General features: G+C 71.2%; 37 protein-coding genes and 12 tRNA genes (1 of these 49 cut by a window edge). 29 read left to right on the top strand and 20 right to left on the bottom strand.

The features are described from left to right. Window positions 1-165: 165 nt before the first annotated feature. From ACH442_RS30780 to ACH442_RS30720, 13 genes are all read left to right on the top strand, one after another. Window positions 166-256, top strand: a tRNA-Ser gene (locus tag ACH442_RS30780). A gap of 5 nt (window positions 257-261) precedes the next feature. After that, window positions 262-335, top strand: a tRNA-Ile gene (locus ACH442_RS30775). Between the two features lie 10 nt (window positions 336-345). Beyond that, window positions 346-419: transfer RNA gene (locus tag ACH442_RS30770), tRNA-Pro, on the top strand. 12 nt (window positions 420-431) lie between these two features. After that, a tRNA-Ser gene (locus ACH442_RS30765) sits at window positions 432-520 on the top strand. Between the two features lie 3 nt (window positions 521-523). Further along, a tRNA-Lys gene (locus ACH442_RS30760) sits at window positions 524-596 on the top strand. A gap of 2 nt (window positions 597-598) precedes the next feature. Next, window positions 599-679: transfer RNA gene (locus tag ACH442_RS30755), tRNA-Met, on the top strand. Beyond that, window positions 680-751: transfer RNA gene (locus tag ACH442_RS30750), tRNA-Val, on the top strand. A gap of 5 nt (window positions 752-756) precedes the next feature. After that, a tRNA-Glu gene (locus ACH442_RS30745) sits at window positions 757-831 on the top strand. An 8-nt stretch (window positions 832-839) separates the two neighbouring features. Next, window positions 840-924, top strand: a tRNA-OTHER gene (locus tag ACH442_RS30740). Between the two features lie 14 nt (window positions 925-938). Next, window positions 939-1010 (top strand) — tRNA-Val (locus tag ACH442_RS30735). A gap of 1 nt (window position 1011) precedes the next feature. Continuing rightward, window positions 1012-1087 (top strand) — tRNA-His (locus ACH442_RS30730). A 371-nt stretch (window positions 1088-1458) separates the two neighbouring features. Beyond that, a tRNA-Arg gene (locus ACH442_RS30725) sits at window positions 1459-1531 on the top strand. A 901-nt stretch (window positions 1532-2432) separates the two neighbouring features. Then, a complete protein-coding gene (locus ACH442_RS30720; protein WP_396341612.1) occupies window positions 2433-2858 on the top strand; it encodes a hypothetical protein in 426 nt (141 codons plus the stop codon). A gap of 96 nt (window positions 2859-2954) precedes the next feature. Here ACH442_RS30720 and ACH442_RS30715 read toward each other — a convergent pair whose 3' ends face one another. Beyond that, a complete protein-coding gene (locus ACH442_RS30715; protein WP_396341611.1) occupies window positions 2955-3614 on the bottom strand; it encodes a response regulator in 660 nt (219 codons plus the stop codon). Next, window positions 3533-4711 (bottom strand): sensor histidine kinase, encoded by a 1179-nt coding sequence (locus tag ACH442_RS30710; protein WP_396341610.1) that lies wholly within the window; start codon window positions 4709-4711, stop codon window positions 3533-3535. Before ACH442_RS30710 ends, ACH442_RS30715 begins: the two co-directional genes overlap by 82 nt. Window positions 4712-4885: 174 nt before the next feature. On the opposite strand from ACH442_RS30710, the gene ACH442_RS30705 reads away from it, so the two are divergent. The 5 genes from ACH442_RS30705 to ACH442_RS30685 all read left to right on the top strand — a co-directional run bounded on the left by ACH442_RS30705 (window position 4886) and on the right by ACH442_RS30685 (window position 10929). Continuing rightward, window positions 4886-5869 (top strand): hypothetical protein, encoded by a 984-nt coding sequence (locus tag ACH442_RS30705; RefSeq protein ID WP_396341609.1) that lies wholly within the window; start codon window positions 4886-4888, stop codon window positions 5867-5869. Window positions 5870-5960: 91 nt separating this feature from the next. Next, a complete protein-coding gene (locus tag ACH442_RS30700; RefSeq protein WP_396341608.1) occupies window positions 5961-6560 on the top strand; it encodes a lysostaphin resistance A-like protein in 600 nt (199 codons plus the stop codon). A 115-nt stretch (window positions 6561-6675) separates the two neighbouring features. Then, window positions 6676-8247: a DHA2 family efflux MFS transporter permease subunit gene (locus ACH442_RS30695; RefSeq protein WP_396341607.1), complete on the top strand. Its 1572-nt coding sequence runs from the start codon at window positions 6676-6678 to the stop codon at window positions 8245-8247. Between the two features lie 1106 nt (window positions 8248-9353). Further along, on the top strand, window positions 9354-9959 hold the full coding sequence (locus tag ACH442_RS30690) for a LuxR C-terminal-related transcriptional regulator (protein ID WP_396341606.1): 606 nt from the start codon (window positions 9354-9356) through the stop codon (window positions 9957-9959). Between the two features lie 469 nt (window positions 9960-10428). Beyond that, the gene (locus ACH442_RS30685; protein WP_396341618.1) at window positions 10429-10929 is read left to right on the top strand and encodes a VanZ family protein; all 501 of its coding nucleotides are present in this window, start codon (window positions 10429-10431) and stop codon (window positions 10927-10929) included. On the opposite strand, the gene ACH442_RS30680 is transcribed toward ACH442_RS30685, so the two are convergent. Beyond that, entirely contained in the window at window positions 10904-11986 is a 1083-nt protein-coding gene (locus tag ACH442_RS30680; RefSeq protein WP_396341605.1) for a glycosyltransferase, read from the bottom strand. The genes ACH442_RS30685 and ACH442_RS30680 overlap by 26 nt on opposite strands. Window positions 11987-12387: 401 nt before the next feature. Here ACH442_RS30680 and ACH442_RS30675 point away from each other — a divergent pair, with 401 nt between their 5' ends. The 6 genes from ACH442_RS30675 to ACH442_RS30650 all read left to right on the top strand — a co-directional run bounded on the left by ACH442_RS30675 (window position 12388) and on the right by ACH442_RS30650 (window position 19750). Next, complete coding sequence (locus ACH442_RS30675; RefSeq protein ID WP_396341604.1) at window positions 12388-14319, top strand: polysaccharide biosynthesis protein; 1932 nt, start codon at window positions 12388-12390, stop codon at window positions 14317-14319. Between the two features lie 26 nt (window positions 14320-14345). After that, the gene (locus tag ACH442_RS30670; protein ID WP_396341603.1) at window positions 14346-15602 is read left to right on the top strand and encodes a nucleotide sugar dehydrogenase; all 1257 of its coding nucleotides are present in this window, start codon (window positions 14346-14348) and stop codon (window positions 15600-15602) included. A gap of 11 nt (window positions 15603-15613) precedes the next feature. Beyond that, on the top strand, window positions 15614-16273 hold the full coding sequence (locus tag ACH442_RS30665; RefSeq protein ID WP_396341602.1) for a sugar transferase: 660 nt from the start codon (window positions 15614-15616) through the stop codon (window positions 16271-16273). Further along, on the top strand, window positions 16263-17360 hold the full coding sequence (locus tag ACH442_RS30660) for a hypothetical protein (RefSeq protein WP_396341601.1): 1098 nt from the start codon (window positions 16263-16265) through the stop codon (window positions 17358-17360). Before ACH442_RS30665 ends, ACH442_RS30660 begins: the two co-directional genes overlap by 11 nt. Before the next feature lie 37 nt (window positions 17361-17397). Continuing rightward, window positions 17398-18645 carry a hypothetical protein gene (locus ACH442_RS30655; RefSeq protein ID WP_396341600.1) on the top strand — a complete coding sequence of 416 codons (1248 nt, stop codon included), beginning with the start codon at window positions 17398-17400 and terminating at the stop codon, window positions 18643-18645. Between the two features lie 265 nt (window positions 18646-18910). After that, on the top strand, window positions 18911-19750 hold the full coding sequence (locus ACH442_RS30650; protein ID WP_396341599.1) for an alpha/beta hydrolase family protein: 840 nt from the start codon (window positions 18911-18913) through the stop codon (window positions 19748-19750). 163 nt (window positions 19751-19913) lie between these two features. On the opposite strand, the gene ACH442_RS30645 is transcribed toward ACH442_RS30650, so the two are convergent. The 13 genes from ACH442_RS30645 to ACH442_RS30585 all read right to left on the bottom strand — a co-directional run bounded on the left by ACH442_RS30645 (window position 19914) and on the right by ACH442_RS30585 (window position 37319). Further along, entirely contained in the window at window positions 19914-20822 is a 909-nt protein-coding gene (locus ACH442_RS30645; RefSeq protein WP_396341598.1) for a WD40 repeat domain-containing protein, read from the bottom strand. Window positions 20823-21040: 218 nt separating this feature from the next. Further along, complete coding sequence (locus ACH442_RS30640; RefSeq protein ID WP_396341597.1) at window positions 21041-21850, bottom strand: intradiol ring-cleavage dioxygenase; 810 nt, start codon at window positions 21848-21850, stop codon at window positions 21041-21043. 157 nt (window positions 21851-22007) lie between these two features. Further along, entirely contained in the window at window positions 22008-25265 is a 3258-nt protein-coding gene (locus ACH442_RS30635; RefSeq protein ID WP_396341596.1) for a hypothetical protein, read from the bottom strand. Between the two features lie 4 nt (window positions 25266-25269). Next, the gene (locus ACH442_RS30630; protein WP_396341595.1) at window positions 25270-26721 is read right to left on the bottom strand and encodes a diguanylate cyclase domain-containing protein; all 1452 of its coding nucleotides are present in this window, start codon (window positions 26719-26721) and stop codon (window positions 25270-25272) included. A gap of 45 nt (window positions 26722-26766) precedes the next feature. After that, on the bottom strand, window positions 26767-27951 hold the full coding sequence (locus tag ACH442_RS30625; RefSeq protein WP_396341594.1) for an FAD-dependent monooxygenase: 1185 nt from the start codon (window positions 27949-27951) through the stop codon (window positions 26767-26769). A 27-nt stretch (window positions 27952-27978) separates the two neighbouring features. Beyond that, the gene (locus tag ACH442_RS30620) at window positions 27979-29001 is read right to left on the bottom strand and encodes a GNAT family N-acetyltransferase (RefSeq protein ID WP_396341593.1); all 1023 of its coding nucleotides are present in this window, start codon (window positions 28999-29001) and stop codon (window positions 27979-27981) included. A gap of 10 nt (window positions 29002-29011) precedes the next feature. Next, window positions 29012-30154, bottom strand: a complete 1143-nt coding sequence (locus tag ACH442_RS30615) for a hypothetical protein (RefSeq protein WP_396341592.1) — start codon at window positions 30152-30154, stop codon at window positions 29012-29014. Beyond that, window positions 30151-31365 carry an O-antigen ligase family protein gene (locus tag ACH442_RS30610; protein ID WP_396341591.1) on the bottom strand — a complete coding sequence of 405 codons (1215 nt, stop codon included), beginning with the start codon at window positions 31363-31365 and terminating at the stop codon, window positions 30151-30153. The genes ACH442_RS30615 and ACH442_RS30610 overlap by 4 nt, the downstream gene beginning before the upstream one ends. Then, on the bottom strand, window positions 31362-32633 hold the full coding sequence (locus ACH442_RS30605) for a lipopolysaccharide biosynthesis protein (RefSeq protein ID WP_396341590.1): 1272 nt from the start codon (window positions 32631-32633) through the stop codon (window positions 31362-31364). The genes ACH442_RS30610 and ACH442_RS30605 overlap by 4 nt, the downstream gene beginning before the upstream one ends. Further along, a complete protein-coding gene (locus tag ACH442_RS30600; RefSeq protein ID WP_396341589.1) occupies window positions 32626-34176 on the bottom strand; it encodes a Wzz/FepE/Etk N-terminal domain-containing protein in 1551 nt (516 codons plus the stop codon). The genes ACH442_RS30605 and ACH442_RS30600 overlap by 8 nt, the downstream gene beginning before the upstream one ends. A 12-nt stretch (window positions 34177-34188) precedes the next feature. Next, window positions 34189-35397: a glycosyltransferase family 4 protein gene (locus ACH442_RS30595; RefSeq protein ID WP_396341588.1), complete on the bottom strand. Its 1209-nt coding sequence runs from the start codon at window positions 35395-35397 to the stop codon at window positions 34189-34191. 7 nt (window positions 35398-35404) lie between these two features. Next, the gene (locus tag ACH442_RS30590) at window positions 35405-36556 is read right to left on the bottom strand and encodes an aminotransferase class I/II-fold pyridoxal phosphate-dependent enzyme (protein ID WP_396341586.1); all 1152 of its coding nucleotides are present in this window, start codon (window positions 36554-36556) and stop codon (window positions 35405-35407) included. Next, window positions 36549-37319 (bottom strand): polysaccharide deacetylase family protein, encoded by a 771-nt coding sequence (locus ACH442_RS30585; protein ID WP_396341585.1) that lies wholly within the window; start codon window positions 37317-37319, stop codon window positions 36549-36551. Before ACH442_RS30585 ends, ACH442_RS30590 begins: the two co-directional genes overlap by 8 nt. A gap of 166 nt (window positions 37320-37485) precedes the next feature. Here ACH442_RS30585 and ACH442_RS30580 point away from each other — a divergent pair, with 166 nt between their 5' ends. After that, window positions 37486-38487 carry a lipid II:glycine glycyltransferase FemX gene (locus tag ACH442_RS30580; protein WP_396341584.1) on the top strand — a complete coding sequence of 334 codons (1002 nt, stop codon included), beginning with the start codon at window positions 37486-37488 and terminating at the stop codon, window positions 38485-38487. Window positions 38488-38619: 132 nt separating this feature from the next. Here ACH442_RS30580 and ACH442_RS30575 read toward each other — a convergent pair whose 3' ends face one another. Together ACH442_RS30575 and ACH442_RS30570 are read right to left on the bottom strand one after the other, a co-directional pair. Next, a complete protein-coding gene (locus ACH442_RS30575) occupies window positions 38620-39030 on the bottom strand; it encodes a hypothetical protein (protein ID WP_396341583.1) in 411 nt (136 codons plus the stop codon). Between the two features lie 91 nt (window positions 39031-39121). Beyond that, window positions 39122-39847 carry an NADPH-dependent F420 reductase gene (locus ACH442_RS30570; protein ID WP_396341582.1) on the bottom strand — a complete coding sequence of 242 codons (726 nt, stop codon included), beginning with the start codon at window positions 39845-39847 and terminating at the stop codon, window positions 39122-39124. A gap of 174 nt (window positions 39848-40021) precedes the next feature. Between ACH442_RS30570 and ACH442_RS30565 the strand changes: the two genes are divergently transcribed. Continuing rightward, on the top strand, window positions 40022-40249 hold the full coding sequence (locus tag ACH442_RS30565; protein WP_396341581.1) for a zinc-ribbon domain-containing protein: 228 nt from the start codon (window positions 40022-40024) through the stop codon (window positions 40247-40249). Between the two features lie 40 nt (window positions 40250-40289). Here the strand turns inward: ACH442_RS30565 and glpK (ACH442_RS30560) are convergent, their stop codons facing one another. Together glpK (ACH442_RS30560) and ACH442_RS30555 are read right to left on the bottom strand one after the other, a co-directional pair. Then, window positions 40290-41783, bottom strand: a complete 1494-nt coding sequence (gene glpK, locus ACH442_RS30560; protein WP_396341580.1) for a glycerol kinase GlpK — start codon at window positions 41781-41783, stop codon at window positions 40290-40292. A gap of 12 nt (window positions 41784-41795) precedes the next feature. Beyond that, window positions 41796-42551, bottom strand: a complete 756-nt coding sequence (locus tag ACH442_RS30555; protein WP_396341579.1) for an IclR family transcriptional regulator — start codon at window positions 42549-42551, stop codon at window positions 41796-41798. A gap of 130 nt (window positions 42552-42681) precedes the next feature. Here ACH442_RS30555 and ACH442_RS30550 point away from each other — a divergent pair, with 130 nt between their 5' ends. The 3 genes in view from ACH442_RS30550 to ACH442_RS30540 are tightly spaced (each overlapping or abutting the next) and all read left to right on the top strand, a layout consistent with a single transcriptional unit that may run on beyond the window. Then, complete coding sequence (locus ACH442_RS30550) at window positions 42682-43518, top strand: MIP/aquaporin family protein (protein ID WP_396341578.1); 837 nt, start codon at window positions 42682-42684, stop codon at window positions 43516-43518. Further along, window positions 43511-45016, top strand: a complete 1506-nt coding sequence (gene glpK / locus ACH442_RS30545) for a glycerol kinase GlpK (RefSeq protein ID WP_396341577.1) — start codon at window positions 43511-43513, stop codon at window positions 45014-45016. The genes ACH442_RS30550 and glpK (ACH442_RS30545) overlap by 8 nt, the downstream gene beginning before the upstream one ends. Further along, window positions 45016-46649 carry the 5' portion of a glycerol-3-phosphate dehydrogenase/oxidase gene (locus ACH442_RS30540; RefSeq protein ID WP_396341576.1) on the top strand. 64 nt of this gene lie beyond the right edge of the window, so the window shows 1634 of its 1698 coding nt (coding positions 1-1634); the start codon lies at window positions 45016-45018; its stop codon lies off the right edge, out of view. Before glpK (ACH442_RS30545) ends, ACH442_RS30540 begins: the two co-directional genes overlap by 1 nt.

Here is a 46649-nt window from a genome sequence, read left to right as displayed (position 1 = left end):
CCGGGCATTCAGCATGCCCTCAAAACAGCGAGAGACACGCGAATCAGATTCATTGACCAGAAGCTATGAGCCGACGCTCAAGTGAAAGACCGAGGTTAGCTCAGTGGAAGAGCAAGCGCCTGTCGAGCGCGAGGTCGCCGGTTCGATCCCGGTACAGGGCGCGAAGGAGAGCTGGCCGAGCGGCCTAAGGCGGCGGATTGCTAATCCGTAGTGGGGGTCACGACCCTCACCGAGAGTTCGAATCTCTCGCTCTCCGCGCACGTCGTCGTAGCTCAGACGGTGAGAGCGCCGCCCTGATAAGGCGGAGGCCGGTGGTTCGAACCCGCCCGGCGACACGGCAGACAACGGGATGTGGCGCAGCTTGGTAGCGCACCGGTTTCGGGAACCGGGGGTCGTGGGTTCAAATCCCGCCATCCCGACGCACGTTGGTGGGAGACGCCAGCCGATGGGCGCCGGCCGCCGCTTCGAAAGCGGTCGGAGGCAGCGATGTCTCGTACGGGTTCGACTCCCGTCGTCTCCTCATGCGCCGCTGGCTCAACGGGTAGAGCAGCTGACTCTTAATCAGCGGGTTCGGGGTTCGAGTCCCCGGCGGCGTACTTGCAGGGTGGAGGAGTTCGGTCGTCCTCGCCGGCCTCATAAGCCGGAGATTTCGCGGGTTCGAATCCCGCCCCTGCTCCCAGCCCGGATAGCTCAGCGGGAGAGCGCCGCCATGACAAGGCGGAGGTCGCTGGTTCGACACCAGCTCGGGGCACGCGTGGCGCGGTGGACGAATAGGGAGAGTCACCTGGTTTTCACCCAGGGCATGTGCGGGTTCGAATCCCGTCCGCGCTGCTTGTCCCGGAGGAGCCGGCCTGGCTTCGGGAACGCCGCTGGAATCGGCGTGGGCCCGCAAGGGTCTCGTGGGTTCGAATCCCACCTCCTCCGCTCGTGGAAATCCCGCCCGGATGGCTCAGCGGGAGAGCGCCCCGGTCACAACGGGGAAGTCCCAGGTTCGATCCCTGGTCCGGGCACGGTGACAGTAGCTCAGCGGCTAGAGCGCCGGACTGTGGATCCGGTAGACGCTCGGTTCGAATCCGGCCTGGCACCCTTTCACGCATCCCGATCGTCTCGGGGGAGACCGGTCTGCGTGGTTGGTTCCTTCTGCTTTCCTTCTCGCGGGCACGATCTGCCGACAGGGCCGTGCGCCGCGGGTGCGTCCGCTTCACAGCCGGGCGCCGGGTGCGCGCCTGCTCCTCGGGCGGGCGCGCACCGCTTGCGTGTCCTGCTCCTCGGGCGGGCGCGCACCGCTTGCGTGTCCTGCTCCTCGAGTGGGCGTGCACCGCTTGCGTGTCTCTCTCCTCGGGCGGGCGTGCACCGCATGTGTGTCCGCATCTCGGGCGGGCGTGCATCGCATGTGTGTCCGCATCTCGGGCGGACGTGCATTGCCGGCGCGCCCGCTTCTGGGGCGGGCGCGCACCTGCCTTCGTAGCTCAGCGGAGAGAGCACGGCGTTCCGAGCGCCGGGGTCGCTGGTTCGAGTCCAGCCGAGGGCACGACATGCGCCATCCACTGTGGGGTCACCGCAGGCGGGCCGGCGCCCGTCCGCCCCTCATAAGGGTGGACCGCCCAGATCGACACCGGGGCCTGCGACCCGCAACCGCTCGACCTCCGCACGGATGAGGTCGTCGAGGCGCTCAGGCGCGCGGCGTCGAAGGTCTCGGTCCAGCCGTTGGGCGGCTGAAGACTCGTCAGACGGGGCCGATGTCCCCCGGCGCGCAACCCGCCGATGATCGCCTGCTCGACACGGAGCGCGTCGTCGCCGGTCGGCACGGGATGCTCGGAGTGGAGCTCGAAGCCGAACCGCCGGTGCTGAGCCACCGATCGTTGCGCTGCCGGCCGACGCCGGCCACACCGATCTTCACGGCGCCGAACCTCTTGTGGATCACGACATAGACCCGGGCTGGTGCGCCTCGCTGGAAGCCGTGCTGAGCGCAGTAGCGGCAGCCGCCGCCCGGCCGGACCTTGGCCGGCGTCGGGCTGCTCTCCCTGCCGCAGATGGTGTGCAGGCACCGCCACGGTGTCATCGACGTCCCATAGGGTGCCAGGGGAGCGAAGCCGGCCTCGCGCATCGAGGCCTCCGCATCCGTCCGCCGGCCGCTGCAGAACAGGCAGCCACGCCGGCCTTTGGCGATGTTGCCGAACCTCGGGGTGACCTCCCGCCCGCACGGAGGTGGCGACAGCGCCAAGGCCGGCTCGAACCGGGGAACGGCGCCAGCGGCTCCAGATCGGCCCGGCGCATGGTGGCGACGGCAGGCTCCGCATCGACGGTGCGGTGCCGACTCGGCAGCCGGGTGGTGGGAGGGGCGGGGGCGGCTTCGTCATGAGTGCAACCCAGAGGCATCCACCGACAATTCGGCGCGTCGAAGCGTGTGGGGCGGTCGTACATTGGATCGCATGGAGTTGCACTGGTGGTCGATCGAGGTATTCGACGGGCCGCGGTCCTCCGCCGCCCGCTGGCAGGATTCGTTCGGTAACGCGCTGGTCGAGGCCGCGGTGACGAACGGGGCCTACGACTGGGAGTGGCACCGCCACAGCTGGGGTGTCCTTTTCGAGATCGGGTTCCGCAGTGACGAGCGGTTCACGGAGTTCCGTGACCTGCCCGCGGTTCGTGCCGCGCTGGACGCGGTGCCGGATCCGGTGAACGGACTGCTCGTCTATCCGGGGCGTGGCGGCAGCTCGGGCCGGGTGCAGCCGCGGCGGCCGCTGCCGAAAGCCGGCGCGGGCGCAGCCCCGATCCCGGTCGAGCCGTCGGTGACCGAGCTGTTCCTCGGCCCGACCGAGCCGCCAGTGACCACGCCCGGCATCACCACCGCAGGCTGATCCGCGCGCAGGCTGATCCGCTCGCAGGCTGATCCGCTCGCAGGCTGATCCGCCCGCAGGCTGACCCGCCCGCAGGCGGCGACGGCGCAGCCGGCCTCAGGTCGCGATGCCGTTGCGGAAGGCGTAGGTGACGGCCTGGGCCCGGTCGCGCACCTTGATCTTGGCGAACAGGTGGTTCACGTGGGTCTTCACCGTGGACTCCGACACGCTCAGATGCGCGGCGATCTCACTGTTGGAACGGCCGTCGCCGATCAGGCGCAGCACGTCGAGCTCCCGGTCGGTGAGCGCATCCGGGGCCGGACCACGGACGGCCGGTGAGGGCAGCCAGCCGAGCAGGCGACGCTGCACCGACGGATCCAGGTCGGCGTGACCGGCGGCGACCCGGCGCAGGGCGCGCTCCACCTCCTCGGCGCCGGCGTCCTTGGTCAGGTATCCGCGGGCACCGGCACGCAGGGCGTCGAGCACGTCCGCGTCGTCGGCGAAGGTGGTCAGCACCACGACCTGGGTGCGTGGATGCTCGGCCCGGATGCGCCGGGTGGCGGTCACGCCGTCGCAGTTCGGCATCCGCAGGTCCATCAGCACGACGTCCGGGTCGTGCGCGGCCACCGCGGCGACCGCCTGCTCGCCGTCGGCCGCCAGCTCGACCACGTCGACGCCGCCGACCAGCGAGAGCATCAGCTGGATGCCGTCGCGGACCATGCGCTGGTCGTCGGCGACGACGACGCGGATGGGCCGCTCCTGGGCAGCGTCAGACATATCCGGTATCCCTTTCCGTGCGGTCCGGTGAGTAGGTCGGCGCCGATCAGCGCCGCGCGTTCGCGCATGCCGGTGAGACCGTAACCACCGTCGGGCGGAGCCTGCGGCGGGCTGGTCGCACCGGTGTCGTGGACCTCCGCCCGCAAGGCGTCCGGCATGTAGGCGATCGTGACCGTGACGGCTGCGCCCGGCGCGTGCTTCCGGGCGTTGGTCAGCCCCTCCTGAATCACGCGTTCCACGGTGAGCGCGGCCGGCGGGGCCAGCGACCACGGGGTGCCGGACTCCTCATACCTCGCGTCGGCGTCGTCGGCCAGCTTGCGCAGCACCTCCACCAGCGGGCGGGCGTCGCCGCGCAGTGACTGCACCGCGCGGCGGGTCTGCTCCAGCCCTTCCCGGGCCATCCGCTGTGCGACCAGGATGCGTTCGCGCACCTCGGCCGGGGCGGCGCCGCGGTCGAGCAGCAGGCGGGCGCCCTCCAACTGGACGGTCTGCGCGGAGAGGGTGTGGGCCAGGATGTCGTGGATCTCCCGGGCGATGCGCTGGCGCTCGGTGAGTCTGTCCCGCTCGGCGGCGGACTCGCGGGCCGACTGCTCGGCCTCGAGGAGCTGCTCGGCGGTGACCGCCCGATTCCGTGCGCCGGTCACGACGAGCGCCACGACCAGGGCGGCGCCGCAGATCGCGGCCATCATCGGCACGTCCTCGAGGTCGTCGCGGGCCAGCGGTGCGAGGCAGGTGGCGACGATGACCGTTCCGGCGAAGATCAGGCCGGCCCGGGCCGGGAGCCGGGCCAGCCCGGCGATGACGGCGACCCCGCAGGCCAGCCAGCCGGGCGCTCGACCGTCCACGGCGAGCAGCGTCACCCCGCCGGCGGCGAACAGGGTCAGCCCGATCAGGCGCTGGACCCACTGGCCGGGGCCGTGTCGCAACCCGTAGGCCGACCCGCACAGGCTCACTGCCAGCGCGCTCGCGGCGAGCACGCGATGCTCCGGTGCGGCGAGCGCGATGGTGGCCGCCGCCAGCACGACGAGCGTGACGGCACGCCCGGCGTTCAGGGCCCAGGCCCACTCGGGGCCGGCGCGGTGCGGGATCTCGGACACGCCACCACCGTACGGCGGCCACTGTGGAACCGCGTCGGACCCAGGTCTGAATCTCCGTCTCCACCCACGGGTGGAGACCCGATCATCAACATCAATTCCTGAGCCGACGCGCGGACGGACCGGACACCTCTAACGTTCGACGCGTCAGCACGTACCTCCGGAAAGGACACGACGATGCGACGCCGATCGCCCGTCTTCGCGCTCTTCTTCCTCGCCCCGCTGGTCGGCGAGTTCTTCCTCGGCGACTTCCCGATCACGCTGCTCCCGCTGCTGTTCGTGTTCGCGCCGATGTACGGCGGCGCCGCCGTCGTGATCCGCGAGGTCGCCCGCCGCACCGGCCGGGGCTGGCCGACGATCATGATGCTGGCGCTGGCCTACGGGGTGGTGGAGGAGGGAATGATCACCCAGTCGTTCTTCAACAAGGGCTATCTGGACGAGCACCTGCTCGACCCCGGTTACATTCCGGCGCTCGGCACCGCACTGCCGTGGGTGACCTTCGTGACGACCCTGCACACGGTGTGGAGCATCAGCGTGCCGATCGCGCTGGTCGAGCAGAGCAGTGCGCGCCGCACCGAGCCGTGGCTGGGCCGGCTCGGCTTGACCGTGGCCGGGGTGCTGATGGTGGCCGGCGGGCTGGCGATCTTCAACACGACCCGGACCGACCCGAGCCTGAGTCACGGTTTCCTGGAGTCGGCCGGTCAGGCGATCGCGATCGCGGTCCTCGCGCTGGTGATCGTCGTGGTCGCGTTCCTGCTGCCCCGGCCCGCCGCCGGGCGGCCGGGGCCGGTGCCGCGTCCCGGGGTCGTGTTCGCGGTCGGGATCGCCGGGGGCGTGCTCTTCGAGAGCGTGACGTTCGGGGACGTGCCGACCTGGGCCGGCGTCGCGGCGATGGTGGTCGCGATCGCCGGGACGCTGGGACTGGTCGCCTTCTGGGCGCGGCGGGCGGCGTGGGGTCCGTGGCACCGGTTCGCGATCATCGCGGCGGGGTTGCTGACGTACTCCTGGCACACGTTCTTCGCCGACGACAAGTTCGCCTGGATCAGCCTGATCAGCCACATCATCTACGCGCTGGCCGCGCTGGCGATCCTCTGGTACGTCGCCCGGCGGACGCGGGCACTGACCCCGGCTCCGGACGCCGAGCTCCAGCCGGCCGTCTGAGCCGGACGGGGGAGACGGGTCCCGGTGTGCCGCGCGCAGGCCGGGACCCGTCGTGTCGCGAGCACCCGGCGATCGATCTACGGTGGAGGATGTGGGCGTCCTCGTCGCGGTCGTGGCGATCCTCGCCGCGGTCCGGGTCTGGGCGCGCTTCGGACCGGGCTGGGTCCAGCCCGTCACCGGGCCGCTTGCCGCGGCCCTGCTGGTCACGGTCTCCGGCCTCACCTCACGCCAGGCGGGGCTCACGCTTTCCGGTTTGTGGTACGGCCTCGGCGCGGCCACGATCATCGCCATCGGTTACGCCGTCGCGGTGCGACTGCCCGCGGCTCGCCGGTTCTTCCGGACGACGTATGACCGGCCGTGGTACACCGCGCTCGTGTCGGTGCCGCTGGCCACGGTCGTCGTCGAGGAGGTCGCGTTCCGCGGGGTGCTCTGGGGGCTGATCGATCGTGATCACGGCCCGGCCTGGGCGACCGGGGTGACCGCCCTGCTCTTCGGGTTGTGGCACCTCGCTCCGGAGCGGCCGTGGACCGACGTGCTGGTCACCGGCGTGGCCGGGGTGATTCTCGGGACACTGCGGGCGGTCGGTGGTGGCCTGCTCGCGCCGGCGCTGGTGCACTGGGCCGCCGACGGGCTCGGAGTCCTGGCCGCATCCCGCGTACGCAGTGAAGTTGATCAGTGGGAAGGGCCATAGTCGGGAGGTCGATAAATGGGCGGTGAGCACTTTGTGCGGCGTATAGGCTCGCGGCCGTGACACGGCGGGCCAGGGGGTTGCGCCCGCCGGGATCTGTCCGACTCGGGAGTTTCCTTTGACCAGCCAAGCCGAGGTTGCGCCGGCCAAGCTCGACGCCGCCGTTCTCAAGATCGCTGGGGTCGTCGTCCTCGGCGCGATCATGTCGATCCTCGACGTGACCGTCGTCAGCGTCGCGCTGCCCACCTTCCAGACCGAGTTCGACGCGACGTATGCGCAGGTCGCGTGGACCATGACGGGGTACACGCTGGCCCTGGCCACGGTCATCCCGCTGACCGGCTGGGCCGCCGACCGGTTCGGTACCAAGCGGCTCTACATGACCGCGCTGCTGCTGTTCACGATCGGCTCGGTGCTCTGCTCCACCGCCGACAGCATCGGCCAGCTCGTCGGCTACCGGGTGCTCCAGGGCCTCGGCGGCGGCATGCTGATGCCGCTCGGCATGACGATCATGACGCGGGCGGCCGGTCCGGAGCGGATCGGCCGGTTGATGGCCGTGCTCGGCATCCCGATGCTGCTCGGGCCGATCGGCGGCCCGATCCTCGGCGGCTGGCTGATCGACGTCGCCAGCTGGCACTGGATCTTCCTGATCAACCTGCCGATCGGCGCGATCGCCCTGGTCTACGCGTGGTGGGCGCTGGCCAAGGACAGCCCGGAGCCGTCCGAGTCGTTCGACTTCCTCGGCATGCTGATGCTCTCCCCGGGTCTCGCGTCCTTCCTCTACGGGGTGTCCTCCATCCCCGGCGAGGGTACGTTCACGGCGACCAAGGTGTGGCTGCCGATGCTGATCGGCGGGCTGCTGGTGGTCGCGTTCATCCTCTACTCGTTCACGCCGAAGCACCCGCTGCTCGACCTGCGCCTGCTGCGCAACCGGAACCTGACCGTCGCCACGATCACCCTCGCGGTGTTCACCGTTGCGTTCATGGGGGCCGGGCTGCTCTTCCCGAGCTACTTCCTGCAGGTGCGCGGCGAGTCGACGCTCCACGCCGGTCTGCTGATGGCGCCGCAGGGCATCGGCGCGATGGTGACCATGCCGATCGCCGGCATGCTCGCCGACAAGGTGCCGGTCGGGCGGACCGTCCCGTTCGCCCTGCTGCTGATCGCGGCCGGCTTCTTCACGTTCACCCAGGTCGGGACGGACACGTCCTACCTGCTGCTGTGCGGTTCGCTGTTCGTCATGGGCCTCGGCATGGGCGGCACCATGATGCCGATCATGACGTCGGCGCTGAAGACGCTCACCAACCACGAGGTGGCCCGCGGGTCCACCCTGCTCAACATCCTGCAGCAGATCGCCGGGTCGGTCGGCACCGCGATGATGTCGGTGATCCTGACCAACCAGCTCAACGAGTCGACCGTCATCCCCGGCGTCACCAACCCGGCCGATGGCAGCCCGGTCACCGAGGCCGGCGCCGCCATCGCCGCCCAGCAGAACCCGGCGCTCGCCCAGCAACTGCCGCCGGACCTGCTGCACCGCGGCCTTCAGTTCGTGGCGGACTCGTTCGCGACGACGTTCTGGGTCGGGTTCGCGCTGACGTTGTTGACGCTGGTCCCGGCGTTCTTCCTGCCGCGCAGGCGCCAGGGGTCCCCGTTGACCGGCGCGGACGCGGCGGCAGCGCCGGTCATCATGCACTGACCGATTCCCCGTGGACGAGATCCCGCCGCGCTTCTGCTGGTGGGGTGCGGTCCCGCTCTGTTGTCTCGTCCGCTCGTTCTGAGGCGCTCCCGGAATCCGGGGGCGCCTCAGTCGTTGTGGCCTCCCGGCATCGGGCCGGGCGGTGCGGCGGCGGGTCACCGTGCCTGCCGCCGGTCGCGGCCGACGGCCGTTTCAACTGCTTCGGAGGTACGTCGTTCAGCGCGCCGCCGAGCCCACGTCCCGCCCGGCCTTCTGCGAACATCGCTCAGCGCCAAGCCAATGAGCGTCTGCCCGGCCTTCTGCAGCACCGCTCAGCGCCAAGCCACGGAGCGCCCGGCTGGGTGTGAGAGGGCTTTCGGCGGTGTGGATGCACGTCAGGGCGCCAGCCGGTGGGTGGTGGCTGGGCGTCAGGGCTGTCTCGGTGGTGGTGCGGTGTGGGTCTGTCGCACGGCGGGGCTTGCAGGACGTTGCGGCGGGCGGGCGGGCGGGCGGCGGCGGGGTGGTGCGGTACGGCTGTGAGCGATGGGTGCGTGGGGAGCGAGCGGAGCGGGGCTCGAACGGCGAGCGGGGCGGTGCTTGAACGGCGAGCGGGGGTGGGGGATTGAACGGCGAGCGGGGGTGGGGGATTGAACGGGCGGGGACTGGGGTGGTGATCGGAATCGGTCGGGGATGGGATCTTTGCGAGTGATCCAATTTGAGATGTGAATGATTTTGAGAAAGGAAAAGCGTTGAGAATGTGAAAGTGAATGTCCGAAAAATAATGATTTAGTGGCCTTTAAGCGTAACTTACAGCGGGTATGGGCGTGATTACTGCACCGTTTCGGGCGGTGGATTCGTTGATCTGGTGGACTTGACTCCGTCGAACGGCCGACAGAACGTGCACGGAGGGTTTCAGGCGGTTACTTTATGGAGGTGTCCCGCGCTCGTCGGCGTGGCACGAATATCTTTTGACCTGCACCGCGCCGGACTTTTGAAGATCTTTATCGGATCGACTTGTTCGGTGCTCGCAGAATGGGCCGGGAGTCATCTAAAAATTAGTGCGTCGAGCGTTTCGGACGGGGTCGGCGCCCGGCTACGAGCCGGCGCCCATCGACGAGGGTGGTGTGATGATCCGGGTCCTGGTGGTGAGAGACGAGGGGTACTTCGGTGTCCCGGTGCGCACGTTCCTGGAGACCGAACCGGACATGCATTACGTCACCACTCTGCCGATCAACGGCGAGCTGGCGCCGCGCGCGGCGCAGTTGTGGCCCGCGGTGATCGTGATCGACACGGAGTACATGGTGAGTCAGGTCCTGCCGATGGCGGACGAGTTGCACACCGCGATTCCGTCCTGCGCGATGCTGCTGCTGTGTGACCCGTCGAAGCGGGGCATGCTGCCGCCGCGGCGGTGGAACGGTGGGCTGAACTTCCTGCTGAAGAGTGCCGCGTCGTCGTCGCTGGCGGATTCGGTGCGGCGGCTCGCGGCGGGGGAACGGGTGGTGTCGCCGATGCTTCAGGCCGCGTCGCTGAACACCGATCGGGGGCTGAGCACCCGGGAGTTGGAGGTGCTCGGGCTGGCGGCCGAGGGCGATTCGGTGAAGGAGATCGCCGGTCGGCTGTACCTGTCCGGTGGCACGGTGCGGAACTATCTGTCGGCGGTGATCGCGAAGACCGGCGCGCGCAACCGGCTCGACGCCATCCGGATCGCCCGCAAAGAGGGCTGGCTCCGCTGACCACGCGGGCTTCACGGCGTCGTGGGGACTGCCCGGTTGGGGTCGGCGGCGCGCGGGTGGCCGGGTTGCGGCGGCGGCGTGGGGACTGCCTGGTTGGGGTCGGCGGCGCGCGGGTGGCCGGGTCGGGGCGGCGGCGCGCGGGGCGGCCGGGTCGGGGTCGGTGGCTTCGCGGAGCCGAGCCGAGCCGGCGACGGGCGCGCACGACCAGTCCCTGGGACGGGGTTTCGTGGGGTGACCGTGCCCACCCACGGAGGCCGCCCTGGAGGGCTTCGCGTTCTGGCCGGCCACGGCCTGCGAAGCCCGCAAGGGCCCCCGCGGGAGCGGCGGAGAATGACCACAGCGGAGATGGGACATGAAGAATGTGATCGTGGGTTGACCGGAGGTTCCGGCGAAGTGGAGGGACGCGAGACCGGGTCGCGTAGCGTGGGTTTCGATGCGTGTTGAACAGTTCACGGTGCCGGCGTTGCCGGTGCTGCTGCCGCTGGGTGGCATCCTGATGGTGCTGTCCTGGCTCTGGCTGCGGCGGCGGGGCCGGCTGACGACGCGGCGGCTGCTGTTCGCGTGGGCGCTGAGCTGGTATGCGGTGGCGGTGCTGGGCGCGACGATGTTGCCGATGCCGGTGTCGTGGGGGCCGGATGCGGGGCCGCCGGCAACGTATCGAATTCTGCTGATTCCGACGCTGGCGATGCGTCGCCGCGATTTCGTGCTGAACATGATGATGACGTTGCCGCTGGCGGCGTTGCTGCATCTGAATTTCGGGATCGTGGACAGGCTGCGGGTGGTGCGGATCGGGTTCTTCCTGAGTCTGAGCGTCGAGGTGACGCAGCTGGTGTTGATTCTGACCGTGCACGGGAATCGCTGGGCTGACGTCAACGACCTGTTGTCGAACACCATCGGGACCATTTTCGGGTACGTCGGATGGCAGTGGGTCGTCCGGAATGTGATCAGGGAACGGGTGCGGTCAGGGTGAGCCGTTCGTAGAGCTGCTCGACGGCCGCGGCCAGATGATCGGCGTCGTAGCGCAGGCCGGCGGTGCGGGCCGGGAGACGGCCGCGGTTTCGTTCGGCGTGGCAGAGGATTTCGGCGCGCAGCGTGCGGGGCAGGGATTCGCGGTCGTGCGGGGAGAGCCGGTGGGTGCCGCGGACCGGGGCGCGGGCGGCGGCGCGTTCCTCCAGGGGCGCGCACGCGGCGTAGACCGCGGGGAGTCCGGCGGCGATGGCCTCGAGGACGGCCAGCCCCCAGGTGTTCTGGTCGGGGGAGGCGAAGACGTCCATCGCGCAGAGCATCTCGCGCGGGTGGCGGACGGCACCGGTGAACAGGACGCGGTCGGCGACGTCCTCGATGATCGCCAGTTGTTGCAGGGCGGGGCGGGCCGGGCCGTCGCCGACGAGCAGCAGGACCGCGCCGGGGACTTCGGCGACGGCGCGGATCAGCAGGTCGAAGCGTTTGGCCGGGGTGAGCCGGCCGGTGACGCCGATGACCGGTACGTCGTCGGCGACGCCGAGCCGGGCCCGGGCGGCGGCGCGCAGGGCCGGGTCGAAGCGGTATTCGGACGGGTCGATCGCGCGCGGGATGGTGGCGATCCGCTCGTCGGGGACGCCCCAGCCGCGCAGCCGGGCGGCGATGCCGCTGGTGGCGGCGATCGTCATCTCGCCGAACCGTTCGCTGAGCAGGTAGAGCGGGCCGAGCCGGGTGGCGCCGGGGCGGCCGAGGTGGTGTTCGGTGGCGACGACGTGCGGGACGCCGGCCAGTCGCGCGGCGATCCGGCCCTGCACGCACGCGCGGTAGAGGTGGGTGTGGACCAGGTCGTAGTGGCCGCGGCGGATCAGGCGGCGCAGCCGGACGATTGCCGGCACGTCCCGGTCGCAGGAGGTGCTCAGTTCGTGGACCGGGATCCCGCCGGCCCGGATGGCGCGGCCCTCGGTGCCGGCCGGTGCGAGCGTGACCACCTCGTTGTCGTGCGGGAGGCGGCGCAGCAGCAGCCGGAGCTGATGTTCGGCGCCGCCTTCCGCCGCGGTGCTGATCACATGGAGCACCCTCATCGTCGCCCCCAGTCGCATAGTTGACAGAACGCTTGCGGCGGCTCCTGCGAGAACGGTGCCGGAATGGCCGGTGAAGTGGAAGTCGCAGATGTCATATTTAATGTGATGATCCTTCACCATCGATATGCCGAGGTCGGCCGAATGGCTCGACAATGATGGCCAAAAATTGTGATCGAGGGCCGGGACTGCGCGGATATTGAAACGTGAGCGTTACTCACGTAGCGCATGACAATTGCTACTGCACCGGCCTGGCGGTAGCTGGAACGCTGATAGTCGCAAATGGCCCGTGAATCGATTACCGACTGGCCGAATTCAATTGCCGTGGCCGGGTTCATTGTGCAGGATCCACGGCCGGTTGCCGCCGGCGTCGTACGAGGGGGATTCCCATGCGAAAAGACCCGGCCAGCGGTGAGTGGCCAGGCCGGGCGGCGCCGTGGATCCGCACGGTGCTGCCCGGCCGAGCCGCTCGTGCCGGTGCCGACGCGTTAGCGCTGTCCACCGCACTGTTGATCGCGACCCTTCTCCGGCACGACGGCCACGTGCAGTGGCTGCACGGCGGTGACCTGGCCGAGCTGTCCCTGGTGGCGGCGCTGGTGCACACGGCCGCCGGCATCCGGTTCGGGCTCTACACCGGACGGTGGTCGTACGGCTGCTTCGAGGAGATCCTGGCCCTGGCCAAGACGGCCGCGGTCACCACGCCGATCGTGTTCGTGCTGGACACGCTGCTCGGGCGGCTCGTGCCCCGCTCGGCGATCATCGGGGCCGGGCTGATCGGGCTGGTACTCGCGGCCGGCGTCCGGTACGCCGTGCGGCTGCTGCACGACCAGCGACTGCGGCCCCGCCCCGAGCCGGGGAGCCGGGTCGTGGTGATGGGCGCCGGGGAGGGCGCGACGCAGGTGATCCGGGCGATGCTGCGGAGCCCGTCGAGTCCGTACGTCCCGGTCGCTCTTCTCGACGACGACCCGGCGAAACGCGCCCTGCAGATCATGGGCGTCCCGGTGGCCGGCACCCGGCACGCGATGGCCGACGTGGTGCGCCGCTTCCACGCCGACACCGTGGTGATCGCGATCCCGAGCGCCGACGCGCCGCTGATCCGGGCGCTGACCGATCTGGCCGAGCCGCTCGACGTGGACGTCAAGGTCGTCCCGCGGGTGGTGGAGCTGTTCGGGCGGACCGTGCGGGTCGAGGACATCCGCCCGGTCAGCCACGCCGACCTGCTCGGCCGCCGGGAGATCGCGATCGACCTGGCCGCGGTCGCCGGTTACCTGCAGGGACGCCGGGTGCTGGTCACCGGGGCCGGCGGCTCGATCGGCTCCGAGCTGTGCCGGCAGGTCGCCCAGTTCAACCCGGCCCGCCTGGTGATGCTCGACCGTGACGAGTCCGGCCTGCACGCGGTGCAGCTCTCGCTGGACGGCAAGGGCATGCTCGACGACCGGAACCTGGTCGTCGCCGACATCCGTGACCAGCAGCGCCTCGACGAGGTGTTCGCCGAGCACCGGCCGCAGGTGGTCTTCCACGCGGCGGCGCTCAAGCACCTGCCGCTGCTGGAGATGCACCCGTCCGAGGCGCTCAAGACCAACATCATCGGCACCTACCAGATCCTGCAGACCGCGATCCGGCACCACGTCGACCGCCTGGTCAACATCTCGACCGACAAGGCCGCCGACCCGTGCAGCGTGCTCGGTTACTCCAAGCGGATCACCGAGCGGCTCACCGCCGCCGCCGACGCGGCGGCGCCCGGCACCTACACCAGCGTGCGGTTCGGCAACGTGCTCGGCAGCCGCGGGTCGGTGCTGACCGCGTTCGCCGCGCAGGTCGCGGCGGGCGGGCCGATCACGGTCACCGACCCGGAAGTGAACCGCTACTTCATGACGGTGCAGGAGGCGGTCCGGCTGGTCGTGCAGGCCGGCGCGCTGGACAGCCACGGCGAGGTGCTCGTGCTGGACATGGGTGAGCCGGTGCGGATCGCGGACGTGGCGAAACGGATCGCGGAGAGCGCCGGCCGGCCCGTCAAGATCGTCTACACCGGGCTGCGACCGGGCGAGAAGCTGGCCGAGGTGCTGCTCGGGCCGGACGAGCCCGACCACCGGCCGAACCATCCGCTGATCTCGCAGGCGCCGGTGCCACCGCTCGACGGGGCGGTGCTCTCGCTGCTCGACCCGACCTCGCCCCGGGCCGACCTGATCGCGGTGCTGCGCTGGCTCGCCGAGAGCCCGGCGCTGCCCGGCCGGGTTCCGCCGGCTCCGCAGCCGCGCCCGGGTGGCCGGGTCGGCAAGCGCCAGGCCGAGTTCACCATGCGCCTCGGGCGCCATCCATGAAGAAGAAACCGGCAGGGAGCGTCCCGATGCGGGTAGTCATCGCAGGCCAGGGGTATGTCGGGCTGCCGCTGGCGGTCCGTGCGGCCGAGGTCGGTCACCTGGTCGTCGGCTTCGACGTCGACGAGGAGCGGATCAAGCGGCTGGCGGCCGGCGAGTCCTACGTCGACGACATCACGTCCGAGCAGCTCCAGCAGGTCCTCGCCGGGGGGAAGTTCCTGCCGTCGTCGGATCCACGGGCCTGCGCCGGTTTCGACATCGCGGTGATCGCGGTCCCCACGCCGTTGCGCGACGGCACCCCGGACCTGCGCTACATCGAGGACTCGGCCCGCACGCTCGCCCGTTACCTGCGCCCCGGCGCGACCGTCGCGCTGGAGTCGACCACCTATCCCGGCACCACGACCGAGCTGGTCGGGCCGATCCTGGAGGAGGGCTCGGGGCTGATCGCCGGCGAGGACTTCCACCTCGGCTACAGCCCCGAGCGCATCGACCCGGGCAACCGGCAGTGGCACCTGACCACCACGCCGAAGGTGGTCTCCGGGATCAACCCGGCGTCGCTGGCCAAGGTGCAGGCGTTCTACGCCTCGGTGGTGGAGACGACCGTGCCGGTCTCCGACCCGAAGGTGGCCGAGCTGGCCAAGCTGCTGGAGAACACGTTCCGGCACGTGAACATCGCCCTGGTCAACGAGCTCGCGGTCTACGCCCATGACCTGGGCATCGACGTGTGGGAGGCGATCGACGCGGCGTCGTCCAAGCCCTTCGGATACATGCGCTTCGTCCCCGGCCCCGGGGTGGGCGGGCACTGCCTGCCGATCGACCCGTCCTACCTGTCGTGGCGGGTGCAGCGCACGCTCGGGCAGAGCTTCCGCTTCGTCGAACTCGCCAACGACATCAACAACCATATGCCCGATTACGTGGTACGCCGTCTGGCCGTGGCCCTGAATCGGCGCCGCAAGGCGCTGAACGGATCGACGGTTCTCCTGCTCGGTCTGGCCTACAAGAAGAACAGTGGCGACGCCCGGGAGTCACCGGCTCGCAGGGTTGCCGCCCTGCTGCTGGAGATGGGCGCCGAGGTCCGCGCGGCCGACCCGCACGTGGTCGAGGACGCGCACGTCGACCAGCGGGTCACCCGGGTCGCGCTGACCGCCGAGCAGGTGGCCGCGGCCGACGCCGTGGTGCTGCTCGCCGACCACGACGCCTTCGACCTGGACCTGGTCGTCGAGCACGCGCAGTTCGTGCTCGACACCCGCCACCGCCTCACCGGAACCACCGTGGAATCGATCTGAACGGAGGAATCGTGGCCCTCCTGCGCCCGATCTGGAATGTCCTCAACCAACTCGTCGCCCTGATCGCCCTGATCCTGCTGTCGCCGCTGATCCTGGGCGTGGCCCTGTGGGTCCGGATCGCCGACGGCAAGGGCGTGCTCTTCGTCCAGGACCGGGCCGGCCAGGACGGCAGGCCGTTCCGGATGCTGAAGTTCCGCTCGATGGTCCACGACAGCGTGGCGATGAGCGCGCAACTGGGCATGGCCGACCCGTTCGGCCTGCTCCAGGACGACCCGCGGATCACCCGGTGCGGCCGGATCCTGCGCCGGACCAGCCTCGACGAACTGCCGCAGCTGATCAATGTGGTGCGCGGGCAGATGAACCTGGTCGGGCCGCGGCCGGACGTGCTGCCGCAGGTCGCGAACTACTCGCCGGAGGACGCGCGGCGCCTCGAAGTGCGCCCCGGGATCACCGGATGGGCGCAGGTCAACGGGCGCGACGACATCGACTGGCCGGCCCGGTTCGTGCTGGACCGCTGGTACATCGACCACTGGACGCCCTGGCTCGACCTGAAGATCGTCTGGCGCACGTTCGCCGACCTGAACCGCGGGGAACCACCGGTGCACGTGGACACGCTCAACATCGGGCGGGCCGCCGGCGACAACACCCAGGATCTCAGCCGTGCCGCCTGAACCTCCGCCGGAGATCGGCTCGGAGTTCCACTGGGACCCGTCCGCGCTGGCCGGGGGCGGGTTGCCGGGCTGGGTGCCGTCGCGGCGCGAGCTGTTCGCGACCGGGTGCGGGGCGTTGACGGCGCTGCTGCGGAAACTTGCTCCGAGCGGGACGCTGCACGTGCCGTCGTACTTCTGCATGGGCGTGGCCGAGGCACTCTCCGCGGAGACGCCCGTCGCCTTCTATCGACATCTGCCGGACGGGCGGGGGCCGCGCTGGGAGACACTGCGGACCCGCCCCGGGGACGTCGTGCTCGCCCAGAACCTCTTCGGCCACGACGAGCAGGCGCCGTGGAACGCGTGGATCCGGGCCCACCCCGACATCCCGGTGATCGAGGACCACTCCCACGACCCGTTCAGCCTCTGGGCGAAGAACAGCATCTGCTCGTACGTCGTGTCGTCGCTCCGCAAGACGCTGCCGTTGCCCGACGGCGCCCTGCTGTGGTCGCCCACCGGTCGTGACCTGCCACGACCCGAAGGCCCGGAGAACGCCGGGGCGGGACAGAAGCTCGCGGCGATGCTGCTCAAAGCCGGATGGCTGGACGGCCGGCCGGTGCCCAAGGAGACGTTCCGCGCGCTGCAACGCGAAGGGGAAGGGGCGCTGCTGGGCAGTGCCGGACCGGCCAGCACGGTCAGCCGGGCGGTGCTGCCGATGCTCGACGTGCCGGGGATCCGGGCGGGCAGCAGCCGGAACGCGGTGCTGCTGCGGGATGCGCTCCATGGGCGTACGGGAAATGTCGGGATCTCAGGGTTTCATGGATCGGAGGACGTCGCGCCGTTCCGGATCCAGATCGTGCTGCCCTCCATGGTGGAGCGGGATGCGATGCTGGAACATCTCGCCGCGAACCGGATCTATGCCCCGGTGCACTGGCGGCAGGACCGGCACGGATTCTGGAGCGGCGACCGGGACGCGGCCGCGCTGGCCGACCGTACGATCACCCTGCCGGTTGATCATCGGTGCAGCTCGGACGATGTTTTCCGGATGGCCGAAGTGGTGACGTCGCGGGCCTCGCGCGAATCGAGGAGCGGCCATATCATCAGGGCGTGAGAGCGGCCTGCACCCTCGGTGACGGCGGTCGATCGCGATGACCGGCGGTGGCTGGTTCGCGCTGGGCATCGCCGTCTTCGGCTCGCTCTGCTACGCGGCCGGCTCGATCCTGCAGGCCGTCGGCGCCCGGCGCAGCACCGGCGCGGTCAGCACCCTCGGCCACCCGCTCTACCTGATCGGCATCGCGCTGGACATGATGGCCTGGCTCGGGTCGATGGTCGCGCTGCGCGAACTCGCCGTCTACCTGGTCGAGTCGGTGCTGGCCGGCTCACTCGCGATCACCGCGTTCGCGGCGTGGGCGTTCCTCGGCTCCAAGCTGCGCAGACGCGACGTGGCGGCGATCGTGGTGACGATCCTCGCGCTGGCCGGGCTGGCCATGTCGGCCGGTCAGCAGCACGTCGTGGCCGCCTCGCTCACCCTGCGGCTGTTCTTCGTCGGCGCGCTCGTCATCGTGCTGTTCCTCGGCTTCGCGGCTACCAAGATCGGGTCGCCGGGGCTGATCGCGTCGATCGGCGGGCTCTCCGTCGGTTTCGCGGCCCTCGGTGGGCGCGCCCTGCACCTGCCCGACGACGAGATGACCACGGTCGGCTCCGCGGCGATGACGATCTTCAGCGAGCCGCTGACCTACGTGCTGCTGGTCTTCGCGGCCAACGGCATGATCATGTACGCGAATGCGCTGCAAGGTGGCGACGTCGGACGCGTCACCGCCGTGCACTGGACGTTCGAGGTGATCGCCCCGTCGGTGATCGCGCTGACCGTCCTCGGCGACACCGTGCGGCCCGGATGGGAACCGGTCGCGCTGGCAGCCGCGCTGGTCACCGTCGGCTGCGCGATCGTGCTGGCCAGCGCGCCGGCGACCGCGACCCTGGAAGAAGGGGCGGCCGGGCCCGCCGAACTGCCCGCCGGGGCGCAACCGCATGCGCTGCCCGCGCCGCCACTGCCCGTCCTGCCCGGGGCGCCCGGGCATCCGGTCACCGCGCTCGTGCCCCTCGAGGCGTGGCGGCTGGCCATCCCGGTCGAAGCTCGATGGCCGGCGCTGCAGCCGCCGCTGGTCCGGGGATACGGGACGATCGTCTGGTGGGGGCCGGCCTGGGCGCCGCTGCCCATCTGGGTGCCGCCGGATCGGTCGCTGGTGCCGCGTGAGCGGCCTAAGCTCGCTGATCGGCCGCAGCGGATCTGGCCCGCCCGGGTCGGGCCGCAACTGCCGGCCGGCCGGCGGCCGGCTCGGCACCGGGATCTGATCATTCCGTCGCAGCGCCGCCATGAGGACCGCGACGCCGCCTGACCGCCGGTGGTGCGGCGCACGGATCGGTGGGTGGGCCGCGGCTGGTCGTGGTCTGCTTGCCGGCCGGGCTCGCTCTGGTCCGGGTTACGGCCGCCGGCCCGGCCTCGGCCGGTGCTGACCGTCGTGGTGACGCCGGATGACCACGGCGGGTGCCGGCTCGCCGTCCGGGGCCGTCGGAGATCCACCTCACTTGCGAAGCGGAACGAGGTTCCGTATCTTTCGACGTGAACCAAGCGGAACGCCGTTCCGTGTTGAAGGAGTAATCATGAGTGTGATCTCGGTGCGCCCGGTGACCCTGCCCGCCCCCGGCCGCGGCGACGACCTGCAGGTGCGGGTCACCGCCCCGGCGACCGGCAACGACCTGCCCGTCATCGTCTTCTCGCACGGCTTCGGCCAGTCGATGGACGGCTACGCGCCGCTCGTCGACTTCTGGAGCCAGCACGGATTCGCGGTCGTCCAGCCGACGCACCTGGACTCGCGGACGCTGAACGTCACCCCGGCCGACCCGCGGTACCCCGACATCTGGCGTCACCGGGTCGACGACCTGGTCGCCGTCCTCGACCACCTGGACCTGATCGAGGAGGCGGTGCCCGGGGCGGCCGGTCGGCTCGACCACGACCGTATCGCGGTGGCCGGTCACTCGTGGGGCGCCCAGTCGGCCGGCATGCTGCTCGGCGCCCGCGTCGAGGGCAGCGACGAGGACCGCACCGACCCGCGGGTCAAGGCCGGTGTCCTGCTCGCCATGACCGGGACCGGCGGCGCGAAACTCACCCCGTTCGCGGCCGAGCACTTCCCGTTCATGAACCCCGACTTCGCCCACCTGACCACGCCGTCGCTGCTGGTCGCGGGGGACAAGGACCAGTCGATGCTGAGCCCGGTCGGCCCGGAGTGGTTCACCGAGGCGTACGCGCTGAGCCCTGGCATCCGGGCGCTGCTGACCGTGCACGGCGGGGAACACTCACTCGGCGGGATCAACGGGTACCTGAGCACGGAGACGACCGACGAGAGCCCGGAGCGGGTGGCGCTGATCCAGCGGGTGACCACGGCCTTCCTGCGCGGCGAGACGCTGGAGGTGGACCCGGCCGGTCACCTCGACGTCAAGTGACCACGGCCGGCCCCACCTGAACGCGCAGCACACCCGCACCGGCGCCGGCCAGGCCCGGAAGACCTCGGCCGAACTCGCCCGGGCGTCCGGCGGGCTGCAGCAACTCGTGGTGTCGTTGCGCTACTGACGCGGGCCCGTGTGCTCCGGGCGATCGGTGATCCGCTCAGATCCGGCGATCGGGGTGGGTCTGATCGAGGGGGAGCAACTCGATCCTCCCGTCGAGGGTGCCGATGGCCAGGGTCAGCAGGCCGTGCCGGCGCAGCACGGTGGCGCACCGGCCCGGGGCCGGCTCACCGACGCGCTCGCCGGTCTCGGCGTCCCAGCGCTGCACCGCCCGGTCGTAGCCCACGGTGATCAGTTCCGGTCGTCCGTTGACGGTCACGGCCTCCAGCGTGGCGACCGCGTAGCTGTCGACCACGATCGGGGCACCGATCGGCTCGCCGGTCACCGCGTCCCAGCGGTAGAGGTCGGCGGTCGCGGCGGCGATCAGCACCCGGCCGTCCGGCAGCTCGACCGGGGTGATCGCGCCGATCACCTCGTCGCCGCCGGCGTCCAGCCGCTCGCCGGCCGGTGCGCCGGTGCGCGGGTTCCAGCGGGAGATCTTGCCGTTCTTGTCCCCGGCGCAGACCACCGGGCCGTCGCCGCCGGGTGGGGTCAGCACGGCGATCGCGGTGACCTGGTCGCCGTGCCGGCCGAGCGGTTCGAGGCGGGCGCCGGTCCCGGCGTCCCAGCGCAGCAGCGGGTACGGCGCACTGCCGGACCCGGCGAGCAGGGTGCCGGCCCACGCGGCCATCGGGAACACCTGGGCCGACCGGTCGGGCAGGTTGCCCAGCGCGCCGGTGCGTGGCTCGAACCAGAACAGGCCCTCGTCGGTGGTGACCGTGATCAGCGGATCCCGCCAGCCGGTCGGGCAGACGATCAGCTCGTTGAGCTTGCCGGCCCTCTCCCGGGTGGTGCTCAGCCGCTTGCCGGTCCGCGGATCCCAGACCTGGATCGCCGAGCCGTCCGAGGACACCAGCATGTCGGTGCCGTCCAGCGGCAACGTCGCCAGGTGCAGCGCATCGATGATCACGACCCGGATGATGCCACCTGTCGCGTGCGGCGAGTCCTTCGGCGCGCTCTGCCGCCGGCGAGGATTCACTTTCTCCGGTTCGTGCGGGCGTCGTCGTCGGTGGTGACCTGAACGAGAAACGGCTCGTGCAGGGCCTGCAGTACCTGCTCGACCGCACGGCATGGTCCGGTCGCGGGAGGTGGGGCCCCGCCGGCTGCCCAGGAGGCGGGGCCCCGTTCTCACAGGTTCACCGAGATCGTCAGGTTCGCCACGTAGCCCGCCGAGACCGAGCCGGTGACCGTGGCCATCTCCCGCGCGGCCAGGTCGTCACCGAAGACCATGTCGCTTGCCAGGGTGATCCGGCTCAGGTTGGTGACGCTCGCGGAGTACCCGGTGGCGCTGGAGTACACCGTCGACGACACGTCCTTGGGCAGTGCGATCTGCGAGGTCTTCCGGATCGGCCCGGCCCCGCTGGTCGCCGCGGCCAGCGACGAGTAGACCTCGAAGTGGATGTGCGGCCAGCGGCCCGAGTAACAACCGGGGTAGATGCTGGTGAACGTGGCCACCCCGGACGAGTTGGTGACCTGGATGCCACGCAGGTAGTTCTCGTTGGTCACGCCCGACGAGTACAGCGAGTACCGCCCGGCCCGGTCGCAGTGCCAGGCGTAGATCGCCGCGCCGGAGACCAGGCTGCACGCCAGGTTCTGCACGGTCAGCGAGAACTGCAACGGCACACCGGGGGCGGTGGTCGTCGAGGTCCCGAAGCTGGAGCGGATGTCGCTGCGCACGATCCCGGACAGTTTGCGCACGTCGGGCCCGTTCGACCCGTCCGCCGGGTACGGCCCCGCGGTCTCCGACTCGACCTCGGCCCGGCAGGCGGCGGCCGCGGCGGCGTCGGCCGCTCCACCACCGGCCAGCCCGCCACCGATCACCGCGGCGGCGCCGACCCCGCCGGCGACGGTGAGCATCCGCCGCCGGGACATCGTCGGCAGGTCGAACTGCAACCCCTTGTCGTGTACCTCGCGTACGTAGGCGTCGTTGTCTTGCATCTCTTCTCCTCGCGGAAGGGGGATGTGAGGACGACCGAGAGCAAAACATCGAAACCTATGAATGACCTGTGGTTGATCTCCACCGACCGTTTCCGCCCCATATTTCTTGGGTCATAACGTCCGGGCGGAGCTCGGCACCGGCGTGGCCGGGAAGTGGTCAGTTCATCGCCAGGGCCAGCGCGTCGTCGCGGACGTCGGGGTCGGGGTGGGCGCGCAGGGCCAGCACCAGGTCGTGCCAGCGGCCGGCCCAGCCGTACATCGAGCCGGCCCGCAGCAGCCGGCCCGCGAACAGCCCGGCGGCCAGGTCACCCCGCCGGATCAGCTGGTCGATCACCGCGTGCAGGTACGCCGGGTCGGCCAGTGCCTGATCGTCGCGCGCGCGGTGCCCGACCCGTTCGGCGACGTGGACCGCGACCACCGGCCGGTCGGCACAACGGTCGGCGATCTCCGGCAGGTTGTCCAGGCGTCCGAGCCGGACCAGGGCACCGAGCGCGACGGCCCGGTAACCGGGCTGATCGGCCAGGTCCCGCATCGCGGCGATCAGGGCGGACCGGTCGGCGGTGGCGGGAAGCGAGCGGCTCAGCGTGCCGGCGCCGTACGCGAGGACCTCGATCCGCCGTCGCGCCGGCAGGTCGCGGCCGGGGCGGTCCTCCGGGTCGGGCATCGCGGTCAGCCGGGCCAGCGCCAGGCCCAGCGCGTGCTGGCCGGCGGCCCGCAGCAGGCTCGCGGCCCGCAGCTCGGCCAGCTGCTCGTCGAGGTCGGTGAGGCGGTCCACGACCAGGCCGGTGAGGTCGCCGGCCCACGGCGCCCACTCGTGCACCCGGTCGAACGCGATGCGGCGGATCTCCCGGTCGTCGGCCCGGCAGGCGGTGACGAGCAGCGCGGCGTACCGGGAGCGGTAGCCGGCCGGGATCGCGTACGGGAAGGTGCTGAGCACGGCGCGGCGCTCCTCGCGGCTGCCGGCCACGGCCCGGGCCAGGACGGTCCAGCTCGCCTCGGTGTCGAGCCGCTGCCGGGCGGCGCCGGTGATCGCGGCCCGGACGTCACGGTGCTGACCCGGCTCGGCATGGACGGCGAGCAGCCGGTCCATCGCGCTCGGCGGCCCGTCGTGAGCGAGGATCCGGACCGCCTCCTTGCGGCTGGTGACCTTGACGGCGGCGGCCGGGTCGAGCAGTGCCAGGAGCGCGGGGACGAGCGTGGCCGGCCGGAGGTACTTGGCGGCGCGGGCGGTGGCGTACATGGCGACCCGGGCCCGGTCGTCGCCGGCGTGCCCGAGCAGCACCGGCAGCGCCAGGTCGGGCCGGTCGGTCCAGACCAGCGCACCCAGGGCGGCCTCGGCGACCGGCACGTCGGGCGAGTCCACGTGCGCCAGCACCAGGGCCCGGCCGGCCTCGGCGAGCCCCGCGGCGGCTCGGAGCGCGCCGGTCCGGACCCGGCGGTCGGCGCCGGTGTCGGCGACCGTGCGGGCGTGCCGGGCGACGAGGGCCGCCTGTTGCCGGGGCAGCCACCGGTGCGGGTGCCGGACCGGCCCCGGCCTCCAGACGGCGTGGCGGTCGGCGAACCGTCCCGCCGGCGGCCCGGCGAGGACGCCGTCGAGCAGGTCGGTGCGCCGTTTCGCGACCACGTCCCAGACCCGGGCGAGCAGCACCGCGGACGGATCGGCCGCGAGCACCTCGGCGACCCGTGCGTCCCGGGTGCGCGGATCCTCCAGCCAGTGGTTGATCGCGCTCTCGGCCACCCACGGCAGGGTGCCCGCGCCGGCCGCGCGGCCCAGCAGTTCCTGCAGCTGCGGCAGCCGCCCGGCGCGTCGCCCGAGCGCGCTGGTGACCGCGAACAGCGGGCCGTGGCGGCCCCGGTCCAGGCCGGCCTCGATCCACGGGCGGAGCCGGTCGAAGACCATCGTCTCCTGGCCGCGGCGCAGCACCCGGTCGAAGCGGTACAGCGTCGGTACGTTCGCCTCGCTGCTCAGCAGGTCGATGGTGAGCAGCGCCCAGTCCCGCAGCTCGGGGACGCCGACGTGGTGCTGCAGGGTCGCGGTCGCGAGCCGGCTCAGCGCGGACGTGCCGGCCGCGGACGTGTCCCGGGCCTGCACCGCGTCCGTGGTCACGGTCGTCAGCTCGGCCGCCGACGCGGCGGTGAGCAGCCGGGTCACGCCGGCCAGCCCGAGCAGGGCGGCTGCGCGGACCGGGTCCTGCTCGTTGCGCAGCCGGGTCAGCCGGGTGAGCAGCTCCGCCACCGCCCGCGGGTCCCGGGAGCGGCCGGCCGCCTGGGCCAGCCGGGTCCACGCCCGGGCCCGCTCACCGGCGTCCCCGGAGCGCAGCGCGACCTCCTGCGAGGCGGCGGCCTCCGGCCACGGCAGGTAGGCGCCCAGGTCGAGGGTCCACTCCTCGCTCTGGCGCACCTTGTCGAGGCCGAGCATGCGGCGCGCCTCGGTGGCCCGGTCCGCGGCCGGCAGAAGGTCCAGGACGCCGTACGCCGGAATGTGCCTTGCGGTATCGACCTCGGCCAGCGAAGCCCGGTAGATCGCGGCGCGCCGGCCCGGCGGCAACGCCCGCAGCAGCGGCGCGAGCAGGGTGTGCTGCCTGGCCAGCGGCGCCAGCGCGTCGTCCGGCAGTGTGGCGAGCCGGCGCAGCAGCCCGGTCGGCAGCGTGACCCGCCGCAGCCAGCCGGCCCGGGTGGGCGCGGCGAGCAGGGCGGCGACCCGCGCGGGGGAGTGCCGGGCCAGCGGCCCGTAGCCGGGCAGATCTCCGGGCAGCATGCTCTCCGGCCCGTGACGTTCCAGCAGGTCGAGCGCGACCCCGGGGTCGAGTACCAGGATCGCCGTGATCAGCTGCCGCCACTGGTCGTCGAGCGATTCCGGTGCGGTGGCGGCGAGGATCCCGGTCGCGTAGTCCGCGAACACCAGCGGGTGGCGCCGGGCGACCACGACGAGGTGGGCCGCGTGGGCGAGGCCGGGCAGCAACGCCCGTACCGTCGAAGCGCCGCAGGCCGGAAGGAGGGCGGCCGCCTCCTCGTCGCCGAAGTGCGCCCGGATCTCGCCGATCAGTGCGTCGGCGACCAGGGGGGCGGAAGCCGACCGCAACGTCCGGTGGATGCGGCGCCGGTCCACCGCCGGCAGCTCGGCCACCGGCGTGGTGAGCCGGCCCGCGCGCAGCGCCGCGGTGATCGCGATCGACCGCAGCGCCGGCAGCGGGTCCTCGATCGCCGCGTCGACGGCCGCGGTGTCGCCGGCCACCAGGGCCGCGGTCAGCGCGAGTCGCCGCTGGTAGGCGTCGCCCTCGCGCAGCTCGGCGCCGACCTGCGCGCGGTCCGGGGCGGTGCGGGCCCAGGCGGCGAGGCGGCGCATCCGTTCCCGGTACGGCAGCGGGTCGAGCGTGGCGAGCAGGTCTTCCGTGGCGGCGAGCATGGCCGTCATATGATCACGGGACCGGGGCGGCCGTCACCACGTTATTGCGGCCGCCACGTTTCGCCTCGTACATGGCCAGGTCGGCGTCCCGGACGAGCTGCCCGGCCCCGCGCTCGCCGGGTCGGCACGAGGTCACGCCGATGCTCGCGCCGATCACCGCGGTCTCGTCGCCGACGTCGAACGCCGGCCCGAACGCGGCCAGCATCCGGTCGGCCAGCGGCCGTGGCTCGTTTGTGGTCAGCACCGCGAACTCGTCGCCGCCGAGCCGGGCCACCACGTCACCGGGCCCGGCCGCCGCGGTCAGCCGCCGGGCCACCTCGACGAGGACCTGGTCGCCGCTGTGGTGGCCGTACGTGTCGTTCACCGGCTTGAACCCGTCGAGGTCGATGAGCAGCAGCGACACCGTCCCGGACGCGCCCGGCAGCAGGGCCCGCTCGGCGCACTCCTCGAACCTCGGCCGGTTCGCCAGCCCGGTCAGCGCGTCGTGGTCGGCCCGGAACCGCAGGTCGTCGACGAGCGCGGAGAGCTGCCGGGTGAGCCGGCGGTTGTCACTCAGGATGATCATCTGACGGAACACGACCAGCGCGGTCATCGTCATGCTCAGCATCGCCAGCACCCGGTCCACCTGCTGGTGGGCGACCTGCATGGTGACGCCGGTGACGAAGGCCAGCGCGAACGGGACGTACGGCAGGTACGCCCGCGGCCGCCCGCCGTCACTGACCCGGGTCACCCCGTGCAGCTCGGCCCGGCCCGGCGCGCCGACCGCGAAGGTCAGCCACGCCACCAGCCACAACAGGTCGGGCAGGCCACCGAACCGGTAGGTCTGGCCGACCGACTGGTAGGCGTAGAGACTGTCGGCCGCGAACTGCGCGACGATCCCGGTCGCGGCGATCTCCAACGGCGCGCGCAGCGTCGAACCGGCGTCGGCGAGCAGCAGCAGGAGCAGGCTCAGGATCACCACGTCGGCCGTCGCGTAGGCGACCGTGCCGAGATCGCTCGCACCCGAGCGCAGCTGCGGGCCGAGGACCAGCGCCCAGATCACGAAGAACAGCGACGTCCCGATCATCAGCGCGTCGAAGAGCGTGCGCAGACTGGCCGAGGGCCGCCCGACCAGGACCACCGCGGCCAGCGGGGTGGCCACGACGGTGATCCCGAACGCGACGTCGGCGGCGCCGCTGATCGGCGCCGTGCCGGCGTGCCAGCCGTCGGCGAGCCAGAGCACCTCACCGGCGGTCCACCCGGCGCCGGACAGGCTCCAGGTGAACAGGCCGGCCCGGATCCGGCCGCGCGCCCGGCTCGCCGAGTACGCCCACAGCACGGTCACCAGCGCGCCGACCACGGCCAGGCTGAGCTGGCTGAACCGCCCGGCGATCATCGGCGGGACCGGGAGCACGTCGACGACCAGCAGGTACAGCGCGATGAACCCGATGGCGGCGATGCCCGCCGCCCGCCGACTCCGCACCATGACCGCGACCATCGGCCCGGTGCGCGCCGATCTGAGGCGAACAGATCAGCCGACCGCGGCCCGCAGTGGCCTTCGCCGGGCCCGGTTCCACCGCCGCGCGCTCAGCGTCCAGCGCAGCATCGTGCGCGGGACGGCGCCCTGGGTCGACATGTGCAGCAGGTACCGCCAGGCCGGGTACTCCCCGCGCCGGTTCGACAGCGCGTACGAGAACCGCTTGGCCGGCAGCTCGGCGTACTCCGGCATCCGTTCGAACCAGGCGCTGCTCGCCCGGGCCGCCCGTTGCAGCGGGGCGAGCGCCACCTTGCGGCGGTGCTCGTACTGTTCCAGCGCGGCCGGCAGCGAGGCGGCGGACAGGGCGTCGGCCAGCGCCATCGCGTCCTGCATGGCCAGTTTCGTGCCGGAGCCGATCGCGAAGTGCGTGGTGTGCGCGGCGTCGCCCATCAGCACCACGTTGCCGTGGTCCCAGCGTTCGGCGGTGACCCGGCGGAAGTTCAGCCAGCCGCGCCCGGCGTCGTCGAGCGGCTGCCCGTCCAGGTGCCGCGCGAAGATCTTCTCCAGGCGGGCGTTGCCGGTCGCCGAGTCCATCCGGTCCAGGCCCAGTCCCGACCACGTCTCCGGGGTGCACTCGACGATGAACGTGCTGGAACCGTCGGCGAACGGGTAGGCGTGGAACCAGATCCACCCGGCCTCGGTCTCCTCGAAGCCGAAGGTGAACGTGCGGAACACGTGCGGCGTGCCGAGCCAGATGTACTTGTTGCGCCCGGTCTCCACCTGCGCCCCGAAGTGCTCGGCGGCGGCGTCGCGGATCCGGGACCCGGCGCCGTCGCAGGCCACGATCAGGTCAGCCGGCGGCAACCGATCAGGATCGGTCAGGTCATCCTCGTAGCGGACGGTCACGCCCAGCTCGCGGGCCCGCTCGCCGAGGATGTCGAGGAGTCGGTGGCGGCCCAGGCTGAACCCGTATCCGCCCAGGAAGGAGACCGGTTTGCCGGCCGCCCGCACCTCGTACTCGTCCCACTTCCAGGCCGCGTCCCAGATCCGGGCGGCGCTGACCGGGTCGTACCGGAACAGGTCGTCGAGCAGGTCGTCCCAGAAGACCACCCCCCAGCCGTACGTGACGCCGGCCGGGTTGCGCTCCAGAACGGTGATCTCGCGGCCGGGGTCGGCCAGCTTGGCCAGCACCGCGAAGTACAGACCGGCGGGTCCGCCGCCGACGCAGGTGATCCGCATGGCATGCACTCCAGATCTGGAAGAGGTTCAGCGATAAGCGGGAAAGGTGCCGGTCAGATCCGCGGGATCGGCGTCCGGCTGCCGATCACGAACCAATCGGGCGTACGCCTTCTGATCCGCCACGACCCGCCACGTGTGGAACGGGTGACGCCCGGGGGAGAAGCCGGCCTTGTAGGAGAAGAGCGAGTCGGCCACCCCGCCCTTGCCCCCGCCCAGGTGGAACACGCGCATCCCGCGTTCTTTGCACCAGCGCCGCACCGAGTCGTAGAGCAGCTCGTCGGCGTACCGGCCGCGGGCCCGGCGGGTCGACGAGACGTACCCGGTGGCGATCCCGTCGTACTCGAAGAACGTGTTGCCGCCGACCACCTCGTCGCCCTCCAGCGCCACGGCCAGATGCATGCGGTCGCCGACCGCGTCGTGCAGCGCGGCCAGATGGTCGTACGTGAAGAAGTAGTAATCCGCGGCCCCGACGCGCCGCATGTTGTCGTGGTAGACCTCGACCCACTCGGCCAGGCGGCTCCAGTCGTCGAAGACGACGCGAGTGCCGGCGCGTTTCGCCCGGTTGATGTGGTTGCGGTGGTCACTGCGGGTCTGCTGCCACATCTGTTCGACGCCGACGGTCAAATCCATCGACACCGTCTCGCCGTGCCGGACCAGCGCCCCGGCCTCGGCCAGCGCCGGCGACGGCTCGGCCAGCAGCGGATGCAGCCGGACGAAGACCGAGACGATCCCGGCCTCGCGCATCGTCGCGGTCAGGGCGGCGCAGGCGGTGCGCCAGAACGGCAGGTCGCCGGGGACGGCATCGCTGACCGGGCCGGGATACCCGTAGGGCGACAGCGCGTCCCGCAGCTCCGAGCCCGGGATCTCCCGGATGATCAGCGGCAGCAGCACCCGCCGGCCGTTCTGCTCGAAGTGGAACGCGGCCGGGGCGCCGCCGTACAGCCGGGCGTCCAGGACGACGTAGTCGGGCACGTGGTACAGGTCGTGGGCGACGTGTCCCAGTGCCTCCTTCCATTCCCGGGCCGCCGGTTCCAGCAGCGATGCCGTCATCGGAGTCTCCTCACGCGCGCAGGATCTTGGCGTTGAGCGCCATGTTGGCGGCGAACTGGTCGTTGACCACCTGGTAGGACTCCAGGCGGTGCTGGATGTTCGGGTCGTAACGGCCGAGCTTGACGAAGCCGTCGGCGATCCAGCCGTTGTCGCTGCCGGTGCCGTCGACGAACTCGCGGTACGTGGTTCCCCCGGGCCAGATCACCTTGGTGAGCAGGCTGCCGAACGCGGTCATGTCGGCCGAGTTCCAGGTGGTGCTCCGGTCGCGGGCCTCCACGACGTACGCCATCACGCCGTTGCCATGACCCACGTCCTGCCCGGGCCGGCGGGTCGAGCCCCACACGTCGCTCCAGAAGTACGCGGTCGGTTCCACCGGGTTGCGCGTCATCTGGTTGCGGATCTCCGCCCCGATCGTGGTCAGCACCTGCCGGTACCGGGCACGCCGGGTCGCGTCGCCGGTGAGCTGACTCAGATGGAGCGCGATCAGCGCCCAGTGCGCGGCCATGTGCGTACGCTCGCGGTAGATGGTCTCGGCGGCGCCCCGCGTGAACCATTTCTCGAAGATGTCGACCTCGGCGAAGGACAGCAGTCGCTCGTAGCGGGCGCGGTACGCGGCGTCGGCGTAGACCTTCGTGTCCTGCCGCATCGCGACGAGCAGCTGCGTGGCGTACCGCCAGTAGTAGCTCTCGTAGAGCGGCACCTCGTCACCGCCCTGCCCGGACTTGCTGGACCCCCAGCCGCGGTACCGGTCCTGGAACGTGCTGCGCGGCAGTGCGGCCGACGGCGACGACGCGTTCACCACGTTCTCCACGTAGGTCAGCGCCCGGTCCAGGTAGCGCGTGGTGCCGGTGGCCCGGAACATCGCCACGTTGCCGTCCAGCGTGTACGCCAGGTCGTAGTGGTCCTGACTGTCCTCGGACCGGCTCATCGGCTGCGCCGTCGCCGACTGGTAGTCCCAGCTCTGCTCGAACACCGAGGTCCAGTAGCTGACCGGTTTGAGCTTGACGCCGCGGGACGGGGCCACCGCCGGTGACAGCGTCTCGGGCAGTGGTCGCGCGACGCACGGCCGCGCGGCGCTCTCCGCCACGGTGGCGGCGACGGCTGAGGCGACACCGAGCAGGAGCAGGGTGCGCCGGGTCGAACGGGAATTCATGGTGTTACCGCCTCTTTCTCGCGGGCGGGCGCGGCGGCCGCAACCGTCCGGGCCCGCGCAACCGCGGCCGCGGCGGCCATCGCGGCGAAGATCCAGAAAAGCCGGGCGTCGTAGTAGTCCCCGGAGAACAGGCTGCTCAGCGCCACGAACACGGCCGCCGCCACGGCGAGCCCGGTCAGCTGGGGCCGGGCGCCGCCACCGCGTACGGTCCTGGCCCACAGTATGACCGCGCAGGCCAGCAGGCCGAGGCCGATCAGTCCACCCTCGGCCGCGACGGCCAGCACGTAGTTGTGCGGGTACTCGACCATCTGGTTCACGCCGATCAGGCCGTAGAACCCGTCGAGCCCGGCCCCGGCCACCGGGTGGTCGGCCGCCATCCGGATCGCCGCCGCCCAGATGTCGGTGCGGTCGGAGAGGTACTGCTCCTGCACGGTCTGCTCGACGAACCGCTCCTGGAACAGGCTGGTGAACGCGGGCGGCGCGGAGAACCAGATGACGATCCCGGCGGTGAGCAGGAAGACGCCGGCCGCGATCACCGGGCCGGCCTTGAGCCGGGAGCGGATCTTCCAGAGCGCGGCCAGGCCGACCACGCCGCCGGCCATCAGCCCGGCCCGCGAGCCGGAGAGCACCGCGGCCAGCAGGAACAGCGGCGTGACCAGCAGCGGCAGCCAGCGGCGGGAGCGCAGGAAGAGCGCGACGGCGGCGATCACGCCGAGGAGTTCGATGCGGACGAAGACGTTCGGGCCGCCGCCGAACGCCGAGTAGCGGCCCTGTTCGCCCGGGCCGTTGATGAAGATCGCGGCGAGGGCGAAGACGATCGCGGCGACGAAGAAGAGCTGGAACGTGTAGTGCAGCGCGCGGTCCGGGTCGCCCAGCGTCCAGTAGTAGAACGCCGGCGTGAGCACACCCAGCAGGATCAGGTCCACGGTCTGCGGGCCGGTCCGGGACGCGGCCGGGGCCCAGAGCGCGGAGGCGATCTGGAACAGGAAGAAGATCAGCGTGGCGATCAGCCAGGCCTCGTCGGGGTCCTTGTCCGGCCTTCTCCGAAGGGCAAGATCAATGGCCAGGGTCACCAGGGCCACGGCCACGCCGACCACGCGCAGATCGACCCACGCCAGGTCCGGGAAACCGGCCCGGTCCAGCGTGAACCGGCCGCCGATCGCGATCAGCACGAGCAGCAGTCCCGGCGCCAGGAAGATCCGCTGCCTCATGTCCGCTCTTTCACGAGGTACGTCGCGATCAGCGCGAACACCAGGCAGGCGCCGTACCCGGCGAGCGACCCGTACGCCGCCCCGAGGATCCCCAGCCGCGGGATGAGCAGCAGATACACCGCGAAACTGACCACGAACCCGGTGATCTCGGCGACCGACACCAGCCCGCCGCGGCCCTTCGCGATCAGCAGGCCGAGGCTCACGCGGGACACGGCGTACAGCCCGGCCGCCACCACCAGCGGCAGCACGACCACCTTGGCCGGCGCGTACTGGTGACCGAAGACCGGCACGATCAGCAGGTACAGGCCGCCGGCCACGATCGGGACCACGACCAGCGAGTAGGCCGCGACGGCCAGCACGATCGGGCGCGTGTGCAGGCCCCCGTCGTTGTGCGAGGCCCGCCAGCGGCCCAGGCGTGAGTCGGCGTAGGCCCGGACCGGCCACGCCAGCAGCTCGGTCATCGTCGCCACACTGGTGTAGAGGCCGAGCGCGGCGGTCGAGGCGAGCGCCGGTATGACCAGGCGATCCACGCGCAACATGGCCATGTTCGAGATCGCCGCGGGGAACAGCGCGAGCCCCTCCCGGCGCACCTGACGGTTCAGAGCGGCGTCGACCGGGGCGGCGGCCGGGTCGACCGGCAGCCGCAGCCACACCAGCAGGTAGACGATCGTGGGGACGGCGCCGGCCACGACGTACGCGAGGAACCAGGTCTCCGGATGCGAGGTGTGCGTGACGTAGAGGCCGACCAGCATCCCCAGGAGCAGCACGGACTCCAGCACCCGGGCGATCATGAAGTCCCGCACGCGCCCCACCGCGATCGCGACCGCGCGGCTGGCCAGCGCCGACGCCTCCACGATGGTGTAGACGACGAGCAGCGCCACGATCAGCGGCCCGGGGTTGCGGTGGTGCGGCGAGGCCGCCGTGAAGACGATCACGCCGAGCAGCCCCGCCGAGGCGGGGATCAAGAGCAATCTGCCGTACGCGCGGACCGCCGGCCCCGGAGCGACATTGTGGTAACTGGCGACGAAACTACGCTCGGTGCCGAGCAGCAGCACCTGCGTGGCGAGGTAGACGACCTGCAGCAGGAGCGCGACCTCGCCCCGATGGGTGGGCGTCATCGACCGCACCATGAGGATGTTCGCGGCCATCGCGACCGCGCCGGTCAGCACCTGCGAGGCGAGGATCTGGACGGCCGGCTCGCGCAGCTGCGCGCGGACGAAGGCGATCGACTCGGCGCGGCGTGGGGCGAGCCCGGCTAGTTCACTCACCGTCCTTGCGCCCCTCTGGCTCCCCTGGCTTCTCCGGCTCCTCGTCGATGATCTGCGCCTTACCGTTTCTCTCGCTGAGGTCGGACCCGGCCAGCGCCGCCTTCATCACCCGCGCCCGCCCCCGGACCACCCCGTCCGGCGTCCGCGGCGCCGGCGGCGTGCTGACCGGCGTGGGCTCGTCCGGCTCGTCCGGCTCGTCCAGCGGGATCAGCGCCTCGGCCGGCGGCACCTGCGCGGCCGCCGCCCACGCCTGCCCGGTCGGCAGTTTGCGCGGCAGCGCGTTGAGGACCGCGCCGGCCAGTTTCGCGCCGACCCGCTGCAGCAGTTCCGCCGAGCGCTCCACATCGGCGGTCCGGGTCCGGTTCGCCCGCACCACCAGCAGCGCGCTGTCCGTGACCGCGCCGATCACCGCCGCGTCGGCCGGCCCGTTCAGCGGCGGTGCGTCGACCAGCACCACGTCGAAACGTTCGGTGAGGGTCCGTACCGTCGCCGGAAGCCGGGGCGAGGCGAGCAGCCCGCCCGGGTCGGGGACGTGCTCACCGGCCGGCAGCACGGCGAGCCGCCCGTTCAGGGACTCGCGCAGCACCTCCGGCACCCGGGCCGTCCCGGAGAGCACCTCGGCCAGCCCCGGTGCGGGGTCGAGGGACAGGTAGCGTCCGACGCCCGGCGACCGCAGGTTCGCGTCGACCAGCACGACCCGCGCCCCGGTCTCGGCCAGCGCGATGGCCAGCCCGCAGGTCACCGCGGTCGTCCCCGCCTTGCGCCCGGGGGCGGCGAGCATCAGCGCCCGGCCGCGCGGGTTGCCCCGGCGCCCGTCGGTGATTCCCGGCAGCACGCTGCGCAGCCGCCGGAACGCCTCGGCCAAGGCCTGGTCAGGGTGCTCGCCGCGGCCGTCGCGGCCGTCGAGCGAGATCACCCCGACCGTCCCCAGGCCGAGCCGGCGCAGGTCGTCCTCCTCGGCGACGGTCCTCCCGGCCGCCTCCCGGATCGCCACCGCGATCGCCCCGATCAGCAGGCCGAGCACCGCGGCGAACCCGGCGTTGCGGGCCAGGCCGCTCGGCTGCTTGACGGTCTCGGCGTCCTGCAGGACCGAGATGTTCGGGGCCGGGCCGCCGTCGGCGGGGTTCGCCGGCGCGATCTGCTTGGCCAGTGTGACCAGCACCGATGCGGCGGTGGTGACGATTTCCCGGCTCCGCGCGGCGCTGGGGTCGGTGGCCGAGATCTCCAGCAGGTCGGTGCCCTCGCTGACCTGCGCGGCCAGCGCGGCCCGGACCTGGTCGGCGGTGACCTGGCCGTCGCCGATCTTGGCGACCACGCCCTGGGCCACCCGCGGGCCGGTGAGCAGCGCGATGTAGGAGTTGAGGCGGCGCGCCTCGGCGTCCGGGTCGCCGGTGCCGGCCGACACGAACAGGATCATCGAGGACTGGTAGGCGGGTTTCGCGGTCAGCGTCAGGGCCCCGGCGATCGCCGAGGCCAGGAGCACCGGGATCACCAGCCAGAGCCAGCGGCGGCGGCAGGCCCGGACGTAGGCGCGCAGTTCCATCAGTACCCCGTTTCAGGCCGCGGACCGGGTCAGCACCGCTTCGAACCGTTCGAAGAGCATGTCGCGGGAGAACTGCTCGACCGCCAGCCGGTGTGCCGCGGACCGGGCCTTGACCAGCCAATCCTCGTCGCGCAGGTGGATGGCGAGGACGTCGCCGGCCGCGTCCGCGTCGTGCGGGTCGAGCACCAGCCCCGCGCCGGTGTCGGTCAGCAGGTCGGCCTGCCAGCCGCCGTAGTTGATGGCGATCGGGCGTTCCGCCGCGAGCGCGTCGAAGAACTTGTTGGCCGAGTTGTCCCAGAGCCCGCGGATCGGCCGGACCGTGCTGGTCGACATGGTGGCCGCGCCGAGGATCACCGGCAGCTCCGATTTCGGGACCTTCGCCCACATCCGTACGGTCCGGTCCAGCAACCCGAGGTCGGCCGCGAGCCGTTCGGTGCTCTCCCACTCCCGCCCGTGCCCGACGATCAGCAGCTGGATCCCGGGGTCGGTGTCGCGGATCCGGTCCATCGCCCGCACCAGGTACTCCACGCCGTTCACCGCGCCCAGCGCCCCGGTGTAGACCAGCAACGGCCGGTCGCCGAGCCACCGGTGCTCGCCCCGGAACCGTTTCACCTGCGCCGGGTCGACGTGGAAGAGGTCCAGGTCGGCGGCGTTGGGCACGACGGTGACGGCGGTGCCGGGCCGTCGCCGGGTGACCCCGGCGGCCATGCCGGGGGAGAGGGCGACCACCTCGGCCGCGTTGCGGTAGGCGAAGTCCGCCAGCCCACCGGCCAGTCGCCGGGCGAGCGGGTTGCGCAGCGCGCCCATCTCGATCGGGACCTCCGGCCACAGGTCCCGCACCTCGAAGACGAACGGCACCCGGCGCAGCCGAGCGGCGAGTACACCGGGTACCGCGACGGTGAGCGGCGTGCTGGTGGCGAAGACCAGGTCCGCTTTCAGGCGCGCCGCCCGCACGGTGGCGAGCAGCATGAACTCGGCGAAAGCGCGCAACCGCCGCGCGAACGACATGTGGTTGTTGTAGGGGATCTTGAACCAGTGGACGGTCACCCCGTCCTCGTGGGTGACCTTCCAGCCCAGTTCACGCTCGCCGGGGGTGATGTCGGTGGTGATCACGTCGACCGTGTGTCCACGCGCCACCAGCCGTTTCGCCTGCTCGTAGGAGCGGATGCCCCCGGCCATCTGCGGATTGCAGTAGTACTGATGGATGTAGACGACGCGCATCAGCCCGTCACTCCTTCACAACCGAGCGGACGACGGTCACGACACGGTCCCGGTCGTGCGAGGTGAGTGCGGAACCGCTGGGCAGGCAGAGCCCGCGATGGAACAGGTCGGCGCTGACCGAGCCGCCGCGCATCACACAGTCCCGATAGACCGGCTGCAGGTGCATCGGCTTCCACGTCGGCCGCGCCTCGATGCGCACCCGGTCGAGTTCCGCGATGACCCGGTCCCGCCGGTCGTGATCAAGCAAAAGACAGGTCAACCACCGATTGGGTACGCCGTAAGCCGCCCCCGGTTGGAAAGTCACGCCGGGCAGGTCCCCGAGCGCCGCCCGGTAGTGCTCGAACGTCGCCCGCCGGGCCTCGACCAGCTGCGGCAGCCGTTGCAACTGCCCCCGCCCGACCGCGGCGAGCAGGTTGCTGAGCCGGTAGTTGTACCCGACCGACCGGTGCTCGTAGTGCGCCACCGGCTCGCGCGCCTGCGTCGACAGGTGCCGCACCTGCGTGGCGATCGAGCCGTCGTCGGTGACCAGCACCCCGCCCCCACCGGTGGTGGCGATCTTGTTGCCGTTGAAGGAGAGCACGCCGGCCCGCCCGAACGATCCGGCCGGCCGCCCCCGGCAGGTCGCGCCGAGCGCCTCGGCCGCGTCCTCGATCACCGGCACCCCGTACCGGTCGCAGGCGTCCAGGATCGGGTCGTAGTCGGCGCACTGCCCGTACATGTCCACGGTGATCACCGCGCGCGGCAGGTTGCCCCGCACCGACCGGCCGCGCAACTCGTCGGCGAGCATCTGCGGGTCGACGTTCCAGCTCTCCGGCGTGCTGTCCAGGAAGACCGGCCGCGCGCCGAGGTACATCACCGCGTTCGCGGTCGCGGCGAACGTGAACGACGGCACCAGCACGGTGTCGCCACGCCGCACCCCGGCCGCGATCAGCGCCAGGTGCAGCGCCGCGGTGCCGCTGCTCAGCGCGACCGCGTGCCGGACCCCGGTCAGCTCGGCGCACCGGGCCTCGAACGCGTCCAGATCCGGCCCGACCGGCGCGACCCAGTTGGAGTCGAACGCCGCCAGCAGGAACTTGCGCTCGACGTCGGTGACGTCCGGCGGGGACAGATAGATCCGCGGCTCGATCTTCGATGGCTCGGTCGTCGATGGCTCAGTCATGGACGCGGGTCCGCACTGCCATGATCGGCCAGGCCGGGTGCAACCCCTGCCGGGTGATCCACATCGGGGAGTCACCGGCGTGCATCGCCGGCCGCAGGGTGGTCGCGAAGCTGCGGTACCCCGCCTCCCGCGCCGCTCGCACGTCACGCTCGGTGAAGTCGACGTCGGGATAGCCGTACGGCGCGGCGAAGTCCCGCACCTCGGTGCCGAGCTCGTCCTCCAGCTCGCGCTTGGAGTCCACGATCTCGCGCCGTGCCCCGGCCTCGTCCTGATCGGCCAGCCGGCTGTGGTTGACCGTGTGCGAGCCGAAGCTGAACCCGGCGTCCCGGATCTCCCGGCAGTCGTGCCAGGTCAGGTTGCCGGGCCGGCCGACCATGTCGGTGGTCACGAAGAACGTCGCCGGCACGGTCAGCTCGCGCAGCACCGGGACGACCACGTCGCGCCAGCTCACGTGGGCGTCGTCGAAGGACAGGCAGAAGACCGGCCCGGTCAGCGGCCGTTCGCCGGCCAGCACCGCCAGCGCCTCGTCCCAGCTGACCATCGGCCCCTGCCGGAGCAGGGTGCGCAGGTGGTGGCGCAGGTCGGCGGCGTACTCCGGAAGCACGTCGTGATAGAAGGGGAAGTACAGCCCGGGCGCGCTGGGCAGGCGGCGGAACAGGCCGGCCGGGGCCAGCACCCGGCCCTGCGTCCGCGGCCGGGCCCGGAGCCGGCTGCGCAGGCCCAGTTCGTTCAGACGTCGCTTGATGGCCGTCGGCGTCTCCATGGCATTACCTTGGCAAATGGATACGGGCGGACGGCAGTAGCAATTGTCACGCTGAACACGAATCTGATTCACGTCAATTATCGAATGGTCCGCTCGGGCCTTGCGGAATGGCCGTTCGGCGGGGCATCATCCGCCTTCGACGCCTAATTCGATCGGGGCCGAACGGATGCTTCGCCTGCAGCGGGTGGAGGCGACTCCCGCCCTCCACGCCGACCGCGCCACCTATCAGGACCGCCTCATCTTCCACACTCCCGAGTGGCTCACGTTCGTGGCCGAGTGCCAGCGCGCCGAACCACTTCTCGCCACCCTCAGCGATGACGGGGTCACCGTCGGGCACTTCACCGGGCTGCTCACCCGGCGCTACGGACTCCGGATCCTGGGCAGTCCGATGGCCGGCTGGACCACCTCCTACCTGGGCTTCAACCTCCGCGACGGGATCCCGCGCCGGGCCGCCCTGCAAGCCTTGACCCGGTTCGCGTTCGACGAGCTCGGCTGCGCCCACCTCGAGGTCCGCGACCGTGGCGCGACCGAGACCGACCTGGCCGGCCTGGGCCTGCGGTGGGACGCCGCGCCCACCGCCGTGATCGACCTGAAACCGGACGAGGACACCCTCCTCGAGGCGATGACCAGCGCCTGTCGCCGTAATATCCGCAAAGCCGCCAAGTCCGGAGTGATCATCGAGGAGGTGGACGCGGATCCGTCATTCGCCGACGAATTCTACGATCAATTGCGTGACGTTTTCGCGAAACAGAATCTGGTTCCCACCTATTCCGTGGAACGGGTGAAGTCGTTGATCCGACACCTTGCTCCGGCCGGCCGGATCAGCCTTCTGCGCGCCCGTGACGCGAACGGCCGCTGCATCGCCACCGCGGTCCTGCCGTGGTACCACCGCACGATGTACTTCTGGGGCGGCGCCAGCTACCGCGAACACCAGCACCTGCGCCCCAACGAGGCGCTGATCTGGCACGCGCTGCGCCTCGCCAGGTCCCGCGGCCTCACCGAGTTCGACTTCGTCGGCGGCAACGCCTACAAGACCAAGTACGGCACCATCGAGGTCCCCGTCCCCTGGGCCCGCCAGTCCCGCTCCCCCTTGGTGGCGAAGCTGCGCGACACGGCCAAACAGGCCTACGCCTTCAAGCAGCGAACCGCCGCCCGCCTGACCCGCTGACCGCGTCACCCCCGGCGACTCCCGCCGCCGACGACCACGGCGAGGCCCAGCGGGGCGGCTTGCGGTCGCAGCCGGCCCGCACCGAGGTCTCCGGCGGTCGGCAACCACGGTGAGGCCCGCTGGCGCGGCTGGTCAGTGGCCGCGGCGACGGGCGGGCAGAGGGGATCTTGCGCGTCGCGCGCTCGGGGCTTGCTGCTCGGTGTCGTCCGGGTCGTCGGCGATCGGTGGGGGCGGCGTGATCGGGCCGCTCGGGAAGATCGGCTTGCCCGTGGTCGGTGGGCGGAACGGCGGCAGCGCCGGAGTCGTCGTCGCCCGCGGCCGCACCGCCGGTGGTCTGGTCACACGACGGCTGGTCGCGGGCGTGGAGAGGGCGACCGCCGGGCTCGAAGGCGCGGCGTCACCCGCCCCGGCTGAAGGGGTCGCGCTCGGGGCCGGGACGGTCACCGGTGGAACCTCGGGCCCGCCGCGCTCCGGGTCAGCGCAGGCCGCGACCACCCCGGCGAGCGGCAGAACGGCGATCATGACGGCCAGGCGCTTGCGCATTACCGGTCCTCGGCAGGGGGAAGCGGTGATCCGCGTGCAGTGTCGCACGCACCGGGTCTGCCGCCACAGCCGGCGACAGACCCGGTGTGCGTCAGCGCTTCGCCTCGGCGACCGCCTTGCGCACGACGTCGGCGCCGGCCGGGTTGGCCTCGCCACCGAACGGCCCGTACGGCGTCACGTAGACCGGGGTGTCCCGCTGCGTCCGCCAGTTCTCGCTGAGCGGCCCGACGTCCACCGCGTCGTACCCGATCGTGTCCAGGAACTCGGTGACCGCCAGCTTCGCGGCGGTGTCGTCACCGGCGATCGGCAGCGCGGTCCGATCGGCCGACCCGGCGGGCCGGCCCAGTTTCGCCAGGTGCCCGAACCAGATGTTGTTGAATCCCTTGACCACCTTGCTCTCGGTGAGGTGCTGCTGCAGCAGCTCACCGGTGGTCGATTCGTCGTTGTCCAGGGCGGCGATCTGCCCGTCCCGCTCCGGGTAGTAGTTGTTCGTGTCGATCACGACCTTGCCCGCGAGCGGCGCGGCCGGCACGTCACCGTAGGCCTTCAGCGGCACGGTCACCACCACGATGTCCCCGGCCGCCGCCGCCTCGGCCGGCGTCGCCGCGCGCGCCTTCGGCCCCAGCTCCGCGACCAGTCCCTGCAGCGTCTCGGGGCCGCGCGAGTTGCTCAGCACCACGTCGTACCCGGCGTCCACGGCCAGCTTCGCCACGGTCCCGCCGATGTTCCCACTACCGATAAGTCCGATGGTCGTCATACTTCCGCGAACCCCGCCGACCCACCCTCGATTCCACCCAGTGACGGTCAGCACACCCATGGTCCGGCGGGCACGACCTTTTTTGATCTTGAACCGGTCCTGATTCCTCTTGTCTCCTTCGGGTGACGTCTCGCCGACGGGAAACCTGGTCAGAACCAGCCAGAACCGGAACCCTGGGCCGCGGCCCTGACCGTGCGACGGGTGACGCTTGTGGGCCGGTGTCAGGCTGGAGTCATGTTCTTCCTGCTGTTCGGCGTGCGCACCAAGGACGACCCGATCGACACCCGGGTCCTGACCTGCGAGGTCTGCGGCTGGGCGGCCCCACAGGCCCGGTTCGCCCGCACCACCAGGTTCACCTTGTTCTTCGTTCCGTTGTTCCCGGTGGCGCCCCGGAAATCCTTCCTGCGCTGCGCTCACTGCATGGCCTTCAGGCAGATCAAGACCATTCCCGCGTACGTGTAGGCCGTGTTCCGGGCACCGAGGCCGGCCCCCGGGACACGGCCTAAGCGGGCTGGATCCAGTCGAAGGTGCGTTCCACCGCGCGCTGCCAGTTGACGTACTCGGTGTCGCGCAGTCTCGGGTCCATCGCCGGCATCCACTGACCGGCGATGTGCCAGTTGCGGCGCAGCCCGTCCAGGTCGGGCCAGTATCCGACGGCGAGTCCCGCCGCGTAGGCCGCGCCCAGTGACACCGTCTCGACGGCGAGCGGCCGGACCACCGGCACGTCGAGGACGTCGGCGATCATCTGCATGAGCAGGTTGTCCGCGGTCATCCCGCCGTCCACTTTCAGGGTTCTCAGGGCGAGACCGGAGTTGGCGTTCATCGCGTCGACCACCTCGCGGGTCTGCCACGCGGTCGCCTCGAGGACGGCCCGGGCCAGGTGACCTTTCGTGATGTACGAGGTCAGGCCCACGATCACGCCGCGCGCCTCGGAGCGCCAGTGCGGTGCGTAGAGGCCCGAGAACGCGGGCACGATGTAGCAGCCACCGTTGTCCGAGACCGTACGCGCGAGGGTTTCGATCTCCGGAGCACTGGAGATCAGCTCCAGCTGGTCGCGGAACCACTGGACGAGTGATCCGGTGATGGCGATCGAGCCTTCCAGCGCGTAACAGGCGGGGGAGCCGGCGACCTGGTACGCGACCGTGCCGATCAGCCCGTGTCCCGGTTTCACCAGCTCGGTGCCGGTGTTCAGGAGCAGGAAGCTACCCGTGCCGTAGGTGCATTTCGCCTCGCCGGAGGTGAAGCACGTCTGCCCGAACAGGGCGGCCTGCTGATCACCGAGCGCGGCCCCGATCCGTACCCCCGGAAACGCCTCGCAAGCGGTGCCGAAGGCGCCGATCGAGGCCCGCACCTCGGGCAACATCGCGCGGGGGATCCCGAAGAAGCCGAGAGCCTGGTCGGACCAGTCGAGCCGGTGGATGTCGAGGAGCATGGTGCGGCTGGCGTTGGTGACGTCGGTGACGTGCGCGCCGCGGGTCATGTTCCAGATCAGCCAGGTCTCCATGGTCCCGCAGAGCACCTCGCCGCGTTCCGCCCGGGCCTGCAGGCCCGGGGTGTGGTCGAGCATCCAGCGCAGTCGGGGGCCGGAGAAATATGTCGCGAGCGGCAATCCGGATATGTCCGATAGCTGATCGGCGTCGGAGCGCTCCCCGAGGGCGTGGACCAGTGCATCCGTCCGCGTGTCCTGCCAGATGATCGCGTGCCCGACGGGGATGCCGGTCGCCCGGTCCCAGATCACCGTCGTCTCCCGCTGGTTGGCGATGCCGACCGCGGCCACCTGGTCGATCGTGATCCCGGCCCGGCGCAGTGCCCGCGGCGCGAGCCGTTCCACGTTGCGCCAGATCTCCATGGCGTCGTGCTCGACCCAGCCCGGCTTCGGGAAGTGCTGCTTGTGTTCCTGCTGGGCGAGGGAGACCAACTGCCCGCGCCGGTCGAAGACGATGCACCGGGTCGAGGTGGTGCCCTGGTCTATCGCGACCACATAGCTCTCGGTCATGGTCAGTCCCTTCTATGGCCGGGCCGCTCCCAAGTCCCTGGAGATCGCCCGGGCCGCCTCCCGCACGCTGGTGACCAGGTGCGGGCGTGGTTGGTAGTGGCTGTCGCAGATGCGTTCGACCGGGCCGGAGACGCCGATCGCGCCGATCGCGAGCCCGCCGTACCCGCGGATCGGCGCGGCCACGGCGGCCTGCCCGTGGGTGAACTCCTCGACGTCGGCGGCCCAGCCGTTGTCCCGGACGTGGTCCAGAGCCGCCGAGAGCTCACGCCGGTCGACCACCGTTTTCCGGGTATATCCCGGCAGGTCCGACGGCACGGCTCCGGCGCGGTAGGCGAGCAGCACCTTCCCCAGCGCCGTCGCGTGCAACGGCAGGAGTGTGCCCACGTCCAGCGTCTGGAACGTGTCGTCCGGCCGGAACACGTGGTGCACGATCAGCACCTGTCCCTCGCAGACCGTCCCGATCCGGACCGCCTCACCGCTGCGCGCGGCCAGTGGATCCGCCCAGTTGATCGAGCGCGACCGCAGTTCGTTGATGTCCAGATAGCTCGTTCCGAGATGGAGCAGCGCAGCACCCAGCTGGTACTGCCCGGAGCCCCGGTCCTGTTCCACGAAGCCGACGCCCTGCAGCGTACGGAGAATGCCGTGGGTCGTTCCTTTGGCCAGGTCGAGGGATCGGGCGATCTCACTGAGCCCGAGTCTGCCCGGCCCACCGGCGAGCATCCGCAGGATCGCGGCGGCGCGCTCGATGGACTGCACTGTTCCCGGCATGTTTCGCACTCTATGCGTTCGTGAGACGACCCGCCGTAGTTGATGTTCGACAATGCCGACCGCTGTTCGTTGCCCCGGGGTCGAGGGCTTCCTAGCGTCCAGGGCATCGACAGAGGACGAAGGAGGGAGCATGGCCGCACGACTCAAAGTTCCTGGACTGGTCGGTGAGCTCGCGGCGGAGTTCGCCGGCACCTTGATCCTGATCCTGTTCGGCTGCGGGGTGGTGGCGCAGGTCGTCGCCGGTGGCATCGGTGATCACGACAGCATCGCCTGGGCCTGGGGCCTGGGCGTCACCCTCGGCGTGTACGTGGCGGCGCGGCTCAGCGGCGCCCACCTCAACCCGGCGGTGACCATCGCGCTCGCCGTCTTCAAGGGCTTCTCCTGGCGGAAAGTGGCCCCTTACGCACTCGCCCAGTTCCTCGGCGCGTTCGTCGCCGCGCTGCTGGTGCGCTGGAACTACACCGAGGTGCTGCACGCCAAGGACCCCGGACTGACGATCAAGACCCAGGGGGTCTTCTCGACGCTGCCGGGCAACGGCAGCCTGCCGGTCGGTGAGTGGGGCGCGTTCCGCGACCAGATCATCGGCACCGCGATCCTGCTGTTCGTGATCCTCGCGCTGACCGACGTGGCCAACAACGCCCCGGCCGCGAACCTCGGCCCGTTCGTGGTCGGCCTGCTGGTCGTCGCGATCGGCATGGCCTGGGGCACCGACGCCGGCTACGCGATCAACCCGGCCCGTGACTTCGGACCGCGCCTGGCCAGTTTCTTCACCGGGTACGAGACGGCGTTCCGAGATCAGACCGGCTATCTCTACTTCTGGATACCGATCGTGGGACCCATCATCGGTGGTGTCCTCGGGGCCGGTCTGTACCAGTATCTGATCGGACGATTCCTGCCGTCGGCCGAGCCCCAAGAGGTGGGCGAGGTTCCGGCGGCACGCGACAGTGTGGAGGCGAACCGTGGCTGACTTCGTCGGAGCCGTGGACCAGGGCACGACCAGCACCCGCTTCATGATCTTCGACCATGGTGGCAACGAGGTGGCCCGCCACCAGCTCGAACACGAGCAGATCCTGCCGCAGGCGGGCTGGGTCGAGCACAACCCGATCGAGATCTGGGAGCGCACGGTCGCGGTCGTCCGCACCGCGATGCAGAAGGCGAACCTGAGCGCCGGCGACCTGGCCGCGGTCGGGGTCACCAACCAGCGCGAGACCGCGGTGGTGTGGGACCGGCGCACCGGCCGGCCGTACTACAACGCGATCGTCTGGCAGGACACCCGCACCGACCGCATCGCGTCGGCGCTCGACCGCGACGGTCGCGGCGACGTGATCCGGCGCAAGGCCGGATTGCCGCCGGCCACGTACTTCTCCGGCGGCAAGATCCAGTGGATCCTGGAGAACGTCGACGGGGTCCGCGAGGCGGCCGAGCGCGGTGACGCGATCTTCGGCAACACCGACTCGTGGCTGCTCTGGAACATCACCCGCGGCAACCACGTCACGGACGTGACGAACGCCAGCCGCACGATGCTGATGAACCTGGAGACCCTCGACTGGGACGACGAGCTGCTGTCGTTCTTCAACATCCCACGGCAGATGCTGCCCGAGATCCGGCCGTCGTCGGATCCCAACGGGTACGGCATCGCGCACGTCGACGGGCCGCTCGGCGGGGACGTGCCGCTGACCGGGGACCTCGGCGACCAGCAGGCGGCCACGGTCGGGCAGGTGTGCTTCAGCCCCGGGGAGGCCAAGAACACGTACGGCACCGGGAACTTCATGCTCCTGAACACCGGGACGAACCTCGTCCGCTCCGAGAACGGGCTGCTCACCACGGTCTGCTACAAGTTCGGCGACGCCGCCCCGGTCTACGCCCTGGAGGGCTCGATCGCGGTCACCGGCTCGGCCGTGCAGTGGCTGCGCGACCAGTTGCACATCATCAAGTCGGCCGACCAGAGCGAGTCCCTGGCCGCGCAGGTGCCGGACAACGGTGGCGTCTACTTCGTGCCGGCGTTCTCCGGGCTGTTCGCGCCGTACTGGCGTTCCGACGCGCGCGGCGCGATCGTCGGGCTGTCCCGGTTCAACACCGACGCGCACATCGCCCGGGCCACCCTCGAGTCGATCTCCTACCAGACGCGGGACGTGGTCGACGCGATGGCGCAGGACTCCGGCGTCACGCTCGACGTGCTCAAGGTCGACGGCGGGATCACCGTCAACAACCTGGCCATGCAGATCCAGGCGGACGTGCTCGGTGTCCCGGTGAGCCGGCCGGTCGTCGCGGAGACCACGGCACTGGGTGCGGCGTACGCGGCCGGTCTGGCCGTCGGTTTCTGGAAGAACACCGACGAACTGCGGGAGAACTGGAACGAGTCGCAGCGCTGGCAGCCGAACTGGTCGCCGGAGCAGCGGGAACAGGGTTACGGCCGCTGGAAGAAGGCGGTGCAGCGGACCCTCGACTGGGTGGACGTGGACTGATGGCGGCTCTCTCACCAGAGTCCCGGGACGCCGCGCTGACCGCCCTCGCGGGGGCCGAGGTCGACGTGCTGGTCATCGGTGGGGGAGTGGTCGGGGCGGGTTGCGCCCTCGACGCGGTCACGCGGGGACTCTCCGTGGGGCTCGTCGAGGCGCGCGACTTCGCCTCGGGCACGTCCAGCCGGTCCAGCAAACTGATCCACGGCGGCCTGCGATACCTCGAGATGCTCGACTTCTCGCTGGTCCGGGAGGCGCTGCGGGAGCGCGGGCTGATCCTGTCCCGGCTCGCGCCGCACCTGGCCCGGCCGGTCCGGTTCCTCTACCCGCTGCAGCATCGCGGCTGGGAGCGGCTCTACGCCGGGGCCGGGGTCACCCTCTACGACACGATGGCGTGGTCCGGTTCTCTGCCGCGCCACCGGCACCTGACCCGGCGCGGTGCGCTGCGCCGGTGCCCCGCGTTGCGCAAGGAGGCGCTGGTCGGGGCGTTGCAGTACTACGACGCGCAGGTGGACGACGCGCGGCACACGATGTTCCTGGCCCGGACGGCGGCGGCCTACGGCGCGCACGTGGCGAACCGGGTCGAAGTGGTCGGCTTCCTGCGCGAGGGGGAGCGGGTCACCGGGGTACGCGTCCACGACCTCGAACACGACCGGACCTTCGAGATCCGCGCCCAGCAGGTGATCAACGCGACCGGGGTGTGGACCGACGAGACCCAGTCGCTGGTCGGCGAGCGGGGACAGTTCCACGTCCGGGCCTCGAAGGGCATCCACCTGGTCGTACCGCGGGATCGGATCCAATCGTCGACCGGGCTGATCCTGCGGACCGCGACCAGCGTGCTCTTCGTGATCCCGTGGGGGCGGCACTGGATCGTGGGCACCACCGACACCGACTGGGCGCTGGACAAATCGCACCCGGCGGCGTCCGCCAAGGACATCGACTATCTGCTCACCGAGGTCAACAAGGTGCTGGCCCGGCCGCTGGAACGGGCCGACGTGCAGGGCGTCTACGCCGGGTTGCGCCCGCTGCTCTCCGGCGAGTCGGAGTCCACGTCGACACTGTCCCGCGAGCACATGGTCGCCAGTCCGGTGCCCGGCCTGGTCGTGGTCGCCGGCGGGAAGTACACGACCTATCGCGTGATGGCCAAGGACGCGGTCGACGCGTGCGCGTTCAACCTGAACCGCCCGATCGCGCGCTGCTGCACCGACAAGGTCCCGCTGATCGGCGCCGAGGGCTTCACCGCACTGTGGAACCGCCGCGGGCTGATCGCCACCGAGTCCGGCCTGCACGTGGCCCGGGTCGAGCACCTGCTCGGACGCTACGGCTCGCTGACCCGGGAACTGCTGGAGCTGATCAAGGAGGATCCGTCGCTGGCCCGGCCCCTCGACGGCGCCGACGACTATCTGCGGGCCGAGGTCGTCTACGCGGCCGCGGCCGAGGGCGCCCGCCACCTCGTCGACGTCCTCACCCGGCGCACCCGCATCTCGATCGAGACGTTCGACCGGGGCACGGCCTCCGCCTCCGAGGCCGCCGAACTGATGGCCCGGGTCCTCGGATGGACCCCTGAGCAGCAGGAACGAGAGGTCGAGAACTACCGCCTCCGCGTCGAGGCCGAACGCGCCTCCCAGGAGCAGCAGTC

Origin of the sequence: Actinoplanes sp. NPDC020271, from assembly GCF_044388125.1 — a bacterium.
Lineage (GTDB): Bacteria > Actinomycetota > Actinomycetes > Mycobacteriales > Micromonosporaceae > Actinoplanes.
This window is presented reverse-complemented; position numbering and strand designations above follow the sequence as displayed.

Excerpts from the sequence above, each read along its gene's own strand:
- ACH442_RS30565 (WP_396341581.1), top strand. The coding sequence starts at position 40,022 with ATGTTCTTCCTGCTGTTCGGCGTGCGCACCAAGGACGACCCGATCGAC.
- ACH442_RS30715 (WP_396341611.1), bottom strand. The coding sequence starts at position 3,614 with ATGTCTGACGCTGCCCAGGAGCGGCCCATCCGCGTCGTCGTCGCCGAC.
- ACH442_RS30640 (WP_396341597.1), bottom strand. The coding sequence starts at position 21,850 with ATGCAAGACAACGACGCCTACGTACGCGAGGTACACGACAAGGGGTTG.
- ACH442_RS30670 (WP_396341603.1), top strand. The coding sequence starts at position 14,346 with ATGCGGGTAGTCATCGCAGGCCAGGGGTATGTCGGGCTGCCGCTGGCG.
- ACH442_RS30705 (WP_396341609.1), top strand. The coding sequence starts at position 4,886 with ATGCGACGCCGATCGCCCGTCTTCGCGCTCTTCTTCCTCGCCCCGCTG.
- ACH442_RS30635 (WP_396341596.1), bottom strand. The coding sequence starts at position 25,265 with ATGACGGCCATGCTCGCCGCCACGGAAGACCTGCTCGCCACGCTCGAC.
- ACH442_RS30620 (WP_396341593.1), bottom strand. The coding sequence starts at position 29,001 with ATGACGGCATCGCTGCTGGAACCGGCGGCCCGGGAATGGAAGGAGGCA.
- ACH442_RS30610 (WP_396341591.1), bottom strand. The coding sequence starts at position 31,365 with ATGAGGCAGCGGATCTTCCTGGCGCCGGGACTGCTGCTCGTGCTGATC.
- ACH442_RS30570 (WP_396341582.1), bottom strand. The coding sequence starts at position 39,847 with ATGGGTGTGCTGACCGTCACTGGGTGGAATCGAGGGTGGGTCGGCGGG.
- glpK (WP_396341580.1), bottom strand. The coding sequence starts at position 41,783 with ATGACCGAGAGCTATGTGGTCGCGATAGACCAGGGCACCACCTCGACC.
- ACH442_RS30650 (WP_396341599.1), top strand. The coding sequence starts at position 18,911 with ATGAGTGTGATCTCGGTGCGCCCGGTGACCCTGCCCGCCCCCGGCCGC.
- ACH442_RS30580 (WP_396341584.1), top strand. The coding sequence starts at position 37,486 with ATGCTTCGCCTGCAGCGGGTGGAGGCGACTCCCGCCCTCCACGCCGAC.
- ACH442_RS30675 (WP_396341604.1), top strand. The coding sequence starts at position 12,388 with ATGCGAAAAGACCCGGCCAGCGGTGAGTGGCCAGGCCGGGCGGCGCCG.
- ACH442_RS30575 (WP_396341583.1), bottom strand. The coding sequence starts at position 39,030 with ATGCGCAAGCGCCTGGCCGTCATGATCGCCGTTCTGCCGCTCGCCGGG.
- ACH442_RS30655 (WP_396341600.1), top strand. The coding sequence starts at position 17,398 with ATGACCGGCGGTGGCTGGTTCGCGCTGGGCATCGCCGTCTTCGGCTCG.
- ACH442_RS30590 (WP_396341586.1), bottom strand. The coding sequence starts at position 36,556 with ATGACTGAGCCATCGACGACCGAGCCATCGAAGATCGAGCCGCGGATC.
- ACH442_RS30600 (WP_396341589.1), bottom strand. The coding sequence starts at position 34,176 with ATGGAACTGCGCGCCTACGTCCGGGCCTGCCGCCGCCGCTGGCTCTGG.
- ACH442_RS30690 (WP_396341606.1), top strand. The coding sequence starts at position 9,354 with ATGATCCGGGTCCTGGTGGTGAGAGACGAGGGGTACTTCGGTGTCCCG.
- ACH442_RS30625 (WP_396341594.1), bottom strand. The coding sequence starts at position 27,951 with ATGCGGATCACCTGCGTCGGCGGCGGACCCGCCGGTCTGTACTTCGCG.
- ACH442_RS30585 (WP_396341585.1), bottom strand. The coding sequence starts at position 37,319 with ATGGAGACGCCGACGGCCATCAAGCGACGTCTGAACGAACTGGGCCTG.
- ACH442_RS30555 (WP_396341579.1), bottom strand. The coding sequence starts at position 42,551 with ATGCCGGGAACAGTGCAGTCCATCGAGCGCGCCGCCGCGATCCTGCGG.
- ACH442_RS30720 (WP_396341612.1), top strand. The coding sequence starts at position 2,433 with ATGGAGTTGCACTGGTGGTCGATCGAGGTATTCGACGGGCCGCGGTCC.
- ACH442_RS30595 (WP_396341588.1), bottom strand. The coding sequence starts at position 35,397 with ATGCGCGTCGTCTACATCCATCAGTACTACTGCAATCCGCAGATGGCC.
- ACH442_RS30615 (WP_396341592.1), bottom strand. The coding sequence starts at position 30,154 with ATGAATTCCCGTTCGACCCGGCGCACCCTGCTCCTGCTCGGTGTCGCC.
- ACH442_RS30630 (WP_396341595.1), bottom strand. The coding sequence starts at position 26,721 with ATGGTGCGGAGTCGGCGGGCGGCGGGCATCGCCGCCATCGGGTTCATC.
- ACH442_RS30550 (WP_396341578.1), top strand. The coding sequence starts at position 42,682 with ATGGCCGCACGACTCAAAGTTCCTGGACTGGTCGGTGAGCTCGCGGCG.